53 protein-coding genes (1 of these 53 only partly in view) are annotated in these 57,671 nt (G+C 40.4%); 5 read left to right on the top strand and 48 right to left on the bottom strand.

Annotation, left to right across the window (positions count from 1 at the left end; genetic code table 11):
• The 3 genes from G574_RS0104790 to htpX form a co-directional block, all read right to left on the bottom strand.
• Positions 1-319, bottom strand: the 5' end (the start) of a protein-coding gene (locus G574_RS0104790; RefSeq protein ID WP_017770836.1) for a response regulator transcription factor. 371 nt of this gene lie to the left of the window's left edge; only the first 319 of its 690 coding nucleotides appear in the window; it begins with the start codon at positions 317-319; the stop codon falls past the left edge of the window.
• Between the two features lie 231 nt (positions 320-550).
• Positions 551-1,090 carry a DUF177 domain-containing protein gene (locus G574_RS0104785; protein WP_156828104.1) on the bottom strand — a complete coding sequence of 180 codons (540 nt, stop codon included), beginning with the start codon at positions 1,088-1,090 and terminating at the stop codon, positions 551-553.
• Between the two features lie 20 nt (positions 1,091-1,110).
• The gene (gene htpX, locus G574_RS0104780; RefSeq protein WP_029691193.1) at positions 1,111-2,025 is read right to left on the bottom strand and encodes a zinc metalloprotease HtpX; all 915 of its coding nucleotides are present in this window, start codon (positions 2,023-2,025) and stop codon (positions 1,111-1,113) included.
• Between the two features lie 113 nt (positions 2,026-2,138).
• Between htpX and rsmG the strand changes: the two genes are divergently transcribed.
• Genes rsmG through ktrA form a run of 3 tightly spaced genes read left to right on the top strand, consistent with a single transcriptional unit; the run spans position 2,139 to position 4,937 of the window.
• Positions 2,139-2,852: a 16S rRNA (guanine(527)-N(7))-methyltransferase RsmG gene (rsmG, locus tag G574_RS0104775; RefSeq protein WP_029691192.1), complete on the top strand. Its 714-nt coding sequence runs from the start codon at positions 2,139-2,141 to the stop codon at positions 2,850-2,852.
• Between the two features lie 20 nt (positions 2,853-2,872).
• Positions 2,873-4,246, top strand: coding sequence for a TrkH family potassium uptake protein (locus tag G574_RS0104770; RefSeq protein WP_029691191.1), 1,374 nt, complete (start codon positions 2,873-2,875; stop codon positions 4,244-4,246).
• Positions 4,247-4,265: 19 nt separating this feature from the next.
• Entirely contained in the window at positions 4,266-4,937 is a 672-nt protein-coding gene (gene ktrA / locus G574_RS0104765) for a potassium uptake transporter gating subunit KtrA (protein WP_084677576.1), read from the top strand.
• Positions 4,938-5,214: 277 nt separating this feature from the next.
• Here the strand turns inward: ktrA and sstT are convergent, their stop codons facing one another.
• The 36 genes from sstT to nagA form a co-directional block, all read right to left on the bottom strand.
• Entirely contained in the window at positions 5,215-6,423 is a 1,209-nt protein-coding gene (gene sstT / locus G574_RS0104760) for a serine/threonine transporter SstT (RefSeq protein WP_029691189.1), read from the bottom strand.
• A 162-nt stretch (positions 6,424-6,585) separates the two neighbouring features.
• Entirely contained in the window at positions 6,586-7,278 is a 693-nt protein-coding gene (locus G574_RS0104755; protein ID WP_029691188.1) for a methionine ABC transporter permease, read from the bottom strand.
• Positions 7,279-8,343 (bottom strand): methionine ABC transporter ATP-binding protein, encoded by a 1,065-nt coding sequence (locus G574_RS0104750; RefSeq protein WP_029691187.1) that lies wholly within the window; start codon positions 8,341-8,343, stop codon positions 7,279-7,281.
• 122 nt (positions 8,344-8,465) lie between these two features.
• On the bottom strand, positions 8,466-9,335 hold the full coding sequence (locus tag G574_RS0104745) for a MetQ/NlpA family ABC transporter substrate-binding protein (protein WP_029691186.1): 870 nt from the start codon (positions 9,333-9,335) through the stop codon (positions 8,466-8,468).
• Positions 9,336-9,466: 131 nt separating this feature from the next.
• Positions 9,467-10,804 (bottom strand): aminopeptidase C, encoded by a 1,338-nt coding sequence (pepC, locus tag G574_RS0104740; protein WP_029691185.1) that lies wholly within the window; start codon positions 10,802-10,804, stop codon positions 9,467-9,469.
• An 87-nt stretch (positions 10,805-10,891) separates the two neighbouring features.
• The gene (nadE, locus tag G574_RS0104735) at positions 10,892-11,713 is read right to left on the bottom strand and encodes an ammonia-dependent NAD(+) synthetase (protein WP_029691184.1); all 822 of its coding nucleotides are present in this window, start codon (positions 11,711-11,713) and stop codon (positions 10,892-10,894) included.
• Positions 11,714-13,180: a nicotinate phosphoribosyltransferase gene (locus tag G574_RS0104730; RefSeq protein WP_029691183.1), complete on the bottom strand. Its 1,467-nt coding sequence runs from the start codon at positions 13,178-13,180 to the stop codon at positions 11,714-11,716.
• Between the two features lie 282 nt (positions 13,181-13,462).
• Positions 13,463-14,383 carry a thioredoxin-disulfide reductase gene (trxB, locus tag G574_RS0104725; RefSeq protein ID WP_029691182.1) on the bottom strand — a complete coding sequence of 307 codons (921 nt, stop codon included), beginning with the start codon at positions 14,381-14,383 and terminating at the stop codon, positions 13,463-13,465.
• 64 nt (positions 14,384-14,447) lie between these two features.
• Positions 14,448-14,672, bottom strand: coding sequence for a DUF4059 family protein (locus G574_RS0104720; protein ID WP_017770679.1), 225 nt, complete (start codon positions 14,670-14,672; stop codon positions 14,448-14,450).
• 131 nt (positions 14,673-14,803) lie between these two features.
• The gene (locus G574_RS0104715; RefSeq protein ID WP_017770678.1) at positions 14,804-15,547 is read right to left on the bottom strand and encodes an amino acid ABC transporter ATP-binding protein; all 744 of its coding nucleotides are present in this window, start codon (positions 15,545-15,547) and stop codon (positions 14,804-14,806) included.
• The gene (locus tag G574_RS0104710) at positions 15,547-16,344 is read right to left on the bottom strand and encodes an amino acid ABC transporter permease (protein ID WP_029691181.1); all 798 of its coding nucleotides are present in this window, start codon (positions 16,342-16,344) and stop codon (positions 15,547-15,549) included. The genes G574_RS0104715 and G574_RS0104710 overlap by 1 nt, the downstream gene beginning before the upstream one ends.
• A gap of 140 nt (positions 16,345-16,484) precedes the next feature.
• Positions 16,485-17,303 (bottom strand): transporter substrate-binding domain-containing protein, encoded by an 819-nt coding sequence (locus G574_RS0104705; RefSeq protein WP_029691180.1) that lies wholly within the window; start codon positions 17,301-17,303, stop codon positions 16,485-16,487.
• 147 nt (positions 17,304-17,450) lie between these two features.
• Entirely contained in the window at positions 17,451-18,794 is a 1,344-nt protein-coding gene (locus G574_RS0104700) for a DEAD/DEAH box helicase (protein WP_029691179.1), read from the bottom strand.
• A gap of 68 nt (positions 18,795-18,862) precedes the next feature.
• Positions 18,863-19,873 (bottom strand): phospho-N-acetylmuramoyl-pentapeptide-transferase, encoded by a 1,011-nt coding sequence (mraY, locus tag G574_RS0104695; RefSeq protein WP_029691178.1) that lies wholly within the window; start codon positions 19,871-19,873, stop codon positions 18,863-18,865.
• Between the two features lies 1 nt (position 19,874).
• Positions 19,875-22,118 (bottom strand): penicillin-binding protein PBP2X, encoded by a 2,244-nt coding sequence (gene pbp2x, locus G574_RS0104690; protein WP_029691177.1) that lies wholly within the window; start codon positions 22,116-22,118, stop codon positions 19,875-19,877.
• A gap of 2 nt (positions 22,119-22,120) precedes the next feature.
• Positions 22,121-22,450 (bottom strand): cell division protein FtsL, encoded by a 330-nt coding sequence (gene ftsL / locus G574_RS0104685; protein WP_029691176.1) that lies wholly within the window; start codon positions 22,448-22,450, stop codon positions 22,121-22,123.
• Between the two features lie 2 nt (positions 22,451-22,452).
• A complete protein-coding gene (rsmH, locus tag G574_RS0104680; RefSeq protein WP_029691175.1) occupies positions 22,453-23,403 on the bottom strand; it encodes a 16S rRNA (cytosine(1402)-N(4))-methyltransferase RsmH in 951 nt (316 codons plus the stop codon).
• A 114-nt stretch (positions 23,404-23,517) separates the two neighbouring features.
• Complete coding sequence (locus G574_RS0104675) at positions 23,518-24,768, bottom strand: glutamate-5-semialdehyde dehydrogenase (protein ID WP_029691174.1); 1,251 nt, start codon at positions 24,766-24,768, stop codon at positions 23,518-23,520.
• 11 nt (positions 24,769-24,779) lie between these two features.
• On the bottom strand, positions 24,780-25,583 hold the full coding sequence (proB, locus tag G574_RS0104670) for a glutamate 5-kinase (protein WP_029691173.1): 804 nt from the start codon (positions 25,581-25,583) through the stop codon (positions 24,780-24,782).
• Positions 25,584-25,815: 232 nt separating this feature from the next.
• Entirely contained in the window at positions 25,816-27,801 is a 1,986-nt protein-coding gene (gene tkt / locus G574_RS0104665; protein WP_029691172.1) for a transketolase, read from the bottom strand.
• Positions 27,802-27,950: 149 nt separating this feature from the next.
• Complete coding sequence (gene fsa / locus G574_RS0104660; protein WP_017770666.1) at positions 27,951-28,595, bottom strand: fructose-6-phosphate aldolase; 645 nt, start codon at positions 28,593-28,595, stop codon at positions 27,951-27,953.
• 218 nt (positions 28,596-28,813) lie between these two features.
• Positions 28,814-29,512, bottom strand: coding sequence for an HAD family hydrolase (locus G574_RS0104655; RefSeq protein ID WP_017770665.1), 699 nt, complete (start codon positions 29,510-29,512; stop codon positions 28,814-28,816).
• An 87-nt stretch (positions 29,513-29,599) separates the two neighbouring features.
• Positions 29,600-30,874: a class II D-tagatose-bisphosphate aldolase non-catalytic subunit gene (locus tag G574_RS0104650; RefSeq protein ID WP_017770664.1), complete on the bottom strand. Its 1,275-nt coding sequence runs from the start codon at positions 30,872-30,874 to the stop codon at positions 29,600-29,602.
• Between the two features lie 15 nt (positions 30,875-30,889).
• Positions 30,890-31,957: a PTS fructose transporter subunit IIC gene (locus G574_RS0104645; protein ID WP_029691171.1), complete on the bottom strand. Its 1,068-nt coding sequence runs from the start codon at positions 31,955-31,957 to the stop codon at positions 30,890-30,892.
• 11 nt (positions 31,958-31,968) lie between these two features.
• Complete coding sequence (locus tag G574_RS0104640; RefSeq protein ID WP_017770662.1) at positions 31,969-32,286, bottom strand: PTS fructose transporter subunit IIB; 318 nt, start codon at positions 32,284-32,286, stop codon at positions 31,969-31,971.
• Between the two features lie 12 nt (positions 32,287-32,298).
• The gene (locus G574_RS0104635; RefSeq protein ID WP_017770661.1) at positions 32,299-32,757 is read right to left on the bottom strand and encodes a PTS sugar transporter subunit IIA; all 459 of its coding nucleotides are present in this window, start codon (positions 32,755-32,757) and stop codon (positions 32,299-32,301) included.
• Positions 32,744-34,756, bottom strand: coding sequence for a BglG family transcription antiterminator (locus G574_RS0104630; RefSeq protein WP_051130536.1), 2,013 nt, complete (start codon positions 34,754-34,756; stop codon positions 32,744-32,746). The genes G574_RS0104635 and G574_RS0104630 overlap by 14 nt, the downstream gene beginning before the upstream one ends.
• Before the next feature lie 36 nt (positions 34,757-34,792).
• A complete protein-coding gene (locus G574_RS0104625; protein WP_029691169.1) occupies positions 34,793-35,494 on the bottom strand; it encodes an MIP/aquaporin family protein in 702 nt (233 codons plus the stop codon).
• Between the two features lie 34 nt (positions 35,495-35,528).
• A complete protein-coding gene (glpO, locus tag G574_RS0104620; protein ID WP_029691168.1) occupies positions 35,529-37,358 on the bottom strand; it encodes a type 1 glycerol-3-phosphate oxidase in 1,830 nt (609 codons plus the stop codon).
• Between the two features lie 9 nt (positions 37,359-37,367).
• Entirely contained in the window at positions 37,368-38,879 is a 1,512-nt protein-coding gene (gene glpK, locus G574_RS0104615) for a glycerol kinase GlpK (RefSeq protein WP_029691167.1), read from the bottom strand.
• Between the two features lie 268 nt (positions 38,880-39,147).
• On the bottom strand, positions 39,148-39,405 hold the full coding sequence (locus G574_RS0104610; RefSeq protein WP_017770656.1) for a DUF896 family protein: 258 nt from the start codon (positions 39,403-39,405) through the stop codon (positions 39,148-39,150).
• 18 nt (positions 39,406-39,423) lie between these two features.
• Positions 39,424-39,861, bottom strand: coding sequence for a hypothetical protein (locus G574_RS0104605; protein WP_029691166.1), 438 nt, complete (start codon positions 39,859-39,861; stop codon positions 39,424-39,426).
• Positions 39,862-39,866: 5 nt separating this feature from the next.
• Complete coding sequence (gene glyS / locus G574_RS0104600) at positions 39,867-41,903, bottom strand: glycine--tRNA ligase subunit beta (protein WP_029691165.1); 2,037 nt, start codon at positions 41,901-41,903, stop codon at positions 39,867-39,869.
• A 295-nt stretch (positions 41,904-42,198) separates the two neighbouring features.
• Positions 42,199-43,119: a glycine--tRNA ligase subunit alpha gene (glyQ, locus tag G574_RS0104590; RefSeq protein ID WP_029691164.1), complete on the bottom strand. Its 921-nt coding sequence runs from the start codon at positions 43,117-43,119 to the stop codon at positions 42,199-42,201.
• A gap of 28 nt (positions 43,120-43,147) precedes the next feature.
• A complete protein-coding gene (locus tag G574_RS0104585) occupies positions 43,148-43,906 on the bottom strand; it encodes an elongation factor Tu (RefSeq protein ID WP_029691163.1) in 759 nt (252 codons plus the stop codon).
• A gap of 311 nt (positions 43,907-44,217) precedes the next feature.
• The gene (nagA, locus tag G574_RS0104580; protein WP_029691162.1) at positions 44,218-45,366 is read right to left on the bottom strand and encodes an N-acetylglucosamine-6-phosphate deacetylase; all 1,149 of its coding nucleotides are present in this window, start codon (positions 45,364-45,366) and stop codon (positions 44,218-44,220) included.
• Positions 45,367-45,630: 264 nt separating this feature from the next.
• Here nagA and G574_RS0104575 point away from each other — a divergent pair, with 264 nt between their 5' ends.
• Positions 45,631-46,359 (top strand): hypothetical protein, encoded by a 729-nt coding sequence (locus G574_RS0104575; RefSeq protein ID WP_029691161.1) that lies wholly within the window; start codon positions 45,631-45,633, stop codon positions 46,357-46,359.
• Between the two features lie 119 nt (positions 46,360-46,478).
• Here the strand turns inward: G574_RS0104575 and G574_RS0104570 are convergent, their stop codons facing one another.
• Positions 46,479-47,324, bottom strand: coding sequence for a DegV family protein (locus tag G574_RS0104570; RefSeq protein ID WP_029691160.1), 846 nt, complete (start codon positions 47,322-47,324; stop codon positions 46,479-46,481).
• Positions 47,325-47,446: 122 nt separating this feature from the next.
• Between G574_RS0104570 and G574_RS0104565 the strand changes: the two genes are divergently transcribed.
• Positions 47,447-48,004 (top strand): TetR/AcrR family transcriptional regulator, encoded by a 558-nt coding sequence (locus G574_RS0104565; RefSeq protein ID WP_029691159.1) that lies wholly within the window; start codon positions 47,447-47,449, stop codon positions 48,002-48,004.
• An 89-nt stretch (positions 48,005-48,093) separates the two neighbouring features.
• On the opposite strand, the gene G574_RS0104560 is transcribed toward G574_RS0104565, so the two are convergent.
• The 8 genes from G574_RS0104560 to manA form a co-directional block, all read right to left on the bottom strand.
• Positions 48,094-48,936: a Cof-type HAD-IIB family hydrolase gene (locus tag G574_RS0104560; protein ID WP_029691158.1), complete on the bottom strand. Its 843-nt coding sequence runs from the start codon at positions 48,934-48,936 to the stop codon at positions 48,094-48,096.
• Positions 48,905-49,720, bottom strand: coding sequence for a Cof-type HAD-IIB family hydrolase (locus G574_RS0104555; RefSeq protein WP_029691157.1), 816 nt, complete (start codon positions 49,718-49,720; stop codon positions 48,905-48,907). Before G574_RS0104555 ends, G574_RS0104560 begins: the two co-directional genes overlap by 32 nt.
• Positions 49,721-49,813: 93 nt before the next feature.
• A complete protein-coding gene (gene recG / locus G574_RS0104550; protein ID WP_029691156.1) occupies positions 49,814-51,829 on the bottom strand; it encodes an ATP-dependent DNA helicase RecG in 2,016 nt (671 codons plus the stop codon).
• Positions 51,830-52,150: 321 nt separating this feature from the next.
• Complete coding sequence (gene alr / locus G574_RS0104545; RefSeq protein ID WP_017770695.1) at positions 52,151-53,251, bottom strand: alanine racemase; 1,101 nt, start codon at positions 53,249-53,251, stop codon at positions 52,151-52,153.
• Between the two features lie 40 nt (positions 53,252-53,291).
• Positions 53,292-53,642 carry a holo-ACP synthase gene (acpS, locus tag G574_RS0104540; protein ID WP_017770696.1) on the bottom strand — a complete coding sequence of 117 codons (351 nt, stop codon included), beginning with the start codon at positions 53,640-53,642 and terminating at the stop codon, positions 53,292-53,294.
• Positions 53,643-53,736: 94 nt separating this feature from the next.
• A complete protein-coding gene (gene secA, locus G574_RS0104535) occupies positions 53,737-56,271 on the bottom strand; it encodes a preprotein translocase subunit SecA (protein ID WP_029691155.1) in 2,535 nt (844 codons plus the stop codon).
• A 121-nt stretch (positions 56,272-56,392) separates the two neighbouring features.
• Positions 56,393-56,722 (bottom strand): hypothetical protein, encoded by a 330-nt coding sequence (locus tag G574_RS0104530; protein WP_029691154.1) that lies wholly within the window; start codon positions 56,720-56,722, stop codon positions 56,393-56,395.
• A complete protein-coding gene (gene manA / locus G574_RS0104525; protein ID WP_029691153.1) occupies positions 56,719-57,669 on the bottom strand; it encodes a mannose-6-phosphate isomerase, class I in 951 nt (316 codons plus the stop codon). Before manA ends, G574_RS0104530 begins: the two co-directional genes overlap by 4 nt.
• Positions 57,670-57,671 lie beyond the last annotated feature (2 nt).

Genomic DNA, 57,671 nt, shown 5'->3' with positions numbered 1-57,671 from the left:
CAATCGCAAAAGGCTTGATAATATAATCATCTGCACCACGATCTAAGCCAGACACAATATCCATCACAGAATCACGAGCAGTCATCATGATAATATAGGTTGATTTTTCCTGCTGTAAACGTCGTGTAATTTCAAAACCGTCCATTTCAGGCAACATCAAATCCAGCAAAATCAAATCATAATCTTTTTCCAAAGCTGACTCAAGACCAGCACGGCCACTATGTTCAACGGTAACAGAGTATCCTTCATGTTGTAATTCTAAAGAAACAAATCGTGAAAGATTTTTTTCATCTTCTATAATCAAAATATGTTTCGTCATTTTCCACCTTTAATATCCATAATATTAGTATTGTTTTAATGCTAGATGAGAAGTGTTTATGTTACTCATTCAATCTTTTGTGATCAGTTCGTTTTCCCAAAAGGGACGAATCTTATCGCATTCTTAAAAAGCAAACCCTGGTCTCAACTAACTTTTTAAACGTGACAGTTTATAATACCACGTTTGCTTTATAGTTACAAATTAAAGTTATATGACAAAAATATATTTTCTTTATTCCGAGTCATCAAATAGACCAGACAGTGATGCAAATGGATTGTTGACCTGCTTTTCTTCTTCTCGGAGTTGTTGGTACTGCGCTTCTGTCAAGACAGTCCAGCTGTCACCTTCTGGCATCGCTTCTGTTTTTTCCTCTTCTTCCGTCAATACTTTCAAAGGAATATTTAACAAAATGTTATCCAAAACACTTTCCGAAAGATCAATCACATCATCTTCTAGAATGAGAACAAGATTCTCGTCAACCATTTCTTTTTTAGTGGCAACATCTTGTGCGGCTATGAAGACCTCTGAGACATCATAGTGTTCTTGAAGAGTAACTGGAGTCATGGAACGACTCGATGGAAGGGTCAGCTCATAGGATAAATGATAATGCAATAAATAAAGCCCATCATCATAGGAAACTATCCCTTTTGCTGTGACATTTTGCAGGTCTAAAATACTACTTTCACGCGCAATCAGAGCATCTTTCAATGCCAATTGTTTATCAAATGGTAATCCTTCTGGATTTTTGCGAATATCGCTTAATTTCATGATGTTTTCCTTTTCTTCTTTTCTTAAAAAAATGTCTTTTCTTTGTACGTAAGGAGCTCTAAACGTTTAATACGTTCTTCTAGAGGTGGGTGTGTCAAAAACAAATGTTTGAAACCGGTAGACTTCCTAGGATCACTAATATATAGTGCAGCACTAGCATCATCAACCACATGAGCCATTGGTTTTGATCCTTGTAATTTCCGTAAAGCTTGAATCATACCTTCTGGATTTCGGGTAAACTCTACTGAGGAAGCATCTGCTAAAAATTCCCTTTGCCGTGAAATAGCAAGTTGTACCAAACTAGCTGCCAAAGGTGCCAAAAACATGGCTAAAATAGAGAAAATCAGAAGAAGGGCACTTGTGCCATCATCTCTATTGCTATTACGGCGACGGCCTCTCCCATAAAACATCATACGCCCTCCAATACTGGAAATCATAGTGACTGCGGAAGCCAAAGCAACAGCAATGGTTGAGATGCGAATATCATAATTCCGAATATGGCTTATTTCGTGTCCTATAACGGCTTCCAATTCTGTGCGGTTCATCGTTTTCAAAAGTCCAGTTGTGGCGGCGACAGCTGCATTTTCTGGACTAGATCCCGTCGCAAAGGCATTGAGCGCCCCATCTTCGATCACATAAACCTTGGGCATAGGTAACTGTGCTACCATTGCCATATTTTCAACACAAGCGTAGTAATCGGGAGCTTCTATCGGATCGATTTCTTTAGCCTTGTTCATCGCCATCACAACCTTGGTTGATTGAAAAATCATAGTCGCTGCATAAATAACGCCAATGATCACCGCCATAACAAGTCCAAAAGTCATATTGCCTAGTACCAGATACCCAGCAGCCGATCCAAGAGCACTCAATAAGGTAAAAAACAAGAGGATCAAAATAATGGTTCTTCTTTTATTACTAGCTATTTGCTTTTTTAACACATCGCGCCCTCCCTGAACATTTATCTCATTATAGCAGTTTTGAGATAATTTCAAAAGAAAAGACAAGATGAATATGGTAAAATGAAGAGAAGTTTAACACTTAAGGAGACCAGATGACACCTGAAGAATTTTACCAAGAACTTGAAAGCCATCACATCACACTTTCCACTCATCAAAAGGCACAATTTGAACGCTACTTCGCCTTATTAGTCGAGTGGAATGACAAAATTAATTTAACGGCTATTACTGAAAAACAAGACGTTTATTTAAAACATTTCTATGATTCCATCGCTCCAATCCTACAAGGTTACCTTTCTAACGAACCTATACGGCTATTAGATATTGGGGCCGGCGCTGGTTTTCCAAGTCTTCCCATGAAAATTATTTTCCCTAATTTAGAAGTTACTATCATTGACTCGCTAAATAAGCGCATCCAATTTCTGACCCTTCTTGCTGATGAGTTGCAACTCTCGGGTGTGCACTTTTTCCATGGACGTGCCGAAGATTTTGGACAAGATAAAGCCTTCCGCCAGCAATTTGATGTTGTGACAGCCAGAGCTGTTGCTCGGATGCAAGTTCTTGCGGAATTAACTATCCCCTTTTTGACATTAAACGGACGCCTCATCGCCCTTAAAGCCAGTGCAGCTGATCAAGAGTTAGAGTCAGCTAAAACAGCGCTAGCATTGCTCTTTGCAACCATTGTAGATAGCCAAAATTACCAGTTACCAAATGGCGACGGCCGCAATATCACAGTGGTTGAAAAGAAGAAAGAGACCCCTAAAAAATACCCTCGAAAAGCTGGCATCCCCAACAAAAAACCCCTCTAATGGCTTCAGAAAGGAACACCATGCCATCCATAATCAAAAAATGGTCTGTTACCCAGCAACTTAGCTTTAGTTTTTTAATCGTTATCCTTATTGGCAGCTTTCTATTGTCTATGCCAATCATGCACTATGCGCATGCGCCAAAAACGGTCTATCTCGACCATTTATTTAATGTCGTCTCAATGGTATGTGTAACGGGACTGTCTGTCTTTGCCATTGGTGACGTCTATAATGGTTTGGGACAAATCATTGCAATGATCCTGATGCAGGTTGGTGGCCTGGGGCTCGTTACCCTTATCGCCATGAGTAGTTTAGCCCTGCACCGTAAAATGAATCTATCCGATCAAACCCTGCTACAATCCGCCTTAAGCAGAGATAGCAGCCAGGATTTAAAAGCTTTTCTCTATCATGTTTATTGCTTGACCTTTGTCATTGAAGCCATAGCTGCTACTATCCTCATGATCGATTTTATCCCACGATTTGGCCTGGGAAATGGTATCTTTAATGCCATTTTCTTAGCTGTTTCTGCTTTTTGTAATGCAGGCTTTGATAATTTCGGATCATCCAGTCTTCAAGGTTTCACTACTTCACCTCTTATCAATTTCACCATTGCGGGGTTAATCATCGCAGGAGGACTTGGATTTGGTGTTTGGCAAGACTTAATTCACGCGATCAAAAGCTATCATACTAGTCGCCCCAAACGTTTGACTACCCTATATAAACCGCTGTCTAATCAATCACGATTGGTCCTTCAAACAACCACGATTATATTAGTTATTGGAACCTTAGTAAGCTGGCTCCTCGAAATCGATAATAGTCAAACAATTGGGAATCTAACAACTTTCCAACAACTGCAAACTTCATTTTTCCAAACTGTGACCATGCGTACAGCTGGTTTTGCTACAATCAATTACGAACACGCCAAGCCAGCTACCAATTTTCTGTATATGATTCAGATGGTTATGGGGGGAGCTCCAGGAGGTACAGCCGGGGGGGTAAAAGTGACAGTCATTGCTATCATGGCACTCTTATTCAAGGCCGAATTGTCTGGTCAAACCGAGGTCACCTTCAATCATCGCTCCATCGATAATAAGGTCATTAAACAGACCCTAACTGTGATCATTTTTTTCTTCGGAACCATGATGCTAGGCTATTTGCTGTTATTGGTGACAGATTCTAACTTAAATCCCTTTAAATTACTCTTTGAAGTAGCCTCTGCTATCGCAACTGTTGGCGTTTCGATGAACACAACCTCAGAGCTCTCTATGGCCGGTCGCTTCATTATCATGGCCCTGATGTTTTTAGGCCGAGTCGGTCCGATTACCGTTTTACTTAGCCTACTTCAAAAACAGGAAAACACTATTCATTATGCTAAAACTAACATTTCCGTAGGTTAGTACAAGAAAGGAAATTATTGTGTCAAAAAAAATCATAGGTGTGCTCGGTCTAGGTATTTTCGGGAGAACCGTTGCTGAAGAATTATGCACATTCGATCAAGAAGTCATCGCTTTAGACTACCGTGAAGACCATGTCCAAGCGGTCTCAAATACCGTGACACGCGCTGCTGTAGGGGACATTACCAACTACGAATTCCTCGAGAATGTCGGCATCGAACATTGTGATACTGTAGTAATTGCTACAGGAAACAGCTTAGAAGCTTCTGTTCTCGCTGTCATGCACTGTAAAAAATTAGGCGTTCCCAATATTATTGCCAAGGCTAAAAGCGGTCTCTTCGAAGATGTCCTATACAATATTGGAGCCAACCGTGTGATTATGCCTGAACGCGCCTCAGGAAAATCTCTGGCTTCACATATCTTAAGAAGACATATCTCAAACATCATCCATGTTGAAGACGACATTTCAATCATTGAATTTTCAATCCCACAAAAATGGATCGGCCAGTCCTTGATTAGCCTAGACCTGCGCACTAAATATGAAATTAACGTGGTCGGTCTCAGAACAGGTAACACCGAGGGGCTCATTACCAATTTCAACCCCAAAGACCCACTACCTGCCGATATTCATATCAGTGCGGTCGCTAACTCAAGAACTTTTGAAAAATTTGACTATCTCGGCTACTTAAAATAACGACAACTCCATGTGTGTAAGGACAACTCAATAAGAGCTTATCCTTTATGCTAAGATAAAGCTGCTGATAGCATCACCTTATCCCAAAATTTGATACCAAGAGTAAACGTAGTAAAAATACGAGATCATCTGGATAAAAAGAATCCCTCTCTATGACAAGAAAGGAATTTTTCTGCATGTCAGCTCTAAAACATTACTTGGAACAGAGCCATTTTCTGTCTCACCATTTACCTTACATATCAAAAAAGCGCTTAGGAGCACTCCTAAGCGCTTTTCATTAACCTTTGTTAAAGCGAGATTTCTCGGCGACAGCCGTAAAGAACACATCGGTAGAAGAGTTCAAGGCTGTTTCACAAGAGTCTTGTATGACCCCTACAATAAAACCAATTCCCACAACCTGCATGGCAATATCGTTTGAAATACCAAATAAACTACAGGCTACCGGAATCAATAGCAATGAACCACCTGTAACACCAGAAGCACCACATGCTGATATAGCCGCAACCACACTCAAAACAACAGCCGTTGCAAAATCAACTTTTATCCCCAAGGTTTGTGCAGCTGCTAAAGTTAGAACATTAATCGTAATAGCTGCTCCCGCCATATTAATCGTGGCACCAAGAGGAATTGATACCGAATAAGTATCTGGGTTCAAGCCCAATTTCTCACAAAGTCGCATGTTCACCGGGATATTGGCCGCAGAGCTTCTGGTAAAGAAAGCTGTCACTCCTGACTCTCTCAAACATTGAAAGACCAGTGGATAAGGATTTTCCCCCATCATCAGATAACCCAAAATAGGATTAATAATTAGCGCTACCACTAACATATTCCCAACCAATACCAACAACAGCAGCCCATAGTCTGCCAAAACGGACAAACCATTCTCAGAGATCGTTGTAAAAACCAGCCCCATAATACCAAAGGGCGCTAAATTAATGATACCCTTAACAATTTGTGCTGTCACATCAGCTAAGGTCGCCAGAAGCTCCTTCGTTTGCGCATTTGCAGATCTAAACGCCATCCCAAAGATGACTGCCCAAGATAGGATCCCAATATAGTTAGCCTGAGCTAGCGCATTTATCGGATTATCCACAATGTTCAAAAGTAGGGATTGGAAAACTTGGCCGATACCATCCGGTGCATCTGCACGAGCACTCGTTCCCTCAGACAGGGTCAAGGTAATCGGAAAAACATAATAGGTTACCACAGCCATAAGGGCCGCCAAAAAAGTGCCCAAAAGGTATAGAAGAATCACTGTCTTCATATTACTCTTTTGCCCCTTACGCGTTTGCGACAGGGCACTGGAAACCAATGTAAAGACCAGCAAGGGAGCGATCGCTTTAAGGCCACCAACAAATAATTGCCCCACTAGTCCTACCAATTGAAACTGGGGCAATATGAGAGCCAAAAGAGCTCCTATGACTACCCCAATAACAATACGTTTGATCAGGCTAATCCTGCGCCAAATCATCATCGTTCTTTTCATAATATCTCCTACGGAATACTTCTTAATCGTGTCTGATGACAGACAAACAAAAAAAGCTATTTCAGCTTTTTTCATTATTATCAAATCTCATAGAGAAGATTATACCATAAATAAATCGGAAAACCAGCTCTCATTCAAAAATAAGAAGCATTCAGTCCCTATCTAACGGTGGCTTAGTTTACGCGTCAAAACATCCCCGATAAATTGAATGGCAAAAATAAGCAAGAGGATAGCCAAAGTCGCTACAAAGGTGACATCTGTATTTGAGCGATTGTAACCGTAAGAAATTGCAACATTCCCTAGACCACCTGCTCCAATAGCTCCTGCCATAGCTGTTTCACCGACTAAAGAGATCAAAGTTACCGTTGATACACGGATAAGATCTGGTAAGCCTTCACTCAAGTAGACCTTAATAATATCAAAGAGCGTGGCACCCGATGCCTGAGCTGCTTCAATAACGCCTCGGTCCAATTCTGATAACACCACTTGAACCTGACGCGCAAAGAAAGGAAAAGTTGCCGCAGATAAGGGAACCAAAGCTGCTGTGGCACCAAGATTTGTCTTAACGATGATGAAGGTTACAGGCGCTAAAATAGCCAGTAAAATAATAAAAGGAATCGCACGAAAAACGGACGTTACCTTATCTAAAACTTGAAATACTGGGCGATTTTCGATAACACCCCCTGGACCTGTTAACACTAGAAAAAGTCCTGCTAACAGTCCAAGAAAGCCTCCGATAATAAAAGAAATAATCGTCATGTAAAGCGTTGCGTTGATCGCAGCCAACCACCCATTATCCCCAGCCCATCCAATATTGTAAACATTAGGCAAATACGTTTCAATCCAGCCCGACATCTAAACACCTCTCTTCAAAATGGTTAACTCTATACCTGCTTTAGTGATGGCATCTTGCGCAGCCGATAAATTATCCAGTGTGCCTGATAAAATCACCACCATCTCACCAACAGGAGTATGGTCCAGGATTTCAATATTACCATATAAAATATTGGCAGTGACCTGGAATCGTTTATAAATATCGTTCAAAATCGGCTCATCTGTCGATGTCCCAGCATAATTAAGCTGCACCAAGAGGGAACCTTTCGCCAAATTGATCACAACATCCTGTTGGGCAATCTTGAGCATGGCTTCATCGATTCCTGTAGCCGTCTTGATGAACTCTTGAGTTAGGGCTGCCTGTGGTTTTGAGAAAATCTCAAGGACAGAGCCTTCCTCGATAAGAACACCATTTTGCATAACGGCAACACGGTTACAAATATCTTTGACAATCTGCATTTCATGCGTAATCATAACGACCGTCAAGCCCAATTTTTGATTCAAATCCTGCAACAAAGCCAAAATCTGTTTGGTTGTCCTAGGATCCAGAGCAGAGGTCGATTCATCTGAAATGAGGATCTCTGGATCATTGGCAAGCGCTCGCGCAATCGCGACACGTTGTTTCTGTCCACCTGACAGCTGTGCTGGGTAATTATCCGCACGATCTGATAGACCAACCAATTCCAGCAACTCTGAAACCTTTTTCGCTTTGTCTTCTTTGCTCAATTTGGAGTGTCGCAAAGCAAATGCTACATTCTCATAAGCGGTTTTCTGTGCCATCAAATTAAAATGTTGGAAAATCATTCCGATTTTTTGACGCTTTTGACGCAGTTGAGCAGATGATAATTGCACCTGACCATTGTCAAAGGTCACATCGCCATTAATTGTAATTTTCCCCTTTGTCGGTACCTGAAGCAGATTAATCACACGCACCAAGGTGGATTTTCCAGCTCCTGAATAACCGACGATTCCGTATATATCACCTTTATTGATGGTTACTGAAACATCTCTAACAGCCTCAATCACACGTTTCTTTTGGTGAAAGGTAATGTCAATATGTTCTAGATCAATAATCGCATGACTCATTTTTGTACTGACTCCTCTATATCATATCTACGACTAGCCAAAATTTGTTTTACCTTATAACAATAAAACAGGAGTGCTCATCACACACCTATTTTATAGCCATTTAGATAGTTGTTAAGGAACTATTTTTCAGGAGCACCTTCCCAGATGGCAACGTCTGTTCCTTTAGAATATTTATCAATCAAACCTGCTACTTCATCGGTTTGATAGACTTTGATTAAGGTCTTAATAGCATCTGCTTTATCAGATTTTTCCCAACCTTTTTGTGCTGCAATGATGTTGATCCATTGTTGTGAACTATCATTTTTCTCTTCTGTAAAGAGAGATGTGTCATAATCAACACCAGCATCAACAGCATAGTTATTGTTGATGATAGCGGCATCAACAGATGTTAAAGTAGAAGCTGCTTGATCCGCTGCAATCTCTTTGATATCCAAATCTTTCGGATTCGACGTAATGTCATCCAAGGTAGCCACTTCTTCACCAGATTTAGATAATTTAATCAAACCTGCTGACTGGAGGACATAGAGCGCACGGCTTTCATTGGTTGCATCGTTTGGCACTGAAATCGTTGCCCCTTCGGGGATATCTTTGACATCTGTGTATTTAGCCTTGTCACCATCAAGCCCAGAGAAAAGATGGATTGGGCTAAGAAGAGTGTCAGCGGCAGCTACTAAATCACCGTCATTTTTCTTGTTCCAATCATTCAAGAAATTATAATGTTGGAAAGCATTAACATCGATTTCGCCATTTTTCAAAGCTTTATTAGGCTGTGTGTAGTCTGTGAACTCTGTAAATTCTAAATCAACACCTTCTTTGTCAGCCAACTCTTCAACGCGATCCCAGATAGGCTCTGTCGCGTCTGTCAATGTCATCACACCGACACGCACTTCATTTTTGTCATCAGCTGCGTCGTCGTTGGAACATGCTGCTAAGACAAGTGTTGATGCAAGCGCAATTCCTGTTATTCCTAATACTTTTTTCAATGTCATAATAATGTACCTCTTAAATAATTTTAAATGCTTTTTCATTATGGCACATGTAGCTATAAAAAACAAGTTGTTAAAACTTAGGTTTAGATATAGTTATAGACTATATAAAACATTAAAAACATCATTTATTATTATCGAGAGGCTAAGGCTCCCATCGGATCCCAAGGTTTCAAAACTTCTGGTTGCGCTTCATAAGCGGCTAATTCCTCTTGGGTTAGTAAGTCCTTGCGCACAACAATTTGATAAGTATACTCATCCATCCAGGCATCTGAAGCTACAAAATAGCCTTTTTCACCAACTTTATCTCCCCATGAATTTTCCACTTTCCATTTGAGAGGTTGGCCACCTTGATCTAAGTCAACACCCGTTAGGACCATGGCATGTGTCATCAAGCTCTCGCTATAATCCAAACGTCCAGCCTTATCTTGATTGAAATCAATATCCATACCAGCTGCAAAGTCGTAAGTGTTAGTCGCCATAACACCTGACTGACGATCAGAAAATTGACCAACATCTGAACCAAACCAGACTGTTTCACCACTTTGCATCTGAGCTATAGCCAACTCCTTGAGACGATTCATATCAACATTTAGATAGCGTACCTCACGGCTTCCGACAACATTTCCCAATAACGCGACAGTGTATGATTTTCCATACGGCTTATCAGCTGTTGGCGCATTAATAATGGAAACATAATCCTCCAGTTTAAGACCAACATACTTGGTATAGAAATCCTGAGGGGTAATGTTCTTATCACTATGATAATGATTATCTTTATCCCGATACGCAAAGTCAAAGGAGCGTGGTGGTAAACCCAATGTCATGGCTAAGAAATTAAAGACCTCCTCTAACAAAGCTTCTTTCTTAGCTTGCACCGTCTCTTGATCAGCTCCTTGTGCAATCAATTCCCGTAAGAGTTGTGCATCTTGGCGCAAGAGCTTATTAAGATATTGGTTAAGTTCGCGACTATTACTTGAGCTGATGGACTCTGGATAAGCAGCTTTTGGTACAACACCGTATTTTTCAAAAAGAGACACGACCATATCCCATTGACCACCGTCTTGTTGTGGGACGTCTAAGAGAAATTTAACCTTGCGGCTACCCAATTCTTGATCTGCTGTCGCAATGATATTTTCTAAGAACCAATTGGATTTTTCGTATTTATCCCAAAAAAAGGTATGGGCTTGAGATAATTCAAAATTGTCCAGTTTAAACTCTGTAATGAGTTTGTGACGGAAGGTATTTAAAGCGGCAAACATCCAGCAACGACCAGAAGCTTTTTGGTTGGAGACAGTATCTTTGGTCAAATCAACTGAAAAAACATGATCATTTTCAACAGCACTCTGCCGTGTTTCAAGAGATTTCAAGAGACCATTATGCGTCACCGCATTTTCAACTGCTTGAAACTTAAGGTTAGCTTGATAATTGTCAAATAGGCGATCCGTAAAGTTTTGCGTTAATTCAGACATTGTCATCCTCCTAAAATCATATTACCAATCATTATACGCTTCCAAAAATATAATTCAAGAGAAAAAGGACTCAATGGTCCTTTCTAATCACTTCCAAAACTCATCAAATACTGTAATTGGTAGGTGGCGTTTATGCATGGTTTTCTTCCACCAGTTTTCGATTTTTTCTTGGGCGTCAGGTGATACTGGTTTACCTTCGAGGTAGTCATCTATGTCGTTATAAGTCACCCCTAAGGCGACTTCATCGGCAATCCCTGGCTTGCTCTCTTCCAAATCTGCTGTTGGGATTTTCTCATAAAGCGCTTTGTCTGCACCTAACTCTGCCAAGAGCTGTTTTCCCTGACGTTTGTTGAGACGAAACAGTGGCAAGATATCTGCACCCCCATCACCAAACTTAGTGAAAAAGCCGGTAATGTTTTCAGCAGCATGATCCGTTCCGATAACAGCACCGCTGTACTCTCCAGCAACAGCATACTGAGTAATCATGCGTTGACGGGCTTTGATATTGCCTTTATTGAAGTCTGATACTGCCACACCAGCTTTAGCTAATTCAGCAACTTGACCATCCACAGCTTCTTTGATATTAACCGTCAAGCTCTTATCTGGTTTAATAAAGGCCAGAGCTCTTTGCGCATCCGCTTCGTCAGCCTGCACTCCATAAGGAAGACGAATAGCAATAAATTGATAATCTTCCTTGGTTTCCTCACGCAATTCTTCAACGGCGAGTTGTGCCAAGCGTCCAGCTAGAGTAGAATCTTGCCCACCAGAAATCCCTAAAACCAAGGTTTTCAAGAAAGGATGCTTTAAGAGGTAGGCTTTTAAGAAGTCGACTGATCGGCGAATCTCTTCCTTAGCATCAATTTCCGGCTTAACGCCTAATTCCTTGATAATATCTGCTTGTAAACTCACTTACTTATCTCCTTTTACTTGTGCAAAGGCTGCTTTTCGAACTTGGTCAATAAGTGCCATCTTGTTATCCCAGACGTCTTGGGCAAGGTCCACTGGGTATTCCTGTGGATTGAGGACACGTTTGTACTCATCCCATAGATCCTCTAGCTCCTTGCGCGCATACTCTTTAATCTCTTCCAAAGCAGGTAACTCATAAACTAGTTTTCCTTTTTGGAAAATATCTGTCAAGAGAGGAACCGCATCAAAATCTTTTACCGTTTTATTGATATAAGTATAAACTGGGTGGAACATGTGGATCTCATCCATTTTAGTCACATCAATATCCGAAAAAGTGATATAATCCCCTTCTGATTTTCCTTTTTCTCGACTGGTAATACGCCAAACTTGCTTCTTACCTGGTGTAGAGACTTTTTCAGCATTATTAGACAGCTTAATGGTGTCTTTCATATGACCATTATCGTCTTCAATGGAAACAATCTTATAAACAGCGCCAAGGGCCGGTTGATCATATGCTGTAATCAGTTTCGTTCCGACACCCCAGACGTCAATCTTAGCTTTTTGCATCTTCAAGTTAAGAATGGTATTTTCGTCCAAATCGTTTGAGGCATAAATTTTGGCATCTGTGAAGCCAGCCTCATCCAGCTGCTTGCGTACTTCTTTAGAAAGATAAGCCATATCGCCAGAATCTAGACGAACACCTTGGAAATTGATCTTATCGCCAAACTCTTTGGCCACCTTAATCGCTGCTGGGACACCAATCTTCAAGGTATCATAAGTATCGACCAAGAAAACACAGTTTTGATGCGTTTCAGCATAGGCTTTAAAAGCTTCATAGTCATTGCCATAGGCTTGAACCATAGCGTGGGCATGTGTTCCTGACACAGGAATGCCAAAAATCTTGCCCGCACGTACATTGGAAGTCGCATCTGCGCCACCAATGACCGCTGCACGTGTTCCCCAAATAGCAGCGTCCATCTCTTGCGCACGACGCGTCCCAAATTCAAGAAGAGGTTCGTCAGCGATGACTGTCTTAATACGAGCTGCTTTAGTAGCAATCAAGGTTTGGAAATTGACAATATTCAAGAGAGCTGTTTCAACAAGCTGACATTGGGCTAATGGCCCCTCAACTTGTACTAGGGGTTCATTGGCAAAGACCAAGTCTCCTTCACGCGCTGACTTGACAGACAACTCCAACTTAAATGCTTGCAGGTAGGCTAAAAAATCTTCTGGGTAACCTTCTTCACGCAAATAAGCAATATCAGTCTCCGTAAAGCGAAGATTTTCTAGGTAAGAAACAATGCGTTCTAAACCAGCAAATACCGCAAAACCATTTTCGAAAGGTAGCTTACGGAAGTAGAGTTCAAAAATAGCATGCTTATTGTGGATGCCCTTATTAAAATAAACCTGCATCATATTAATCTGGTAAAGATCGGTATGAAGCGTCAGACTGTCATCAGTGTAATTCATGTTTTAATTTCCTTTACTCTTGATAGGCATAAGGCCAATCGTAGTATTCTACGTCGGGGAGTCTAATCTTGTTGACTATTATAGCATAAGCACTGACTTTAGGAAATGATTGCCTCTTTTATTGTGAAAAATTAAACATATCAAGCCACAAAAAGAGCCAAAGCTTATGCTCTGACTCTAGTTTTGAGAACATTCCAAGCTTAAGCATCTCTTTCTCGAAGAACGTATTAAACTGAATGTTACTCGTTTCAATATTAGCCTAAGATATACCTAGGATTTCTCCTAATTGCCTTCGTGCTCAACAACATACTGGTATGCTTCTTGTCCTGCAATGGCACCATCTCCAACGGCTGTTGTAATCTGACGAAGGTGTTTTTGACGAACATCACCTATGGCAAAAATACCAGGCACAGCTGTTCTCATATGGTCATCTGTGATCACCCAGCCATCTTCATCTGTAATCCCCAAATCTCTGAAGAAATCAGAAACCGGATCTAGACCAACATACACAAAGACGCCGCCAAATTCATGGTTTGTGATTTCGTTCGTCTTCACATTTTTAAGATCAACATTGGTCACCTTCATATCGTTACCTTTGATTTCTTCGACAACAGAATCCCAAATAAAGGACACCTTGTCATTCGCAAAAGCACGATCTTGCAAAATTTTCTGAGCCCGTAGTTCATCACGACGATGCACAATCGTTACAGAATTAGCAAAACGCGTCAAGAACAACCCTTCCTCAACAGCAGAGTCTCCCCCACCGACAACCAACAAGTCTTGGTTTCTAAAGAAGGCCCCATCACAGACCGCACAGTATGAAACACCACGACTGTTATACTCAAACTCACCAGCTACACCGATATGGCGATGTTTAGCACCTGTAGCAATAATAACCGTCTTCGTTTCAAAAGCCTCATCATCCGTCCGGACAATCTTATAAGTGCCCTTATCCTCAATACCAGTGACAATACCATAGAGGTTATCCACACCAAACTTCTCAAGAGGTTCAAACATCTTCATTGAAAGCTCTGGCCCACTAATTAAGTCGAAACCAGGGTAGTTTTCAATATCAGCGGTGTTATTCATCTGACCACCAGGAGCACCTTGTTCCAAAGTCGCTACCTTTAAATTCGAACGTGCCGCATATAGAGCGGCTGTCATGCCGGCAGGGCCAGCTCCAATCACTATTGTATCGTACATTCTTTCTCCTCTTTATCTACATGTGTAGTCGAATTGTAACAATTTTTATCTGAATTCGCAATTCTTAAGACTTAATAACTAGTAATAATGTCATGAAGGCAAATGATAGAATGGGTAAGGTTAGGATACATATCATGAGAACATCGTAAAGGACTTCTTGACGTTCACGTGCTGTTTTATCTATTTTTTTGTAGGCACGATGAACAAGATAAAGCAATCCTGCGATAAAAACAAAAACGGTCGCTAATAACAAGCCTTGTAGGTAAAAAGAAATAAGGGTCTGTAACATGCTATTTTCCTAATCTAAGTGTCATTTATCATCTTCTATGATGACTCACATCACTTTTGTTTTCTATAATCGGTGTCGTGAACGTCAAAACAAACCCAGTTAGTGAACTAACTGAGTTTGTCCTCATTATATCAAAGATATGATTTTTTGTAACTAGCAAAAAATTCTTTTGTCCTGGCTTCTTGTGGATGGTTGATGATCTGTTCGGGAGTGCCCTGCTCTAAGATTTTCCCTTTCTCCAAGAAGAGAATCTTATCTGCTACCTGTGCTACAAATGACATGTCATGACTAACTAAGATCATTGTCTGTCCACTTTTAGCCGCATCAGCAATGGACTTTTCAACCTCACCTACAAGCTCTGGATCAAGCGCTGAGGTTGGTTCATCTAGTAAGAGGACATCTGGTTTCATCGCTAAAGCCCTAGCTAGGGCAACCCGTTGCTTTTGCCCACCAGACAGGTGTCTTGGGTAGTGGTTTTCACGATCTGACAAACCGACCTTAGCTAGCTCCTCTTTGGCAATCTGAGTAGCTTCCTCATCGGATAGTTTCTTAACCACCTTAAGGCCTTCCTTGACATTGCCAAGAGCAGTTCGTCTTTCAAACAGATTAAACTGCTGAAACACCATTGCCAACTTTCGTCTCAAGGTTAAGATTTCTTCTGTTGTGATTGACTCGAAATTGACCTTAATCCCATCAATGTCAATCGTTCCAGAATCTGCTTCTTCAAGGTAATTGAGACTCCTTAAAAAAGTTGATTTTCCTGCACCTGAAGCACCTACCAAGGCAACCACTTCACCTTTTTGAATATCCAAATCAAGACTATCCAATACTTTTTGTCCAGAAAATTCTTTTGTTAAATTGCGAATGGAAATCATTAACGTCCCCCTTCTTCCAGTGATCTTGTCACAGCTTTTGGAGATGAAATCGCCATACTTTGTTCAATAAATCGTCCCAAGTTTTCAATCAAGAAACTGATCCCCCAATAAATCAAGGAAACCGAAATAAAGCGCTCAAAGTAACGGTAGTCACTACCACCCAAAATCTGAGCCTGGGCATACATCTCAACAATACCTGCATTAAAGGCTAGCGAAGTCCCTTTGGTGAGACCAATTAGACTATTGATCAGGGTTGGTGTCGCTACAACTGCAGCATTAGGGATAATCACACGACGATAAATTTGCTTATTGGTCATCCCAAGACTCTTGGCGGCTTCAACTTCACCTGAATTAACAGACTGAATTGCTGCACGGATCGTCTCACTGGCATAAGCCGCCTCATTGAAGGCAAAGGCAGTGATGGCAAAGAGAGAAGCTGGAATGGCATTAATGTTCATGTCCAGTCCCGTCTTTTGGTTAATGGCCTTTAACAAGAGAGGAATACCGTAATAACTTAACATCAATTGCACAAGGATCGGTGTTCCCCGTAAAAAACTGACAAAGAAAGCCTGAATCGGGTAGATCACTTTCACGCGGTTAATCTTAACCACTGCAAATAGGAGGGCTAAGAGCAATCCTGCAAGTGCACCTGCCAAAGTTAAGCCAATGGTCAAGGGAAGGCGTTCTAAAATGGATGGAATGGCATCGAAAACAGCCTGCCATGAAAATAATTTACCAGCTGGTAACAGGTCAACAAAGCGCTCATACCAGCCTGCTGCTAAAAATAATGGGTTCATCTCTAGTTCCTTTTTTCGAATAATCTACTATCATATCATTTTATCACTCACCTATTTGACTGTAAATTAGGAGGTTTTAAAGAGGTGATAAGTTTTCCCTATCACCTCTTGTACTTTTCCTATTACCAACAAAGAGTGGTCTATTGTTTATCAGATGTCGTGCTAAAATCACCACCAAAATGCTTTTGGCTAAGTTTACTCAAGGTACCATTTTCCTGTAAGGTCTTAATGCGTTTATTAACATAAGTTTGTAGTGCCTCACCTTCCCCATCTTTAGGGAGTAAGAGGTACTCTAAACCATCTTTATCCGTCCCTAACTTGTCCTCTACATCTGTAACATCTAAAGATAGACCGTGATCTGCAATGACTGTTTTAAGAGAGATAGCATCATAAATCAGAAAATCAACCTTACCATTGTCAATATTTTGCAAGCGTTGTGGCAAGGTTACGGTATTAGCGACGTAACGAATAGCAATCGGTTTTTTATCGCTATGCTTCTCGTTCCAATCTTCTAAAATCTGAGCATAATTGGATCCCGAATAAACCTCAACAGATTTTCCTGAAACAGCTTCTAAGGAATCAAAAGAAGTACCTTTTTTTGCCGCAATTGCATAGTTCGATTTGGAAATAGGCTCCGAAAAGAGGTATTTTTCTGCTCTTTCCTCATTGTAGTTAAAATCATTGGCTGCCAACTGGTAACGGCCAGCATCAACTCCCGTTAAAATAGACGAGAATGGGACTGTCTTAAAAGTTACTTTGTAGCGTTTGGAGTCTTTAAAAATGGCCTTAACAACATCAATATCATAACCTTTGAACTTGCCATTTTCTTTATAAGTGAAAGGTTTAGTATCTGAATCAGTTGGTACAACAATAGTTTTTTTCGGATCCGCATAAACACTAGATGCTGACAAGACAAGAACAAGACTTGTTATTAATACAAGCAGTTTTTTCAATCTCATAAATAGCTCCTTTGATTAATGTGCTGGCTTATAGTTTATCATCATTTTTCCTTACTGACCAATAGCTATTTTATATAAGCACTTATCAAAAACAAAAGACGCTCGCCTATCAAAAAAGCCAGACCTTCATCTAGCTTCTCTGATATCTTAGAATGTCTGCTTTCTCGCCTTACGTTCAGCGCGGCCTCGTGCTTTATTAGCAGCGCGACGTTCTTTCTTGCGCTTTTCATCAACAGCCCACTGAATTTTCTTCTTGTAGCCTGGTTTGACCTTTTTCTTTTTCTTCTTAACAAGGCCAATCATCTCAGTATCTAATTTTTGGTAAGCTTTCTCACGTTGATTCCTGCGATCACGGTCATGGGTATCTTCAATGATCCCATCTTTTAAAACCTTAGGCACAAAGCTGATGCCAAGCTTCTCCAACTCACGAATATCCGAATCATCACTTGGTTGGTATAAGGTAATAGCCGTTCCTGAAAGACCATTTCTGCCCGTACGACCGACGCGATGGACAAAGAATGACAGGTCCTGAGGGATAGCATCGTTGATGACATGACTGACACCCTCGATATCAATCCCACGTGCGGCTAAATCTGTCGCGACAATGTATTCGTAATCCAAGTTCTTGACCTGATTCATGATGCGTTTACGTTCACGAGGTGGGATGCCACCATGAATTTTAGCCACCTTAAGACCATTGGAGACTAAATAAGCATGCAAGTCATCTGCTCGCTCTTTAGTATTGACAAAAATCATGGCCAGATAAGGATGTAATGCTTGAGCTAAACGTAGAATTTGGGCATTCTTATCTTTTCCTTTGGTAGAAATCAACCAGTTATCAATAGTGTCTGCGATCACTGTGCTGGTCTTAATTTGTTCCACAACAGGGTTGGTGAGGTATTTTTTCAAGAATGGCTGCAATTTTTGAGGAATCGTAGCTGAGAATACCAAGATTTGAACCTGCTTAGCCAGACTTGCAGCGATCTTATCCACTGTGTCTAAGAATCCCATATCCATGGTCATATCTGCTTCATCAACGACAAAAGTCTTGGCTTGATAAATTTCCAAATCACCTGATTTAACCAAATCGTAAATGCGTCCTGGTGTTCCAATGACGATATGAGGTTGAGCTGACTTCAGGCGTTCAATCTGGCGCAGTTTATCTGTTCCACCAACATAGTTAGCAACACGGATCTCCTCCTCAGAGTGCTTGGCAATTTGTTTGGTAGCTTGGTAAATCTGTGTCGCCAATTCCCGGCTCGGTGCCGTAATCACTACCTGAACTTGGGGCTGACTTGGGTCTAATTTCTCAAAAATAGGTAGTAAAAAAGTATGCGTTTTGCCAGAACCTGTTTTGGACTCCCCAACGAGGTCACGACCTGTACGGATTACTGGAATTAATTTTTTTTGCACATCTGTTGGTTCCTTAAAACCAATCTCATCAAGTGCTGATTGGATAAACGGTTTAAAATTAAAATCTTTAAAGGACATATAGCCTCCTTTTCTTATACTCCATTATAACATATTAAAAGCAAGGGAAAATCACCCTTGCCCTCAAATTAAAGATAAAGCAATGCTAAAGCAAGTAAGCTAGAGATAAGCCCTACTGTCCACATAAAAGCATCTACTCGCCACTCACCCCATTGTTTGCCGTGGCCAGACAAGCCACCTAACTCTAGATGGTGGTGGAATGGTGTCATTCGGAAAATACGACGCCCTTCCCCATATTTGCGTTTAGTCACTTTAAAATACGTCACTTGAAGCATAACAGATGCTGTTTCAATCACATAAACCAAACCAATCAACAACAAGGTCCACTCTTGTCGAAGAGCGATTGAAATAGCTGCCAGCATTGCACCTAAGGCTAATGACCCAACATCACCCATGAAAACCTTGGCTGGTTTTTTATTGAAAATAAAGAAACCTAATAAACCACCTATCATCGAACTGATAATAAGTAAAATATCAAATTGTTTTTGGACAATGGCGATCACACCATAGGCCAATAAGCTAATCACAACTGAAATGGAAGCTAGACCATCAATGCCATCCGTAAGATTAACAGCGTTAGAAAAACCAACTACCCAAAAAATCACAAAGACAACATAGAAAATACCGAGAGGAACTTCCCACCCCAAAATGTTAAGATTTGTAATACCGCTAGGTCTCACATGAATAAAGTAAAAGAGGAGCCCTGCAATAATTTGTAGGGACATCTTCTGCCACGGTGTTAACCCTTCGTTGATTTGCTTGAAAATTTTCAAGAAATCATCGAGAAAACCAACGATACCGTAGATCAGCACTACTAAAATAATCCCTAGGGTTGCTCCAAGAGCTGCGCCGTGAGTGACTTGATTATACATACCAAAAATGAGGCTGACAAGTAAACTAACCGTTAGAAATACTGTCCCTCCCATCGTTGGCGTACCTGCTTTGGCTAAATGTTGCTTAACATCTTCATGCATCTGCTGACCACCAATTTTCTTCACTTGGTAATAGCGGATAAAGAATGGCATAGTGATAATGGTCAGCACAAAACTAACAATACCAACTATTGAACTGAATAGCATCTTATTCTCCTAGTGTGATTTTTATATTTTTTTTCTTACTAAATGACGTGCCGACATCCACATTTTGTTTAATGACTTTTCCAGAACCTTTTATGGTGATGTTGAGGTCATTCCATTTGGCAAATACTTGAACATTTCGTTTGCTCCAACCATACATATCAGGCATTTCATCAACTTTTCCAGCTTGGACAAGGATCTGTTGATTCGCAACCAACTCAGTGTCTTTTGTGACTGAAATTTGTGTCACTTTGGAACCATTTCCTACCAAAATCGGATGTACCAAGTGCTTTCTCAAGGTATCCACAACAGTAGAAGTCGGTTGTCCAACAAATTCCGGCATCTTATACGTTGTTTCATCTCTTTTTTCCTTGTCAGCAACCGATGTTAATAATTGATCCTGCATGGTCAGCGCTTCTTCTAAAACCGGATTAAAAATGGTTTGCCATTCCATTCCTTTCCAACTACCTGGTTGTTGAACTGTCACATACATGGTGAAAATGGGGTCCTCAGATGGTACCATGGCAACAACCGACAACAAGTATTGGAGTTCTCCTTGCAGGTAACCTGTACCATCTTCTTTGGGAATCTCCGCTGTACCTGATTTAACGGCAACCGATTCATTACCAACCTGAATAATTGGCCCATAAGCATTGGCATAAAGGGTTCCATAATATGGAGTCGTTCCTACAGAAACCATGTAGTCTCTCGTCTCTTGAGCAGCTTTTTTAGAAATAGGTTTTCCGACAATTTCAGCTTTGGAGCGACGCGCGGTATTATTGTTATGATCGACAATTTGACTAATAAATTGTGGTTCGAGCATTTCACCGTCGTTAGAAACTGAACTAAAGGCACGTAGCATTTGAGATTGTGTCACAGAGATCCCTTGCCCAAAGGCACTCGTTGCTGTGTTAACGCTATTATTAGAAATGATCCCTGCTGATTCATCTCCCATTCCAAAATAGGTTGGTTGTCCGAATTTGAATTTTTTAAGGTAATTACTCCATTTGGTATTTCCCATCTTTTGCTCAAGCAGTGTCATCCCAACGTTACTTGAATATGCGAACCCTTGGGCATAAGTCATAGTCTGAATCCCAGCTGTCCCACCGTTGACTGACCAGTCGTTGACAACGATCCCTGACAAGTCCAAACCTGAGTTGGTAAAATACTCATTTGGTTTGAAAATACCATCATCTATCGATGAAGCCAAGGTCATGACCTTCATGGTAGAACCAGGCTCATAGTTAGTCTGATAGAGCATGTTCTGCCAAGAAAAATTCTTGGCATCAAGCCCCTCCAAGGTATCTGAGTTGAAGGTTGGACGCTGAGTAGTTGCCAAGATTTCTCCCGTCCGAGAATTCACAATTGTCGCACTAGAAAACTTGCCCTTGGTTTCTGCTTGAAAAGCATCCATTTGGGTTTCTAGGTAAGTTTGAAGAGGGGCAGATAGGGTGGTGTAGACATCACGACCATCAACCGTCTTCTTAATCACATGCTCGGTTCCTAGAAGGATATTGCCATTTTTATCTTTTTCATACTCTACGAGCCCATCTTTACCTGAGAGCACATCATTCATTGAGGCTTCAATTCCGGTAACACCAGCTAATAAGGTTGAGCCTGAGTCATCTGTATGGGGTTGCGCAAGGCCAACAAACTGTGACGCAAAATTTCCGTTAGGATACATGCGACTAGTGCTCGTATCAAAAGAAATCCCTTTTATTTTCTCTTTTTCAACTGCTTCTTTCAGCGCACTCATCTTACTGTAGCTAAGATTTGACCCCTTCGTTCCAAAGGATACCTGACTGAGTTTATTTTGTTTTAGCTGACTGATGACGTAGTCTTTCTCAATCCCTAAGTGTTTGTTAAATAATTCGGCAACCTTATCAAACTGCGAATCCTGCACATAAAGTTTCTCCTGATTAGCATTAACAAAGGTTTTATCAATGATAGCATAGACACTGTAGGTCGTCGAATTTTCTGCAATGACATTACCATTACGGTCAAAAATCGTCCCACGCTCTGCCTGTAAGGTTGACCGCGTATTATAAACGGCTTTAGCACCTTCAGACAGATCAACGCCAAATTTACTATCTGCCCCCACGATAACCGCAAAATTGATCACAAAGATAAAGAAGATAAAAACCGTCAAAATCATCAAATTTTGACCGGCATATCGCCTGTTATCTGTGGGGTGCTCTTTTCGAATCTTGACAACATAATCAAGAAATAGTTTACGAAATTTTCTCATTCCTACTCCAACTCCACATTTTGAATATTGTCATTTTGAATACTCAGACCAGCATCCTTAGCGATTTTGGCAATACGCTCATATCGACTGAGTTCATTCACTTCCTGCTTAGCATCATTCAAATCTGTCTGTGCCCCGCTAATATCACTATTTAAGCGAATAATCTCTTGTTGCACCTGCATATTACGACTTTGCAAATAGATAATGCTAATGGCCATAAAAATTGCTGTAATCACGATGGCTCCATAAAAAGCCTTTTCGATACGTGTAAACGTACGAATCCTTTTTTGCAGGGCTTGCGTAAGCACCTCGCGTTTGCTTTCGTTTGGCATATTTATTTCCTAACTTTTTTTGCCACGCGCAACTTAGCAGAGTGGGCTCGATTATTAGCTACTAACTCTTCTGAACCTGGTAAAATGGGTTTTCGATTTACCAAAGCCATAGTGGGTTGAAGATCATCAGGGATAAATGGCAAGCCTTTAGGGACCTCCACAGTAGAAGCTTCCTTAAAGAGCTGCTTCGTCAAACGATCTTCCAAAGAATGAAAGGTAATAACCGCAATACGCCCATCAACTGCTAAAAGTTCCATAGCTTGTTGAATGGACTCATCTGCTGCTCCCAATTCATCATTAACTTCAATGCGAATTGCTTGAAAAATCTGCTTAGCTGGATGGCCTTTTTTCTTTAATTCTTTAGCTGGTTTTGCACTTTTGATAAGATCTGCCAGCTCAGTCGTTGTTTCAATCGGTTTTACCTGGCGGACCTGTTCAATTTTCCTCGCAATCTGCTTAGAAAATTTATCCTCACCATATTTAAAGAATATACGTACTAAATCATGATAAGCATAACGATTAACAACCTCATAGGCCGTTAGAGCCGCATCGCGATTCATCCGCATATCAAGCGGGGCATCTTTTTTATAGGAGAAGCCACGCTCTCTTTCATCTAATTGCGGGCTAGATACCCCCAAATCATACAAAATCCCATCAATTTCAGTCACACCACGCTGGGCTAATTGCGACTTCAAATGACGGAAATTATCTTTGATAAAGGTCACCATCCCCTTGTCAATGTAAGGCTTCAGTAGCACCTGAGCATTGGCAATCGCGGTCTGATCCTGATCAAAACAGTAAAGATGGCCCTCTTCACTTAATTGAGATAATAGATAGGATGTATGACCAGCTCCTCCTAAGGTAGCGTCAACATAGATCCCATTTGGCTTAATATCTAGCATATCAACGGTTTCGTGCAAGAGTACCGTTACATGATGAAAGTCTTTAGTCATAACTTTTATTATATCACAAATGACAACGGGTTTCCTTAAAGAAAGCTGAGCGCTGTTAGAGGTTGACAGCGAAAAACTCCTAGAAATAAATTCTAGGAGACGTATTACTGATCCTTATTCTCGAATTTGACCTTGGCCGTTTATATAAAATTTGGTTGAGGTGAGCGCTTCTAAGCCCATCGGGCCACGGGCATGCATCTTCTGTGTGGATATCCCAATTTCTGCACCTAAGCCAAAAATAAAGCCATCAGTAAATCGTGTTGAAGCATTGACATAAACCGCTGCAGCATCGATCATCTCTTGAAAGGCATCTGCACGCCTAATATCTTGGGTAATAATACTTTCAGAATGGTGTGTTGTATACGTGTTAATCCATTCTAAGGCTTCGTCAAAATGGTCCACCACTTTTACAGACATCACATAATCGAGAAATTCGGTTGCAAAATCCTCTGGGCGAGCTGGGACAGCTTGGCTCAAATAAGCAATCGAACGATCATCAGCTCGGAATTCAATCGGATGAGCTTTTGCCACTTCTTGCTCCAATTTTGGAAGAAATTCGGCAACAACACTGCTATGAACGACTAGGCTCTCAGCAGCATTACAAACACTAGGACGAGATGTTTTAGCATTGACTACAATCTTAGCTGCCATGTCCAGGTCAGCATATTTGTCCACATAAATATGAACATTACCAACCCCTGTTTCAATGATAGGTACCTTTGCTTTCTCCTTAACGGTTTGAATCAGTCTAGCACCACCACGAGGTATCAACAAATCAACGTAGTCTGTTGCTCTCATCAACTCTTCAGCCACTGCATGAGAAGTATCCTCAACCAACTGAACAAGGTCAGGATTATAGCCTGCGGCCGCAATCACTCGGCGTGCAACTTTAATTAAAGCTTTATTGGAATGGATGGCATCTCTACCACCACGTAAAATAATGGCGTTGTTGGTCTTAAAAGCCAAGCTAAAAGCATCAATTGACACATTTGGACGACTTTCAAAAATCATAGCAATAACGCCCAAAGGCACACGCTTTTGAACGATTTTTAACCCATCCAAATTCGTGTAACCTCGAACGACTTGACCAACGGGATCTGACAAATCGGCGACTTGTCTCACACCTTCAGCTATACCTGCTATCCGCTCTTTTGTTAAACGGAGACGGTCAACCATGACCTCTGAAATCCCGTGATTACTCGCTGCTAAAATATCTTGCTGATTCGCTTCCAAAATAGCGTCGCCATTTGCTACAAGAGCATCTGCTAAGGCTAGAAGAACCTTATTTTTCTCCCAAGTTGATAAGGTTGCTAACTCTTTACTAGCTTTTCGGGCATTTTGACCCAGTGTTTCAATGATTGCCATAACAAAACCTCCTATTTATCTTGCTTAAAAAAGGTACCAATCATCTGACCTTCAAGAACCCTGAGAATGTCTCTAGGATTTTTCCCATTCATCAGAATCATCTGTCCGTCACGTTCAAAGACCATTTGAGCTGACTGAATTTTACTCATCATGCCACCAGTACCAAATTTAGAACCAGCGCCACCTGCTGATTTTAAAATCTCTTCGGTAATCTCGCTAACATGCGTTCGTAAAACAGCATCGTCATAGATGGTAGGATTTTTATCATAGAGACCATCAATATCCGATAACATGATCAAGAGATCCGCATTGACAATCTCAGCCACAATTGCTGAAAGACGATCGTTATCTCCAAACTTTGTGGCATGGTCCATCTCATCGACACTGACAGCATCGTTTTCATTAACTATTGGCACAACGCCCATTTCTAATAAACTGTCAAAGGCATTGGTAACATTGGCCAGACTTTCTGGGTATTCCACAACATCGCGTGTTAACAACACTTGCGACACCTGTGTTTGGTAATGCGAGAAAATCTGTGCATACAGCCCCATCATAGCGACTTGGCCCACACTAGATACTGCTTGTTGTTTCGCTAGATCATGGGGACGCTTATTCATTTCAAGAACATTTAACCCAAAGCCCATAGCCCCTGACGAGACAAGGATGGGCTCAAATCCTTTTGTTTGTAAATTAGAAATCACAAAAGCCAAATGGTCAATCTTCTCCAAATTAATTTTCCCATTTGGAAGTACCAAAGAACTGGTCCCTATTTTTATAACTAATCGTTTCACTCTACTAAATTCACGTTTCATAGCCAAATTATACTAAATTTTTTGAAAATAGGATAGCTAATGCTTATAAAAAGGGCTGATAACATGTCAATCACTAGCATTTGTAATCCTTGACAATCATGAAATAGCTATATAAAGCAGTCAAGCAGGTAATAAAAAAAGGCAAAAGAGCCCGCCAACAAGTCTACAATCCTTGTTAACGAACTCTTTTCAACGCATTTGCTTCTTTTTAGTGTCACTAAGTTCTTAAACTTTAAAGTGATTTGTAGAGGTCTGTTGCATTCTCTACTGTAAAGCCATATTCTTCGAGTACTTTTTGGCCCGGTGCAGATGTTCCCCAAGTATCAATACTGAGGATGGCGCCATTAAGTCCTGTATAACGTTCCCAACCATAACTTGCTGCTGCTTCGATTGCCAGACGTTTTGTAACACTACTTGGAAGGATTTCCTCTTTATACTCCTGTGGTTGAGCATCAAAGAGATTTTGTGATGGCATAGATACAACACGAACATATGTCCCTTCATTTGCCAAAGCTTCTTGCGTGTCTAAAGCTAATTTAACTTCAGATCCTGTCGCAATGATGATACCATCCAAATCACCCGCTGCTTCCGAAATGATGTATGCCCCTTTATTCAGTCCTTCTTCTGCCAAGGCAGCCGTTCCCTCAAGAACTGGTAAGTTTTGACGAGTCAAAACTAACATGGTTGGTGTTTTCGTTTCACTAAGGGCACGCTTCCATGCTGCATTAACCTCGTTACCGTCAGCTGGACGAATGACGTTTAAGTTTGGCATAGAACGAACACTTGCCAATTGCTCGATTGGCTCATGAGTTGGTCCGTCTTCTCCAACTGCTACAGAATCATGTGTCATGACGTAAACAGTTGGTAATTCTTGTAAAGCTGCCATACGAACAGCTGGGAGGAGATAATTTGAGAAGACGAAGAAGGTTCCGCCATAGACACGGCTACCACCATGTAGGGCGATACCATTCATAGCTGCTGCCATAGCAAACTCACGAACACCAAACCAGATATTACGACCTTGATAATTGTCAGCTTGATAGTCTGTCTCTGCTTTTACCATGGTATTGTTTGAGCCTGAGAGGTCTGCTGAACCTCCCCAGAAGTAAGACACTTGCTCAGAAATCTGCTGAATAGCAGCTTGGCTACTAACACGACTAGCGGCACTTGCACCCACTTCATGCGCTTCAAGCTCAACTTCAACAGGTTTCAGTGTGAAGGCCTCAGTATAATCTGCTGCAAGCTCAGGATACTGCTCTTGATATTTCGCAAACAGTTCATTCCAAGCTGCTTCCGATTCTTGACCACGCTTTTGGATCCCTTGAGCAAAGCGCTCAGCAACTTCTTCTGGCACTGTAAATGCTGGATGATCGTAGCCATAAACCTCTTTGGCATGTGCAATTCCTTCATCCCCAAGAGGTGCTCCATGAACGGCTGATGTCCCTTGATTTTTGGCACCATATCCAATGATGGTTTTAATTTCAATGATGGTTGGTTTGCCTGTTTCTGCCTTAGCTTCTGCGATTGCTTTGGCAATGGCATCCATGTCATTACCATCTTTTACAAAAAGATGCTGCCAACCATAGGCCTCAAAGCGTTCCTTAACACTTTCCGTAAAAGCCATAGAGGTTGGTCCATCAAGTGAGATGTCGTTTGAATCGTAAAGAAGAACCAATTTCCCTAATTTTAGATGTCCCGCAAGGCTAGCTGCTTCTTGAGAAACACCTTCCATCAAGTCACCATCACCATTGAGTGCAAAAGTATAGTGATCAACGATATCAAAGCCAGGTTTATTGTATTTTGCAGCCAAATGCGCCTCTGCCATTGCCATTCCCACAGCGTTAGCAATACCTTGACCAAGCGGACCTGTCGTTGCTTCAACCCCATCAGTATGGTTCACTTCAGGGTGACCTGGAGTTTTTGAACCAAATTGGCGGAAATTCTTAATATCTTCCATAGAGATGTCATAGCCTGATAAGTGCAGTAAGCTATATAACAAAGCACTTCCATGACCTGCTGAAAGAACAAAGCGATCACGGTTACTCCAAGTACGTCCTGTTTTTGGATTTGCAGTCAAGAATTGGTTCCAGAGCACATAAGCCATAGGAGCAGCTCCCATAGGAAGACCCGGATGCCCAGAGTTGGCTTTTTGAACCATATCCATAGAAAGTGAACGGATGGTGTTTACCGCTAAGTGATCAACTGTATCAAAAGTCATAATTCCTCCTTTATGACAAGAAATGGGTTACCATTTCGCAGAAATAGGTCTGTAATCGGTTTAATTATACCATAAAATCGATCTTATTTAACTCATTAAGTAATATTCTTAAAACAAAGTGCCTGAATGTTTTCAGACACTTGTTCTGTCTATTGTTTAAACGCTTCCCAATCTTTTAAGAAAGTTTCAATACCAGAATCCGTTAGGGGATGCTTGGTCATTTTTTCAAACAAGGCATCTGGTATGGTAGCAATATGTGCACCAAGCCCAGCGACTCTTTCAACATGGGCCGTATTGCGAATGCTTGCTGCGATAATCTCCGTTTCAAATCCATATAAGTCGATGATATTTCTCAACTCTAAAATCAGCTGATAAGCATCCGTGCCAATATCTTCTAGACGACCGATGAATGGACTGATAAAGGTCGCTCCTGCTTTCATAGCCATCAAGCCTTGAGAAACCGTGAAGATAAGGGTCACATTAGTCTTAATACCTTCTTTTGACAAGATATTAACTGCTTTAAGTCCTTCCGTTGTCATTGGAATTTTGATAACTACATTGTCAGCCCATTTGGCAATAACTCTAGCTTCTTCAACCATCTCATCAGCTAAGAGTCCCGTCACCTCAGCTGAAACAGGACCATCAACAATTGTACAAATCTCTTTAATGACCTCTTCAAAATCACGTCCCTCTTTTGAAATGATGGTTGGATTGGTCGTTACGCCATCAACAATACCCAGACTGTTGATTTCCTTGATCGCTTCTACATTAGCTGTATCTAAGAAAAATTTCATGTAAGCTCCTTTGCACCTTTTAAAAATAAATTTTGTTTCCAAGATGACATCATTAAAAATGCCATTCCCCTAGAATTGTAATCGTTTTCTGTTTCAAAGTCAATGATTTAGGGATTGTTTCATTATTTTCTTATTTTTTCTTAAAAACCACTATTTTTCAAATAGATTTTTCAAAAAAACAAGTGAAAACAACTTATGATTTCTTGATATAGCCACCATTACCGAATGATTGCTGTAATTAAACTATATAAATCATCTAAATCATTAACTTGATAATCCGCTTGATATTCAATATTGGATTTTATATTACCTCGCCTATTGAACCAAACTGTCTGCCATCCTGCTGATTTAGCACCAACAACATCATTTTCAAAAGAGTCACCTACATAAAGGTATGTTTCTGAATCATTTTCATCTTTCGCTAAATCAAATATTTTTTTGTTAGGCTTGGCAATGCCTATTTCTGAAGAAATAAGAATATTTTCTCTATCAAACCATTGGTATAAGCCAAGCTGTTTGATTTTATGATATTGATGCTCTTTAGGACCATTGGTAATGATGCCTATTTTAGTTCTATTTTTTTTAAGAAACTCAAATAACATGGCTAATCTACTATCTAATTCGATATTCCCTTGATTAAGTGCATACTTTTTTTGAAATAAAATAGCAGCTTCATCTGTAATGATGATGGAAAAATCTTCTAGAGCAGCTTTAATTCTATACATATGCATATCCTGTATAGTCATTTCACCAGATTCTGATTTTTCAAAAACTCGGTCACTGTATTGACGACTTAATGTATAAATTTCCGATATAGGAACATTGATATTTTCAAATGTTTGCCTAAATGCTAGTTCAAATGGTTCTAGTTGATCATATAAAGTATCATCAAGGTCAAAAAAAATTGCTTTTATCATAATATATCGACATAAAATGTCTAGTGTTATTCAGACATTTTATGTACTTTCACCTATTTTCTAATGTTATCCACTTTACACCTATTATCAATGAATTACTGATTTGATTCTGCTTGTAGCACCTTTCAAATTATAACATTCTGCATAATCTCTAATTGGACGCTTAATATGATCAATAACATAGCGTTTTCCATCAATATTATGTCTAGCAAGATTTCGATAAAGTTTTTCAATTTCCTCTTTCACTTCATCATCATTAAAAGTATAATGTCCCGCGATGTCTAAGATTTCTTCCTGTAAGGCTACACTACCAGACAAAATCTCGTCTACAGTTAAATTGACTTGGTCTCCAACCATCCATTTTCTCCAACGTTCACTTTCGATTGCTTTTACAAGTAGAGTCTTAGCAATATTAGAAGGATGTTCAATAAGACCGTATTCCACTAACTTAGCTTCAACCTTGGCTAAATTTAAATATGCTCGAGTTTCTTCGGTTCCATACTGCGGTGCCACATTAGTCGCTGTGATTGAAGCTGGAATATGTTCTAGTAAAGTCACATCATCTAGATAATCACCATTGTGTTCTTTCAAACCAACTCCATACTTTTTAGCCATTTGTGCTAAGTCGTAAGCATTCTTAAAGTTAAAATGCCCTACTTGTTCTGTTTTACGAGTTAAAGTTCCTGTTTGACCAACAATAAAAGTAGGCATTGGTAAATCACGTTTTTCAAGTTCAACCTGGAGACGTTTAATGAATGTTTCATAGGTTTCAGTTGATGTTAGGCCACCATTAGTTTCTTCAGTTCCTACTTCATAACCTATCTCAGGTAAATGACGTGCTTTACGTTCTTTTTCACAAAAATCGATTAGCTCAACAGTTCGCTCTAAAACAGTATCCAATGGGATGACTTTACCAACTTCAAAAGGATCTTTAGTTGGATCAATCATCAGCAAGTCGAAACCTGCCTCCATATCTCCAATATATGATTTTCTACCAAGTTCCATTGCTTCTTCGATAGGCAAATGATCATTTCTCTCTTTATCACGTTGCCATGGCCCACCGTGATCTCGGCAGAGATAATAGAGGTTGTCATAATTGATTTCTTCAGCAACTTCTTTAACAGCTTGTGCAAATGTGAATTGATTCCACCCTTGTACATATCCTCCACCCAACTCGTCTAGGTCAACTTGGTTACGACTAGCAATGAACATAACTGGGTAATCATCTTCTTGTGATAATTCCAAAGTTGCTTGTACACAGTTTTTAGACATTGGTCCGATTCCTAAGATTGTCGCAGACTCTCCTGTCTTTTGAAGTTCTAAAAGTGCTTGAACAGTTTGTCTAATAGATAATTTTGTCATAATAACTACTCCTTTTTATTTGCTATCTTTCTCTATGGTGCTATTTTCCAATGTAGGTTTTGTAAAATGTAGGATAATGACTGATACTAATGTACCTATTAGCATCGCAGTCGCATACCAAAGTTTTCCATTTACGACAGGCAAGATGATTAGTCCACCATGAGGAACTAATGCCTCAACATTATTCACCATTCCTAATGCTCCTCCAACGGCACTACCCAGAATAATTGCTGGTAAAACACGCTTCATATCCTTGACTGCAAATGGAATTGCCCCTTCTGTAATACCAATAAGGCCCATGAAGAAGGCTGAATATCCTAAATCTTGGTCTTCTTTAGTATATTTCTTACGATCAATAAATGTTGAAATTGCCATTGCTAAAGGTGGTATAGCTACAGCAATACGGTGAGCACCGTTTGGAGAATACACCCCTTCTGCCATCAATGCTAATGTAAAAGCTGTTGCAGTCTTATTGATAGGACCTCCCATATCAACAGCTGTCATTGCACCGATGATTAGTCCTAGAATGATTGCACTGCCACCTTGAAGTTCTCCCAATGTTGCTACCAACCAATCCATGGCTCCTCCAATTGGTACAGCAATCACATAGATATACAACAAACCTAATACAAGAGTTGTTAGTATAGGAACAATCAAAATCGGCATCAATGTGCGAACAGTTGGAGAAACCTTCCATTTTTTGGTCCATTTAACAAAATATCCTGTCAATACCCCAAGTAACATCGCTCCTAAGAAGCCTGTTTTCACCTGTCCTTCCCCAATTGCATTATTGGCAATATATCCTAAAATCATACCAGGAGCTAATGCCGGTTTACTAGCAATGGAATACGCAATGTAACCAGAAAGCAATGGAATCATCATAGCAAATCCTGCAACTCCAATATCATTTAAATTTTTCATGAATTGGTTTGTTATTTCCATTCCATTATCAGTTGGCTTACCAGTAGATAAAGCTACCGCTAAAAACACACCGCCAACCACTACTGATGGAAGCATATAGGATACACCCGTGTTAAATGCCTTCTGAACATCTTTCCACAAGGAAGTTTTTTTAGTCACCATTTTCCATCCTCCTATATCAAAGCTAGAGCATCATCGAGTACTTGTTCTGGGTTTCTAATTGCTTCACCAGGATCAACCGAAAGCACTAGTCCATTTCTATCTTTTTCATCAAAACGGTCATGTCCTTCAATTTCAACAGCAATTGCTAAAATCACAACGTCTGCTTCATCAATAGTTTCTTGTTCTAACTCATTCTCAATTCCCATACCACCTTGAGTTTCTACTTGACATTCAAAGCCTCGTTTCTCTGCTTCTTTTTCGATAGCTTCTTGAGCCATGTAAGTATGTGCAATGCCTGTTGGACACGCTGTTACTGCTACGATTTTCATTAATATTTCCTCCTAAATATTAATTGAATTAAGTAATTCATAAATTTTCTCTTTGTCTGTTAGTGTTAACAGTTTATTTCTAAACTCTTCATCTAAAAGTTTTTTACTAACTTCTGAAATGAATTTTAAATGTAACTTTTCTGTTCCTGTCTCAGGAACTCCAATTTGAAAAATAAGTTGCGCTTGTTCTTCGGAACCTGCAGACCATCTAAAAGGCTTCTTGCTTCTCAAAAAAGCTATAAATGGTTTTAAAACAACATCAGTTTTTCCGTGAGGTATCGCAATATCATATCCAATTGCTGTTGATACCTCATCTTCTCGTTTCAATACAGCAATATTATATTCTTGTGCATCTTTAACATACTGAATTTCTTGTGCTTTCTCGGAAACTTTTTTTATCACGTTATCTTTTGTATCCAAGTCCTCATCAATAAAAATTAAAGCTCGGTTAATAATATTATTTTCTCCCATATAAATATTTCATGACCTCCAATTCACTGTCTTCTTTTTTTAATTTCATTAATCGTTGTTCGTCATTGATTAAATTATAAATTCTTGAAATAACCCTCTTTGTCTTTTTAATATCTTTTTTACTAATACCAATTATGAAAACAGTATCAACAAAATGACTCGACCATTTTATCTTTCGATTATTTTGAATAACAATAACAAAACTCTCTTTTACAAACTCTGATTTACCATGAGGAATAGCAACTCCTAAAGGCAGCTCTGTACTTCCTAATTTTTCACGTTTAGAGATAGAATCTATAAAACCATCAAAAATTAAATCTCTATCTATCAAAAAACTTTCGACTTTATTTAGAAGACTATTCTTATTACTAAATTTCTGTCCTAGCATTAAATAGTTTGAGACATCATTTTTGATTTCCTTAGCAGAATTAGGCGATAATACATCCTTATCCTGATGTAAAATTTGAATTAATTCCTCATTTTTAGTGAATGCAGTGACATAATGAATCGTCCTATCCTCTCCCAATCCAGCAACAGTAGAGAGAATAACATCATATTCAGAATGATCCAGCTCTAAAAATTCCTCTATAGATGCTGTTTCAATTTCATCTAACGATGGTGCTAAATTCTTAATTCTATTAATCAATAATTCTGAAGTTACAATTCCTGTTGGACATATGACTAATATTTTTCGAATGCTCCCAAACTTCTCTAGCGATAATTGAAAATAAAGAGTTAAAAACGCAATCTCGTCCTCGGTAAAATTTGTACCAAAGTAATCTGATAAGCTATCCATTGCTATCCAAATCGAATTGAAAAGTATGGAATAATCAAGTTTTATCTGCTCCAAAAAAGGATTCTTAACAACCATTGCGTATCTTAATCGTGAAAGCATTGCAGGCACATGAACCATCAGTTGTTTTTTTAATTCATCATCTTTTGAAAAGTCAAACTCCATCACTTCTGAAATTTTTTCCATAATTATTTTGACATCAACTGTATTATTTACATCAGGCACCTGCTCAATTCTATAATTAACCAACATTTGAGATAAGTACTGAACGTCTTCATTAGTGTAGTCTATCTTCAATCTAAGTGAGGCCTTATGTAAAAGGGACGTTGCATTCCCAATATAAAATGCATGCTTAGCTTTATCTAAAGAATACATTTGATTTTTAATATGCTTCCTCTCATACAATTGACTAATCAGTGCGAGAAAGAACTGGGAGAAATTATCTAAATAAGCATCAGGAATGGCACATATATTTTTTCTGAAAAAGCTGTAAACAATATTATTAGAAACTTTTACCACAGTTTCTGGATAAAACGCTTTCAAAATGCTATTTTTATAATTTTCACTAGTATCAGAAACTGGAGAAAAATTTGAAAGAATGTATTGATTAACTCTCGTAAGAAGACTAATTCTCCTTTCCAGTGGCATTTCTATAACAGTTGTCCCATGTTTACTTCTTTTAAGTAGTGGTCCATTCCCATCATCAAATTCTTTAACAATTTCTTCAAGATCAGATTTAATTGATGTTTGGCTAACTAAATAGGTTTCAGATAAGTTTTTGAGCGTTATCGTATCATCTTCAATAAATAAGCGTTTAACAATCTCCATCCGCCTTTTTCTTGCTGATAATGCGGCATCCAAGTCTTCTATTTCTAATATTGGAAGTTCGTCATCTAATTTAATTCCAGCACCATGCTTAGATATTATTGAGAAGCCATTTTCTTTTAATCGTTCAATATCACTATACAAGGTTCTTAAGGAGCAACCAAGCTTCTTAGATAAATCCGAATGCTTTTGATAATCTGTTGATACTTCAAGTATTTGAACCAGTTTTTGCTGTCGCTCTGTAAACACCAAAATACCTCCTATAAATTCAATAGCTATTTCATTTATAATTAAATTGTAAGCGTTTTTAAAATAAGTGTAAATAACAAAAAATTGCAGCAAAATTTTGCAAAAATAAATATAAAAAATCTCCAAACCCATAAAGGATTTGGAGGTATAACTTTTTTTATGATCTACTTACATCATCACATTAAATATCAAAACTGCTAAGAAACCACCAACAATTGGACCTAGGATCGGAATCCATGAATAGCCCCAGTCTGAATATCCTTTGTGTTTGATAGGAAGTAGGGCGTGGAGGAGACGTGGGCCAAAGTCACGCGCAGGATTGATAGCATAACCAGTTGTACCACCGAGTGATAAACCAACACTGATAACTAACATACCAACACCGATTGTTGCTAAGCCTGGAGGCATTTTATAAGTACCAATGGCTAGGATCGCCAATACCAAAATCAAGGTTCCCAAGACTTCTGATAAGAAATTTGAAAAGGTATTTGGAAGAGCAGGCCCTGTAGCAAAAGTTCCTAAAATATCAGTTTGATTATCTGCTTCATCATAGTGCGGTTTGAATTGAAGATAAACTAAGAGTGACCCTAGCATGGCACCTAGAATTTGTACCAGGCTATAAATCAAGGCTGTTCCCCAAGAAATATCTCCTTTGAGTGCAAAAGCTAGACTGACAGCGGGATTGAGATGAGCTGGTGCAACCATTCCTGAGATAAAGGCTGCCATTGCAACTGCGAGACCCCATCCCATGGTAATGACAATCCATCCTGAGGCATGGTTTTTTGTCTTAGGGAGCACAACCCCTGCAACAACACCATTACCAAGTAAGACCAAGATGACGGTGCCTAAAAATTCGCCGAAAATATCCATAATCGTTCCTTTCATTCTGTTTCATCAAATAAAATTACACTTTCAATGCTGCCAAATCATTTTCTTTAAGAAGTTCTTGGAAGGCAGCTGTCTTCTCAGATTTTTCCTCTTCTGTCCATTCTAAATGTTTGGCCATTTCTGCTATCACAGGTTCTACCAAAGCATCAAGTTCATCGCGTTTGAAGAGCATATGGTTGGTACGACGCAAGAAGAAATCAGCTGGGTTCAAAGCCATTTCAAAATCCATGGCATAATGAAGCGACAATGTTTCCTTCAAATCAAGTCCCGGTGCGACATCAACAGTTCTTGCCAGATTATAGACCTTAGGAACGTTTGAACCATAAAGATTAGCAAGATAACGCGCGTCATCCATTTCAAGTCCACTAAGCGTTCCTAGCTGCGCATAGGTTTCAAGTTCAGAATCAACCTTAGCAGGATTTAGCTCCCCACCTGAGACTGGATAGGTCTTAGAGTTGATCAGACGGAATTGACGATCGTACTCTTCCTCAAGAACAAGTAAAACTTTTTTAAGCGCCCCTTCAGCCATTTTACGATAGTCTGTGATTTTACCGCCAGCTAAAGTAAAGAGGCCATTCTCGTCTCGATCAAAGCTACTACCACGTGAAACAGCAGATGGATTGAGCTCTTTTTCCGAAGACATGGTTTCCATATGTCCCAAAACTTCTTCAACCTCATGGCGTGATTTTTCTTGGTTAAGGTAGGCTTTAACTGAATCAATCAAAGCATCAAAGCTTTCATCTTTGAGTTTACCAGAATTACCACCATTATAATCTGAAGCGTTATTGCCTGCTAAGAGTGGTCGAAGACCTGCCCAGCTGCTTTCAATATCATCTATGGTGATATGAGCTTCTGGAAAGCGATTGTTGATAACGCCAATCAAATAGTCCACATCTTCCTGAGTAACCCTTGGATGCTCAAAGTCTCCTTGATAGTCTGTATCCGTTGTTCCAAAATAAGTCTTGTCTTCACGTGGAAGGACAAAAACCATTCGACCATCATTGAGCCCTGTATCTACATAGACAGGTTGAGAAACATTGAGACGCTTACGATCAACTACCAGATGAACTCCCTTGGTTGGACGCATTTGATGAATAGGATTGTCTGTATTACCAAAATTACGAATGGTATCAGACCACGGTCCTGTCGCATTGATGACTAAACGAGATTTGATGTCAAAGCTGTCGTCAGTTAACAAATCTCTAGCCTTAATACCAACCACTTTACCCTTATCATCTAACAAGAAGTCTTCTGCCTTAACGTGACTAGCAATAAGAGCACCATCACGATTAGCACGCTTGATATTTTCAATCACCAAACGAGCATCATTGTTTCGAAAATCAAGGTAGACACCACCGCCAAGGAGACCTTCAGCTTGTAAATCAGGCTCACGTTCCAAAACTTCTTGCTTACTCAAAAGTTTGTTAGCAAAAGGGGAATCCGGACCGATTTCAGCCAGAGAATCGTAGAGGTTCATCGCAACCTTGAGGCCAAACATATTGAAAGTAGTTCCCTCTTCGTCATAAACAGGCAAAAGCATTGGATCTGGTTTTGGGATATGAGGTGCAATGCGTTGAACAACCGCTCGCTCAGAAACCGTATCGGCTACCACTTCAACATCAAACTGTTTGAGATAACGAAGCCCTCCATGGACCAGTTTAGTCGAACGACTACTTGTCCCTTCCGCAAAATCCTGCATTTCAATCAAGCCAGTATCAAGCCCACTAGCTGCAGCTTGCAGAGCCAGACCTGCACCTGTTATCCCTCCTCCAATAATGAGTAAATCCAAGGTTCGATCCTGCATTTTTTGGAGTGATAATTGTCTTGTTGCTTTTGAAAATTCCATACATGACTCCTATTCTTCGTCATAAGCAGCATAAACTTGCGTTGCTTTAACAGCACGTTTCCAGCCTTTATAAAGTTTTTCCTTGCGTGATTCATTCATTGTTGCTTGGAAAAGCTGGCCTGTTTCATTAAGCTCTTTAAGAGCATCCATATCTTTCCAATAGCCTACAGCTAATCCTGCTAGGAAAGCCGCTCCGAGCGCTGTCGTTTCCAGGTTCTTAGCGCGGGCAATATCAATACCAAGAATATCAGCTTGGAACTGCATCAAGAAATTATTCATTGCTGCCCCACCGTCCACACGGAGTTCGGGAATAGCAATACCTGTGTCTAGCTGCATGGTATCAATAACATCACGAACTTGGTAAGCAATTGATTGTAAGGTTGCCTTAACGAAATCTTCCTTACTACTACCACGCGTCAAGCCAAAGACAGACCCTCGGGCATTGGAATCCCAATAAGGCGCTCCAAGTCCAGTAAAGGCTGGCACTACATAGATTTCATCGTCATCTTTAGATTTGAGAGCTAATGCTTCCGACTCTGGGGAGTTTTCAATCATACGAAGCCCGTCGCGAAGCCATTGAATAGCTGATCCAGCAATAAAGATTGAACCTTCAAGAGCGTAATAAACCTTACCATTAATACCATAACCAATTGTTGTCAGCAAGTTGTTTTTCGACAGCTCCATATCCTCTCCGGTATTCATAATGATAAATGAACCCGTACCATAGGTATTTTTGATCTTTCCTTTTTCAAAAGCCAATTGACCAAAGAGAGCCGCTTGTTGGTCACCAGCCATTCCTGAGATAGGTACCTTACCGCCATAAAAATGGAAGGAAGCCGTATGACCATACACTTCTGAGTTTGATTTAACCTCTGGTAACATAGCTTTAGGAATATTGAGTAAGTCAAGAATCTCATCATCCCATTTGAGGTCTTTGATATTGTAAAGCATGGTACGAGCAGCATTTGAGTAGTCCGTAACATGAGCTTCTCCATCTGTCAATTTCCACACTAGCCAAGTATCAATCGTTCCAAAGAGAAGCTCCCCCTTTTCAGCACGTTCTTGAGCTCTAGGTACCTTATCCAAAATCCAACGAACTTTAGTTGCAGAGAAATAAGCATCAATGACAAGTCCCGTCTTTTCATGAATCATCTCAGTATGGCCATCTTTTTTTAACTGGTCAGCTAATGGGGCTGTTTGACGAGATTGCCAGACAATAGCATTGTAAATCGGAAGTCCTGTCTTCTTGTCCCAAACAACCGTCGTTTCGCGCTGATTAGTTATACCAATGGCCTCAATTTGGTCAGGTTTTATGCCTGATTCGATAAAAGAACCTGCGATAACAGATTGAACCGAATTCCAAATTTGGTTGGCATCATGTTCTACCCAGCCAGCTTGCGGGAAAATTTGAGGAAATTCCTTTTGACTACTACTAACCTTCTTTCCTTTCTTGTCAAAGATAATGGCACGAGAGCTCGTTGTCCCTTGGTCAATGGCCATGATATATTTTTCTTCCGACATATATTTTCCTCCTGTTTTACGCTTTTTGGTAAGCGCTTACTTTTTATTGCTATTTTACTATACCAAAACTTGCTTGCTTATGCATTAGTTTCGCTCATTTTGCTTAAAATTATATTTTTCACAATTAGAAAAATTAAAAAAACCAATAACAACAGTATTATTCCTAAAGCAATTGGCAAAGATTGTGAAAAGTTAAAAGTCCATATTTAAAAATTGCAAAACTTTTCTTAGAAAAGAAAAAAGCCGACCTTATGTCGACTTTCTCTCATCAAGATTCAGGATCATCTAGGCTACGCCCATGCAATCCTTTTTCGCGCTGAATTTGACGAAGCTTTTCTGGCGTTACATCTTTTCCATCCTCGTCGACCAGTTTGATCCCTTCAATGTGATGACGTAAAGACTTACGGTAGCCATCGATATACTCACGACGGAGTTTTTCTTGCTCCACCTTCTCTTCACCAGTCAAACCAACTGTTTTTTTCTTTTTGGCTAATTCGTTGATACGATTAATTTTTGCTTGATCCACAATAACTCCTTTCATCTCTTAAAACAAGGTCCACTTCCCTTGATTGTCCGGTAAATACGCTTCCTGTGGTATCAGTGGATTATAGGCAATTCTCACCACATCAACATTCTCTAATTGTCTTTTTCCTGTATAACCAACCGGAATTGGACCTAGCTTGATAACTTCTCCCATCCTATAAATAATAACATCATAAATTTCATAGGTTTTTCCATCCACGTCATAAGCATAAACATAGACAGAATTCTTCTTAAAACGTAGTTGCCTCATAAAACGCCCTTGCGTTTCAGCAGTACATAGTTTCTGTTTGCGCTTTTTGCTAATAGCAGGTTTAGCGGCGCCCTTTTCTATCTTAGATGTTCGCCACATCCAACGAATAAAGAAAAACATAAGAACAATCAGCACAAAAGCTTGCAATGGAATGATAACATACAACTCTATAATTCTGAAAAGAGACATACTATCTACTTACTATTCAAGAGATTGAAGACCGCCACAGCACTTGCCTTATCCGCTAAGGACTTCAAGAGAGCCAAGCGGTTGGCTTTGACCGCTTCGTCATCTGCCATGACCATGGTATTGTCAAAGAAGTCTGTGATGACTGGTGCTAAACCAAAAAGGGCTTCCACATTGGCCAGCATATCATGGCTGATTTCTAGCTTATCCACAGCCTCATAGAGAGCTTTTTCCTCTTTATTTTCAAAAAGGCTAGAATCAACAGTTGTGCTTTCTGCTTTTTCTGCCAGATTGAAGACACGTGATAGACTCTCAACAGCTTCTTTATAGCCTGCGTCTTTGGATTTTTGGAAAATGGCAGAGCTAGCAGCAAGTTGTTCTGTGACCACATAGTTAGTGCTATCCAGAACAGCTGTGCGAATATCTTTTGGAATGGTCTGATCCATCATTTTATCCACACGCGCACGAATAAAGGACATCACATCAGCTTTATTGTCATACGTCAAACTATCAAATGACAAGTCATAAAGATCATTGATGAGCTCATCTAGCGGCATTTCCCAGCCAAAAGCATTCAAAATACGGACAATACCTGCTGTTGCACGACGAAGGGCATAAGGGTCATTTGAGCCTGAAGGAATGAGACCCACTGAGAAGAAGGATAGAAGCGTATCCAACTTATCAGACAGGGCAAGGATAGCACCGACTTTAGTTTCTGGCAAGTCACCATCTGCTGAGCTTGGCAAATAGTGCTCACGAATGGCTGTCGCCACTGCAGAATCCTCACCAGCTAGAAGGGCATATTTCTCACCCATAAGCCCTTGAAGTTCATCAAATTCGCCAACCATGCCTGTCAACAAGTCAAATTTATAGATTTGAGCGGCACGAGCGACTGCCTTACTGTCATCAAGAGACAAGCCAGCTTTTTCGCTCAGATACTCGGCAATCACGCCACTACGTGCCATGTGTTCTGAAAGTGAGCCGATTTTTTCATGGAAGGTTACATTAGCCAACTTAGCTACCAAATCTTCGATTTTGAGTTTTTGGTCTTCACGCCAGAAGAATTCACCATCTTCCAAACGAGCCACGAGAACTTTTTCATTCCCTTTGACCACATTTTCGATGTGCTTGTCATTACCATTACGAACAGAAATAAAGTTAGGTTTCAACTTGCCAGCTTGGTCACGTACCACAAAATAACGTTGGTGATTTTTCATTGATGTTACCAAAACTTCTTCAGGCACATCAAGGTACTTAGCATCAAAAGCACCCATGAAAGCTGTCGGGTATTCGACCAAGTTGAGGACTTCATTAAGAAGATCAGGGTCGATTTCCACTTGAACATTCTCCGCAGCTTCAATAGCCTTGATTTGCTCAACAATCATAGCCTCACGCTCTTTGGCATCTGCTATAACAAATTGCGTACGTAAGTCATCTTCGTAAGAAGTCGCTGAAGCAATCTCCGTTTCTTGACCAAGGAAACGATGACCACGACTGACACGACCAGACTGAATGTCTAAGAAATCCATATCCAAAGCCTTATCATCCAATAGAACAGTCAAGGTATGAACGGGACGGATGTATTCAAAACTATTTTTAGCCCAGTGCATGTTCACTGGAAAAGTCATCTGATTTAAAACTTGCGGAATATCAGCCAGAACCTCTTCCACTGCCTTACCAGCTTCATTTTTAGTCACATAAAGGTATTCAACCCCTTTGACCTCACGGAATTCGATGTCGTCAGTCGTTAAGCCTTTCCCGCGTACAAATCCTTGTGCTGCTTTGGTATAATTACCCTCATCATCAAGAGCAATTTTCTTAGCAGGCCCTTTAAAATCTTCGGTCAAATCCGTTTGCTTTTCCGCAAGACCTGTCACACGCGCTGCTAAACGACGAGGGGTTGAAAATGTCTTGATGCTTTCAAATGATAGGCGCTTATCTTTGAAGAAGGCAGCCAGGCGTTCTCCAAGTTGTTGTTCACTCGGTGTCACAACATAGGCTGGAAGTTCCTCCAAACCAAGTTCAATTAATAAATTTTTTGTCATAATTAAGATACCAAGGGCCTTCAACGGACAAGGCAAAATAGACAAACTGACCGACAATACTAACATCTAGGTCATGTTTTTCCTTTTGCAGCTGTCTCTAGCCCGTGTTCAATTCCTTTCTTTCGAAATCTGTTTTTTCTTGTTCCAGATCGCCTGAAACAGTTGCAGATAAGCAACTTTCTTGTTTCATTGCTAAAACTTTCCATTTTGCCATCAATCATTGAGATCATTAACGATTAATGGATCACAGCGTCAACTGGCGTTTGGAACTCGCTTTTTTACTGGATAGACTGAACTATTCTCCGTCTTGCTCCAGCAATTTTGAGCGAGTTTCTTCATCAAGCAATGGGAAACCCAGTTTTTTACGCTCAGCGACAAAGGTTTTAGCTACTACGCGTGCTAGGTTACGAATACGAGCAATATAGCCTGCGCGTTCGGTTACTGAAACGGCACCACGTGCATCCAGTAAATTAAAGGTATGTGAGCATTTGAGAACATAGTCATAGGCAGGGTGAACCAAGCCTTCATCCAAAGCACGTTTGGCTTCTTTTTCAAATTTCTCAAAGTTTTCAAGGAGCATGTCTTGATCCGAAATTTCAAAGGAGTATTTTGAGTGCTCATACTCAGGCTGTAAGAAAATTTCACCGTATTTGACACCATCAGCCCACTCAATATCATAAACCGAGTCCACTTCTTGGATATATGACGCCAAACGCTCCAAACCATAAGTGACCTCAGCTGTAACAGGTGAGGTCGCAAGACCACCGACTTGTTGGAAATAAGTGAATTGCGTGATTTCCATCCCATCAAGCCAAACTTCCCAGCCCAGACCAGCTGACCCAGTTGAAGGATTTTCCCAGTTATCTTCGACGAAACGAATGTCATGTTCTAATGGGTTAATGCCCAATTTCTCCAAAGACTCAAGGTAAAGCTCTTGAATGTTTGATGGTGATGGCTTCATGACCACTTGGAATTGGTGGTGTTGATAAAGACGATTAGGGTTTTCCCCGTAACGACCATCTGCCGGACGGCGCGAAGGCTCTACATAAGCAGCATTCCAAGGCTCCGGACCGATAGCACGCAGGAAGGTATAAGGACTCATGGTCCCTGCCCCTTTTTCATTATCGTAGGCCTGCATAAGCATGCACCCTTGATCATTCCAGTATTGTTGTAAGGTTAATATAATTTCTTGAAAAGTAAGTTTTTTATTGCTCATTGTTTCTCTTCTTTCTTATTTCTATGTTTTAAAATTCTTTTTCTAAGAAGCCATTTTCAATCAACCAATCTAATAAAGGCTTTGAATGATTTGTTTCCAACCATTGATGATATACGGAAAATACTTCTTTCTCAGAACCTAGATTGGAAATTAGTTGATCAACCGTCAGAAAACTTCTCCAGTATTCATAAAAAATACTAGCATAGTTACCGTCATAAGTTTCTTTCCCAAAATCATTGAGCGAATGCCAACCATATTTAGCTTGAAAAAGTGACACCAGAGTCCGATTACACTCTTTTTCTGCCTGAAATTCCATTTCTGTCAAAAAGTACTTACGACTAAGGTACTCAACCATACCTTCTTCAAACCAAATAAAGCTATCATAATCATCGAAATCATCTTCAAAGAGTTCCGACCAATGAGTTAGCTCATGACCAATGATTTGAAGTAAATGATTTTCTGATAAGCGGTTGTAATACTCCTTTATTGCAATAGTATCATCATTAGGATAATCATCTAGCTGCGCTAAATAGATAGTCTTCCAAACATCTTTTTCAGGAGTCATCACCATTCTCATATCATTAGTATAGGCAGGAATTGTAATATCACGAATAATAGATGTCGCACCCACTAAATTTGATAATAGCAAAATCTGCGGTGATTCTTCCAGAGCATAATGTTTTCTCAAAAACGCTTGAAAATCTTCTAATTTTAGTTGATGCTTTTGAAAAAATTTCTGATAGTTTTTTAGTTCCTCTTCCCCAGTTACTAGGTAATGAACTTCCATAATTTTATTCCTCAAATCATAAAAACCCCGCCTCTTCACTCCTATGCCTATTGACATAGGGGCGTTGAGACGCGGTTCCACCCTAATTTATTGCTTCATTGTGTTTGATTGTAACCAAAAGTGCCAATTACCCTCCATCACCACTCGGCTCTCACCATCCCGAACTCGCTTAAGTTATTTTGAGCGTAACCCTCTTTCTTGTGGCTATTATAACAAAGAAAGGTTTTTTTGTCTAATCTTTGCAAAATCTACATCACAAAAATAAAGAAAGAGCAAAGATTACGAAAAACTATCACACCATAAAGAATGATTTAAGCTTCAAAGACTTTTTCACCATTAAGGTAAGTCGCTACCAATTCCAAATCTTTGTCTAAAACGATGAAATCTGCCGCATAATTTTCTGTCAATTGCCCACAAACATCATCAATGCCTACAGATTTAGCAGCCACATAGGAAGCCATGCGAATAGCCTGCTCAGGAGTCGCAATGCCCCAGTCAACCACATTTTTGACACCATCTTTTAATTTCAAAATAGAGCCTGCCAAACTACCGGAATCTTTTAAACGAGCTGTGCCATTTTCCACAATAACAGGAAATTCTCCCAACATATAGTCTCCATCAGGTTGACCGCCTGCTCGCATACAATCTGTAATCAAGGCGACATGGTCATGACCTTTTTCACGCATGAGAATCTCACTAGCCACCGATGAAACATGATGACCATCTGTGATTAACTCTGCATAAGTGTTTGGAATATTATAAACTGCGCCAACCATCCCTGGTTCACGGTGCGTTAAACCACGCATACCATTATAAGCATGAACCCAGACAGATGCGCCTGCATCAACTGCTTTTTTAGCTTCATCATAGGTAGCATTAGAGTGCCCAAGAGCAACTGTGACACCTTGTTTTGTCACTGTAGACACAAAACTTGCGACACCATCTCGTTCAGGAGCCAAGGCGATTTTTTTGATACGTCCTCCCGCAGCTTTTTGCCATTTGTCAAACTCGTCCAAACTTGGGTCAAACATATAAGCAGGATTTTGTGCTCCTTTGTATTTTTCTGTGAAATAAGGCCCTTCAAAGTAAATGCCTTGAATTTTAGCACCCTTCACATCATCAGCAACACTGGCAATAGTCGCAGAAACGTTTTCCAACTGCTCAAAAGAAGAGGTCAATGTCGTTGGAAGAAAAGAGGTTACACCAGTTGATAATAATCCTTCACTCATGGCATGGATACCTTCTGATGAATTATCCATCACATCCCAACCGGCAAAACCATGAATATGGGTATCAACCAACCCCGGAGCAATTTGCTTACCAGAGTAATCAACGACTTCAGCATCACTTGGCACATCACTCTGCCACTGACCAAATTGACCATCTACAATTGGCAAATAGCCACCCTCTTTAGTCTCATCAACAAAATAAAATCGATCCGCTTTAAGAAAATACGTCATTTTTTGCACTCGCTTTCATTTTTTCTTCTACCACACATTATACGCTCTTTCCTTTCATTTCTCAACTGGTTATATCAAGTTATTGAAAAATACCTTCCATTTTTGCTTACTCAGAAAAACGGGGATTCACAGACTCATAATGCTAACATTTTAACCCATTCCTCAATTTTTTAGAGAATCTCACTTCTTGGATTGGCTTTTCACTTATTCTTCATTATAATAGGTATAAGTCAAAATTCATCAAGGAGATTACCAATACCAAACATGTTAAAATCAAAAAGTGAAATTCTATTTCTTAGCCTATCAATGATACTACTCTTAGCCCTAGGAGGAATCTACTTCATCTATGGCCGATCGAGTCAAGAATCATCAGCGACTCCAGTACCCAAAGTGAGTCAAAGCTCTTCCAGCTCTGAAAAAAATAAGCAAGAACAAGAAGCGGAAAAATCTGTTAAAGCGTTAGAAGATAATCCTACTGAAGATCATTTAAAAGCTGCCCAAGAAGCTGTTGATAAACTTCCAGATAGCAAAGTCAAATCGCAACTCCAAGAGCGTATCACTAAAATCAAAACGGAGTTAGACAACCAAACAGCGGCAGAAACAGCTGTTGCTACTGCTGAAACAAGCTTAGCGATGTCTGATATCGATGCTGCTCAAGAAGCGATTAACAAACTCAAAGACGGCGATAAAAAAACAGAATTGCAAAACCGTCTAGATCTGCTCTTACAAAATTTAGGGTACCAGACATCAGCTATAGAGACACCAGAATCTGGAAGTGCTCCCGAAGTAGAAATCGAAGAAAACAATCAAGCAGAAGCTGCTGTCACTACTGAAAGTGTTCAAAGTCAACCCACCCCATATAGAGCGACACCTGTAGTTCCTGTTGCACCCGCTCCTCGGGTATCTGTTCCAAGTAGTACCCCAGCACCACAGGCACCAGAAAACGTTGAACCTTCAGCAGAAGTACCAACAAGCGACTCTGCCGGCTCCTAAATCGCACTAATAAACAACTCAAATAAGACACAAAAGACTTCTGAGAAAGTATTTACCATCTTACTCAGAAGTCTTTTACTTATTTAATGATTTTTCTCAAAGAAATCGACCTAACAGTTTTAACCAATTTCGTAGCCCATTAAAATACCACCCTCCTCAGCATAAAAACTACACAAACCTGAGGTTGGTACAATGTGAATATCAGCTTCCGGATATTGCGTGCAAATTAAGGCCTTCAACTGCTCACAAATGCTAAAATTACGGCAATGTGCAATCAGAACGCGACCACCAGCATAGCCCGCTTTAACCATTTCTTGATAGGATGCAGAAATCGACTTTTTTTGTCCTTTAACTTTTTGAAGCAATTCAAGTTTTCCTTCAGGGCTTGCTTCACCAACCATTCGAATGTTTAATAGACCGACAACCTTGCCTAAAACCTTATTCAATCGACCATTTTTTACTAAATTGTCCACCTTAGCAAGCACAAATAACAACTTGGTCTTTTGCTGATAAGCTGTAATAGCATCAACTACCTCATCAAATGACAAACCTGAGGAAATCAATTCCTGAAGTTTCAAGACAAGCAAATCCATTTCACCACCAGCAGACAAACTATCAATCACATGAATATTAACGTCGGGATGTTCTTCACTATAAATGGTTTTAGCTAACTGAGCACTATTTTGACTCCCTGAAAGACCGCCCGTAATCGTAACAACAAAAATATCATCAGCTCCTTTAAAAGCTTCCATATACGCATCTGGACTAGGACAAGCAGATGTCGCAGCTACTTTAGTTGCCTCTAGCAACTCTAGCATGTCACCAATAACCATCCCCTCGTCGTCAATGAAAAGTTGACTCCCAATTTGTAAAGTCAAAGGTACACGAATATAGGTCAAATCCTTTGTCGTATCTTGTAATTCTAGCAAATCACAGCCTGAATCAGCTACAATTCTAACTCCCATGATGAGCCCTCCTCAACCGTAATTAATTTGACTTGCAAACTATTTTATACTAAAATTATAGCATTAATTGATTGTAAATACCTTTATTTATTATCAGATGTCACAAATCGAAAGGAATTGTTATGGCGAGAAAAGTTACTTCTGAAACAGCACTGATCTCTCTAAAAATGGCCAATCGTGAGGCTAAACAAATCACCAAAGAAGCTATTGAAGAAAGCCTTCTACTCCTACTTGAAACCAAAGCACTAGATCGTATCTCCATTTCAGAATTAACTCAAAAAGCTGGCGTTTCACGTAACGCTTTCTACCGTCATTACCAATCTAAAGAGGCCCTCCTCTATAAAATCATCAAGCGAGCAACACTCACTGCAGTAAAAGGATTACAGCGTTTCAATTTGGAAACTGAACGCTACCAGGCTTGGCTCTACCTCTTCAAAAAAGCTAAAGAGCATTCTCGCTTACTTAAGATTATTTTGAAGCACAATATGGTTCAGTGGCTCTATGATATCATTCTTAATCGCTTAGACAAATTTCAAAGACAATCAGATACGACACGCAGACTTTACATGCACTCTTTTTGGAGTCAGGCTGTACTTTCTGTCTTAGGACGTTGGATTACTGAAGGAATGACCATTCCTGAAGAAGAGATGGCAGCCATGGACTTGCCGCTGCTCATCTAGTAAGATAAAAAATAACAACTGAAAAAGCATTGAAGCAGTATCTATCACTCTACTTCAATGCTTTTTTTGGTTTTCTTATTTTTAAAAGTTCATTTAGTCAAGATGAAGCGGTTAATAGCAGCTGCCACACCTGAATGGTTGTTTGAAAGCGTCATTGCCGTAGCCTTTTGTTTCACGCTATCAGCAGCGTTTTCCATAGCAACAGCCAAACCTGCTATGTCAAACATTTCCAAGTCATTGTGCCCATCACCAAGCACCATAACATGCTCAAGACCGATATCTAAATCCTTAGCTAAGTCCGTTAAGCCACGCCCTTTATGGACACCAAATGGGAGAGCTTCATAAGCGTAATCCAAACTGCGTACTGTCATAAAGTCCTTAGCTAGTTGGCCATCTACCCGGTTCTGAAAGGCATCAAGAATCGATCCCTCAGCCATAAAAATAGCTACTACTACAGGGATGTCTAAACTTAAAAATTCGTCCAAAGTAACGTGATACAATTGGGAATTTTCCGTTTCAGCATCTCTAACAGCTGCTGGATAAAGCTTCTGACCCAAGGCATAATTGGCTTCTTTAGTAAAAAAGACAAGATTAATGTCTTCTTCATTGTCAAAAATACCTGCTAGATAAATCAAGTCCCCTCGCGATAGCTGATGGCTTCGCAAGGTTGACCAATCCGAACTTTTGAAAAGCCAAGAGCCATTATTGGCAATGACATAATCATCGTCCAGCCCCAACTCTTGAGTATAAGGCATAATTCCTGACTTAGGACGCCCCGTGCAAAGAACGATGTGGATACCTTGGTAATACGCTTGACGAATCGCTTCTTTGTTTTCTCTGGAAATTTGCTTACGGTCATCTAACAAGGTACCATCCATATCAATGGCCAATAGTTTTACATCAGATTTTAAGGGCAAACTCTTTAATCGCATAGGCAACTCCTGCTTGGTTGTTGGATTTGGTAACTTTATTTGCTTGCTCTTTGATCGTATCCGAAGCATTTCCCATAGCTACTGCTAATCCCGCATAATTTAATAATTCCAAATCGTTATTCGCATCTCCAATGGCCATAATATTACCAGACTCAATTCCCAAATGATTGGCTAAGTGTGCCAATCCTGTAGCCTTATGATAGCCCTTGGCCATCACCTCATAGAGAAAGGTTTGACTCCTCACCCCACTATAATGAGCAGTAATCACTTTTTCATTTTTGGCTTGGAAGTCATCAATGGCCTCAGCTTCTCCCATGTACATCGCGTTATAGACGGATTCTTCAATTCTTGCAATCGCCTCTTTGGAAATCGGATGAATCTTGGTAAAAACCATGTCGGCATCTGCTTGAGCAATGGCAGATGGATTTTCCCCAATAAAATAGTAATCCTTATTTGTCGCTAGGACCAAATCCACTTCTGGATTAGCATCAACATGGGATTGTAGGTCTAAGATATCTTCAGTCTTTAACGGTTGACCATAAAGCGTTGACCAATTAAGTGTTTCATGAACAGAGCACCCATTATTTAAAATCACATACTCTTCTTCTGTCAGACCTAACTGGTCAAAATATGGTTTAACCCCTGCCTTGGAGCGTCCTGTACAAATCACAATCTTGATACCTGCCGCAACTGCTGCTTGAATAGCATCAATATTCTCTTGCGGTAATTGCTTACGACTATCCAATAAAGTGCCATCCATATCAATAGCAATTAATTCTATCATGTTTCCCCCATTCCATCTGCTATCACATTGTACACCAATGTTTATCTTCATTTCCATTAATCAAAAAACATCAACTGGGATTGTCCGAGCAAGTTAGTCAAATTGACTGTCTTTTTTCAATTCTGCTAGTAAAACTTCCCATCTTGGATCTAACATCCACTTAGAATCTTTGACAATCTCACTAGCAACCCGGCGAGCTTCTTCCAAAATCGCAAAATCTTCGATAATATCTGCCGTCTGAAATTCTGGCAGCCCAGATTGTCGTGTTCCAAATATTTCACCTGACCCCCGCATTTTAAGGTCCTTTTCTGCTAACACAAAACCATCATTAGTCTCACACATGGCTAACATCCGCTCTTTACCCGTTTCTGTCTTGGGATTTGCCACTAGGACGGCATAGGATTGCTTATCCCCACGACCAACACGTCCACGAAGCTGATGAAGTTGGCTAAGCCCAAAACGGTCTGCATCCATAATCACCATAATAGTAGCATTAGGCACATTAACTCCCACCTCAATCACAGTTGTCGATACCAAAACTTGACTCCTGGCTGCCTTAAAATCATCCATCACAACTTCCTTCTCTTCAGCCTTCATGCGTCCATGAAGCAAGTCAACCCTAGCCTCATCCCCTAAAAATGTCGCTAATTCATCATGAAGGGCTACGGCATTTTTTAAATCAAGTGCTTCAGACTCTTCAATTAACGGCGAAATGACATAAGCTTGAGCCCCTTGTGCTAGCTCATTCTTCAGCCAAGCAAGCACCGCCTCCAGCTGTTCATGTTTCACCCATCTTGTCACAATCGGCTTGCGCCCTGCAGGCAACTCATCAATGATGGAGACATCCATCTCCCCGTAAGCTGTGATTGCCAAGGTTCTTGGGATAGGGGTCGCAGTCATCATGAGAACATCCGGATTCTCACCTTTTTCACGAAAAATACGCCGTTGCTTGACTCCAAAGCGGTGCTGCTCGTCAGTAATCACCAAACCCAGCTTATGATAGGCCACGGCATCCTGAATCAAAGCATGTGTCCCCACAATCATATCCACAGAACCATCTGCAATAGCCGCTAAAGCTTCACGCTTAGCTACTACTTTCATTCCAGATGTCAAAAGCTTTATGTTAAGATCCGGGTATAGTTCTCTTAGACTGGTAAAATGTTGCTCCGCCAAAATCTCTGTCGGAACCATGAGAGCAGATTGGTAGCCAGCTGTGTAGGCCGCATACATGGCTAAGCTGGCAATGACCGTCTTCCCAGAACCGACATCTCCTTGTAAGAGTCGGTTCATGTGGGCACCTGAGCACATATCATCTAAGATTTCTCTTAAACTCCGTTTTTGAGCACCTGTCAAAGGAAACGGTAATTGTGCCACTTTTTGAGAAATAGCTGTTTGATCAAAAGCCATAGCCAGACCATTACTCTCAGAGCGATTCTCTGCTTTCAAAACTTGCAAATTCAGTTGGAAATAAAAGAGCTCTTCAAATTTTATCCGCCTTAGGGCTTGCTTGTAGTCTACTAAATCCTTAGGAAAATGCATGGCAGCAACTGCTTCTTGCCTACTCATCAGGCGATACCTGTCCAATAAAATTTGCGGTAAATTCTCCCTAATTGAAGCCAATAAATGACTGTCAAAAGCTGCCTTGATAGCCTTAACAAGAGAAGTCTGAGATACCCCTTGGGCCACATGGTAAACAGGCTGCATGTCATCTTCAACTTGTGCGAGGACCTTGATGCCTGTAATAGCAGACTTTTTAGCATCCCATTTTCCAAAAACAGCGATGTCACTTCCCATTTCAATTCTTTCAGCTAAATAGGATTGGTTGAAAAAACTAACAGCAATGACAGCTTCATCTTGCTTGATTTTAAAGGAAAGACGATTGCGTTTAAACCCGTAATACTGAACATTGGCCGGCGTCACCACCTGGCCTGTAATAACCGCCTTTTCGCCATCCACAAGCTCAAAGATAGAGCGACTCTTAAAATCTTCATAACGAAAAGGGTAATACAAAAAGAGATCCTCAATGGTATAAAGACCTAGCTTGGTAAATTTTTCAGCAGATTTTGGCCCAAAGCCTTTCAAGTCAGAAATGGGAGATTGTAAATTCATAAGCCTATTATAACAAAAAGTCGTCGTTGAACATGACAAATACCTAAGAAGATTGTCAAATTAAGGCTATTAGTCTACTCATAGCACAACTTACTCTTTCCAAACTGATAAGCACTCATCAAGCATAGACCGGAGGAATAGCCCAATCCTAGTCACGCAATAAAACTTGAATATTAACTAAGAAATGCTTCTTCACAGAATTTATATTATCTGTCATGTTACTCACTTCTTATTAAAGAAAAAAGACTGAAGAAACTAGCTCAAAGGTACCTTTCTTCAATCTCATTCCTAAAGCATTTTCCCTTTATTTCTTATCTCGTCCTAGTATTCTCGAGGAACACGATCACTGATAAGACAGAGCACTTCATAGTTAATGGTGCCACGTTTTTCTGCGATATCTGTCGCAGAAATCTGTTCAGCACCGCTTTCACCAATCAAAATAACAGGTGTCCCCAAAGGGTATTGACGAGGAAGACGAATGGTTAATTGGTCCATGGAAACACGGCCAACAATCTGGCAGAATTGACCATCAACTAGAACATCAAAATTTTGCATGTCTCTGGTCCAGCCGTCCGCATAACCAATCGGTAGCGTTCCGATATATTCCTCTTTTTTCGAATGATAAGTCCCACCATAACCAATGGCAGAACCAGCTGGTACTTTTTTGACATGAACCAGAGCTGATTCCAAACGAAGTGCCGGTACCAAAGGATAAGGCAACTCCAAATCTCTGCCACTTGGATTCAGTCCGTAAATAACGAGGCCTAAGCGAACAGCTGTAAACACAGTATTAGCATGCCAGAGACTCGTAGCTGAGTTACTAGCATGGACAATCGGAGGACAGTGCTTCAAGGCAGCAATGAGGTTCTCAAAAAACTCTAACTGCTGACCAAACTGACTAGTGTCAGCTTCATCTGCTGTTGCAAAGTGGGTAAAAATTCCCTCAACAAACGCCCCACAAGCTTCCAAGCCAGCTATCAAGGCATCAGCCTCTGTCACACTTCTCACTCCCAAACGTCCCATACCAGAATCAACCTTGACGTGGCAAGTCACTCCCTTCAAGTCAGTTCCCAACTCATGAGCGAGCTCTAGCCAATCGAGACTGGTTACCGTTAAGGTGAGGTGGTACAATTTCGCTAAATAAACTTCCTCTGGTAAAACAACACCTAGAATTAAGATCGCTTTCTTTATCCCTGATTGTCTTAATTCGATAGCCTCGTCTATGTTAGAGACACAAAAGCCATCTACTTGATGATCAATATGGTTGGCAACCGCAATTGCACCGTGGCCATAAGCATTTGCTTTTACCACTGCCCAAATAGCCGTTCGAGAGGGCAAATGTGAAGCAACGGTAGCAATGTTCGTTGAAATGGCCTGCAAATCAATCTTTGCCTTTGTCGGACGATGTAAACTTGAAATCACTTTTTTACCCCCAAAATATTAACCGCTCCTCAAAACACTATTACCGTTCCAAAATGATGCTAGCTTGAACAAAATCACCACTATGAGAAATCGAAAGATGGCTGTTCCCCTCAAACGGAGAACGATAGAGCAAGGGTTTCCCAGCATGATCCGCTCTAATCTCAATATCCTGAAAAGACAGCTTGCCAATCCCTATTCCTAGCGCTTTCGAAAAAGCCTCCTTAGCTGCCCAACGTCCCGCCAAAAACTCCATTTGACGGCGACCAGTCAAAGCTTCAAAGGTGCTACGCTCATGCTCTGTCAAGACTCGCTCTGCAAAGCGATTATTTTTCTGATAAGCCTTTTGGATAGCTGAGATTGCCTGTAAATCAATGCCGTGTCCTACTATCATTTCACTTTTCCTTAAAAAGAGAGCGAGGTTTGCCTAAATCTAGGAAAGCCTCACTCGTATTTATCTCTTCAGAGTCATTCCACAAGATTAGTGACTAAAATTGTGAACGACCGTGACAATTTTTAAATTTCTTACCTGAACCACATGGGCAAAGGTCATTACGTCCAACATCACTAAAATCGATAGCTTCCATCTGCGCAACATCTGTCGCTTGCTGAGCAGCGATGTTCTTAACTGCAGTTGTTGTCGCATGATCATGTGCCTGCTCACGTTCTTGTTGGTGAATCTGTGCTTTCATCATGGTTCTTGTCACATCAAACTCAATGGAACCCACCATATCATTAAACATACGGAAACCTTCTGTTTGATATTCCACGATAGGGTTATTCTGAGCATAGCCACGAAGACCTACGGCATTGCGCAACTGATCCAAGGCATCGATATGGTCGGTCCACTTGTTATCCACAACCATCAAGATTAAGACTTTTTGGAATTCAATAATTGCTTTTTCATCAGGTAATTTTGCAATTTGCTGATCATAAATGCGGAGCGCATGGTCATAAAGATTTTCTTTAATGGTGCTAAATTTCTCACCTTCCAAATCAGCTAGGTTAATTGAATCTTCTGGTAAGATATTATTCTGAGCGAAGGTCAAAATACCTTCGTAAGCCTCTTCTTTAGGCATACGACTGTGACCATCAACCGCACGATCAATGGTACGTCTAATCATGGCCTTAATTTCTGGGCCTAAGTCGCGTTGTGCCGTAATCACATCATAGCGATCAGCATAAATAATCTCACGTTGCTCACGCATAACATCATCATACTGAAGGACTTGTTTACGGGTGTCGTAGTTATTTCCCTCAACACGCTTTTGAGCCGCTTCTACCTGGCTCGTGAAGACACGTGATTTAATCACAATATCTTCATCTTCACCATCGTTAAAGCGTTCCAAAAAGGTTTTTATGCGATCTGTTCCAAAGCGACGGAGCAATTCATCTTCTAAAGATAGATAGAATTGTGACTCTCCTGGGTCACCTTGACGACCTGAACGCCCACGTAGTTGATTATCAATACGACGACTCTCATGGCGCTCTGTACCAATGACACAAAGACCACCAAGTTCACGAACGCCCTCGCCAAGTTTAATATCAGTACCACGACCGGCCATATTGGTAGCAATCGTAACAGCTCCACGTTGACCAGCATTCATGATGATTTGGGCTTCCTTAAAGTGGTTTTTAGCATTCAACACCTCATGAGGAATGCCTGCTGCTACCAAGTTCTGCGAAATTAACTCACTGGTCTCAACTGCAACTGTACCCACCAAAATCGGTTGCCCTTTGGCATGACGCTCTTTAATATCGGCAATAACAGCACGGAATTTAGATTCCAAAGTTGGGTAAAGCAAATCAGGATTGTCAATACGCTGGATAGGGCGGTTGGTTGGAATCGGAATAATACGCATATTATAAATTTCGCGAAATTCCTCTTCCTCAGTTTTACCAGTACCTGTCATACCTGCCAATTTTTTATACATACGGAACATGTTTTGGTAGGTAATCGAAGCAGAGGTTTTTGACTCATCTTGGATAGGCACACCTTCTTTAGCTTCAATCGCCTGGTGCAACCCATCTGAAAAACGACGACCTTCCATGGTACGACCAGTAAATTGGTCAACAATCAAGATTTCTTGCTCCTCACTCACCACGTAATCAATATCTAATAGCATGATGTAGTTGGCACGAAGCGCATTGTCAATAAAGTGCGTCAAGGCAACATTTTCAAGGTCGTAGAGATTTTCCAAGTTGAAGAATTTTTCCGCTTTATCAATCCCTGAATCCATAAGACCGATTGTCTTACTTGGCACATCAATGGCATAGTCATCACGGTCTAAGGTCTTAACAAAGCGATCCGCCATGTAATAGAGTTGGTTAGTTTCGGAACTAGCTGGGCTAGAAACGATCAAAGGAGTTCTCGCCTCATCAATCAAAACAGAATCAACTTCATCGACCAAGGCAAAGTTAAGTGGGCGCTGCACCATATCCTCTTGACGGACAACCATATTATCACGAAGGTAGTCAAAGCCGACTTCTGAGTTGGTTGAGTAGGTAATGTCACAAGCATAGGCTTCACGTTTTTCAAATGCAGATTTAGCTGCTAAGTTAATCCCAACAGAAAGACCAAGCCAACTATAGAGTTCTCCCATCTCCGTCGCATCACGTGTCGACAAGTATTCGTTAACGGTGATAACGTGCACACCCTCACCAGCGATCGCATTAAGGTAAACAGGCATTGTCGCTGTCAAGGTTTTCCCCTCACCCGTACGCATCTCTGGCACGTCACCATGGTGAAGAACGATTCCCCCCATGATTTGAACATGATATGGGTATAAGCCTAGGACACGTTTAGCCCCTTCGCGTACAACTGCAAAAGCCTCTGGAAGAAGCGCATCCAAAGTCTCACCATTTTGATACCGCTGTTTAAACTCCTCTGTTTTGGCTTGTAACTGAGCATCGCTCAGTGCCTCCATGTCATCAGCATAACTTTCTACTTTTTTCGCTATTTTGTCAAGCTTTTTTAATTCACCTTTATCATTTTCAATGATACTTCGGATTATATTTGCCATCATTTTCCCTTTCGATAGTCTTATCTCCTCATTTTAGCATAATATAAGGCCAAATTCAATGAAATAACGATTTTCAAAAAAGCCTTTTAAGAAGTTAACACCAACAAAAAGAGCCTTACTATCAAGACTCTTTTTCAGGCATTAAAGCCAAAAATTGTGGCAAAAGCGAGGCCATTTTCTCCCTAAAAAAAGCTAAATTGCCTGTTTCAGCCTGCAAACTAATCACTGGACTTAAACCAAAATCCATGTAGGAAATATAGGCAATTTGATTATTGTGATAAGTAAACTTCAAAGCAGGATTGGGCATTTGATCGCCACAAGGCCCAGGTACTGCAATCACCAGTGTATAGCAGGCATTGTCATAGCGTTTCACTTGGAACAGGCGTTCCTCCTTAAAAATCCCACCAACAGGAAAATCTGCTAGTACGCGCTCGAGTGTCAATCCGTTCATCGCTCACCAACATGACTAACAATCATCTCAACAGGTCCATCAAATCGCCAATTTCTAACAGTATTAGGCAAGATAAAGTGGTCTCCCTTTCGGATACAAAAAACGCCATTGTCAACTGTTAGATGCCCTTGCCCATCAATAACACTCACCAAAAGATAAGGTGCTGTTTGCTGCATGGTCACTGACCGAGTCACTTTCCAATGATAAACCGCAAAAAAAGCATTAGAAACCAAGAGCGTGCTTGTCATACCATCAATTTTTAAAGTCACTGGTGTACTATTTTGGGGTTGTCCAATATGCGCAACATCAATTGATTGTGACAAATGAAGTTCGCGAAGATTACCATATGCGTCTTTACGATCAAAATCATAAACCCTATAAGTCGTATCACTTGATTGCTGCGTCTCCAAAATCATGATGCCCTTGCCGATTGCATGTATGGTCCCACTAGGAACGAAATAAAAATCACCCGCCCTGGCTGGTACCCGTGTCAGTAAATGCTCCCAATCCCCTGAATGGATCATATCTGCTAATGCTTCTCGAGACTTAGCCTGATGACCATAGATAATTTCAGCGCCTTCTTCAGCAGACAAAATATACCAACATTCGGTTTTCCCAAGTTCTCCCTCATGGATCATAGCATAAGTATCATCAGGATGCACTTGAACACTGAGCCAATCATTAGCATCAAGAATTTTTGTCAATAACGGAAACACATCTGTTGAGGGATTGCCAAAAAGTTCTGGCTGTTTCTGATAAAGATCATCCAATCCTAACCCTTTATAAGGACCACTCTTTATCACTGATACACCATTAGGATGAGCTGAAATCGCCCAACATTCACCCGTATGATCAGAGGGAATTGCATAACCATATTCCTGAGCTAGACGATTGCCCCCCCAGATTTTCTCATGCATGACAGGTTCCAAAAATAACGGCTGAGCCATAA

The organism is Streptococcus hyovaginalis DSM 12219, from assembly GCF_000420785.1.
Lineage (GTDB): Bacteria > Bacillota > Bacilli > Lactobacillales > Streptococcaceae > Streptococcus > Streptococcus hyovaginalis.
The sequence above is the reverse complement of the archived record's forward strand: the minus strand, read 5'-3'. Positions and strand labels throughout refer to the sequence as shown.

Bases quoted from the DNA above. Each gene is read 5' to 3' on its own strand.
- rsmG (WP_029691192.1), top strand. From the start codon at position 2,139: ATGACACCTGAAGAATTTTACCAAGAACTTGAAAGCCATCACATCACA.
- G574_RS0104770 (WP_029691191.1), top strand. From the start codon at position 2,873: ATGCCATCCATAATCAAAAAATGGTCTGTTACCCAGCAACTTAGCTTT.
- sstT (WP_029691189.1), bottom strand. From the start codon at position 6,423: ATGAAAAGAACGATGATGATTTGGCGCAGGATTAGCCTGATCAAACGT.
- G574_RS0104755 (WP_029691188.1), bottom strand. From the start codon at position 7,278: ATGTCGGGCTGGATTGAAACGTATTTGCCTAATGTTTACAATATTGGA.
- G574_RS0104750 (WP_029691187.1), bottom strand. From the start codon at position 8,343: ATGAGTCATGCGATTATTGATCTAGAACATATTGACATTACCTTTCAC.
- G574_RS0104745 (WP_029691186.1), bottom strand. From the start codon at position 9,335: ATGACATTGAAAAAAGTATTAGGAATAACAGGAATTGCGCTTGCATCA.
- pepC (WP_029691185.1), bottom strand. From the start codon at position 10,804: ATGTCTGAATTAACGCAAAACTTTACGGATCGCCTATTTGACAATTAT.
- G574_RS0104730 (WP_029691183.1), bottom strand. From the start codon at position 13,180: ATGAATTACACTGATGACAGTCTGACGCTTCATACCGATCTTTACCAG.
- trxB (WP_029691182.1), bottom strand. From the start codon at position 14,383: ATGTACGATACAATAGTGATTGGAGCTGGCCCTGCCGGCATGACAGCC.
- G574_RS0104720 (WP_017770679.1), bottom strand. From the start codon at position 14,672: ATGTTACAGACCCTTATTTCTTTTTACCTACAAGGCTTGTTATTAGCG.
- G574_RS0104715 (WP_017770678.1), bottom strand. From the start codon at position 15,547: ATGATTTCCATTCGCAATTTAACAAAAGAATTTTCTGGACAAAAAGTA.
- G574_RS0104710 (WP_029691181.1), bottom strand. From the start codon at position 16,344: ATGAACCCATTATTTTTAGCAGCAGGCTGGTATGAGCGCTTTGTTGAC.
- G574_RS0104705 (WP_029691180.1), bottom strand. From the start codon at position 17,303: ATGAGATTGAAAAAACTGCTTGTATTAATAACAAGTCTTGTTCTTGTC.
- G574_RS0104700 (WP_029691179.1), bottom strand. From the start codon at position 18,794: ATGTCCTTTAAAGATTTTAATTTTAAACCGTTTATCCAATCAGCACTT.
- mraY (WP_029691178.1), bottom strand. From the start codon at position 19,873: ATGCTATTCAGTTCAATAGTTGGTATTGTTAGTTTTGTGCTGACCATT.
- pbp2x (WP_029691177.1), bottom strand. From the start codon at position 22,118: ATGAGAAAATTTCGTAAACTATTTCTTGATTATGTTGTCAAGATTCGA.
- ftsL (WP_029691176.1), bottom strand. From the start codon at position 22,450: ATGCCAAACGAAAGCAAACGCGAGGTGCTTACGCAAGCCCTGCAAAAA.
- rsmH (WP_029691175.1), bottom strand. From the start codon at position 23,403: ATGACTAAAGACTTTCATCATGTAACGGTACTCTTGCACGAAACCGTT.
- G574_RS0104675 (WP_029691174.1), bottom strand. From the start codon at position 24,768: ATGGCAATCATTGAAACACTGGGTCAAAATGCCCGAAAAGCTAGTAAA.
- proB (WP_029691173.1), bottom strand. From the start codon at position 25,583: ATGAAACGTGAATTTAGTAGAGTGAAACGATTAGTTATAAAAATAGGG.
- tkt (WP_029691172.1), bottom strand. From the start codon at position 27,801: ATGACTTTTGATACAGTTGATCACTTAGCGGTAAACACCATCCGTTCA.
- fsa (WP_017770666.1), bottom strand. From the start codon at position 28,595: ATGAAATTTTTCTTAGATACAGCTAATGTAGAAGCGATCAAGGAAATC.
- G574_RS0104655 (WP_017770665.1), bottom strand. From the start codon at position 29,512: ATGATAAAAGCAATTTTTTTTGACCTTGATGATACTTTATATGATCAA.
- G574_RS0104650 (WP_017770664.1), bottom strand. From the start codon at position 30,874: ATGACAAAATTATCTATTAGACAAACTGTTCAAGCACTTTTAGAACTT.
- G574_RS0104645 (WP_029691171.1), bottom strand. From the start codon at position 31,957: ATGGTGACTAAAAAAACTTCCTTGTGGAAAGATGTTCAGAAGGCATTT.
- G574_RS0104640 (WP_017770662.1), bottom strand. From the start codon at position 32,286: ATGAAAATCGTAGCAGTAACAGCGTGTCCAACAGGCATTGCACATACT.
- G574_RS0104635 (WP_017770661.1), bottom strand. From the start codon at position 32,757: ATGGGAGAAAATAATATTATTAACCGAGCTTTAATTTTTATTGATGAG.
- G574_RS0104630 (WP_051130536.1), bottom strand. From the start codon at position 34,756: ATGGGTTTGGAGATTTTTTATATTTATTTTTGCAAAATTTTGCTGCAA.
- G574_RS0104625 (WP_029691169.1), bottom strand. From the start codon at position 35,494: ATGGATATTTTCGGCGAATTTTTAGGCACCGTCATCTTGGTCTTACTT.
- glpO (WP_029691168.1), bottom strand. From the start codon at position 37,358: ATGGAATTTTCAAAAGCAACAAGACAATTATCACTCCAAAAAATGCAG.
- glpK (WP_029691167.1), bottom strand. From the start codon at position 38,879: ATGTCGGAAGAAAAATATATCATGGCCATTGACCAAGGGACAACGAGC.
- G574_RS0104605 (WP_029691166.1), bottom strand. From the start codon at position 39,861: ATGTCTCTTTTCAGAATTATAGAGTTGTATGTTATCATTCCATTGCAA.
- glyS (WP_029691165.1), bottom strand. From the start codon at position 41,903: ATGACAAAAAATTTATTAATTGAACTTGGTTTGGAGGAACTTCCAGCC.
- glyQ (WP_029691164.1), bottom strand. From the start codon at position 43,119: ATGAGCAATAAAAAACTTACTTTTCAAGAAATTATATTAACCTTACAA.
- G574_RS0104585 (WP_029691163.1), bottom strand. From the start codon at position 43,906: ATGGAAGTTCATTACCTAGTAACTGGGGAAGAGGAACTAAAAAACTAT.
- nagA (WP_029691162.1), bottom strand. From the start codon at position 45,366: ATGACGTATTTTCTTAAAGCGGATCGATTTTATTTTGTTGATGAGACT.
- G574_RS0104575 (WP_029691161.1), top strand. From the start codon at position 45,631: ATGTTAAAATCAAAAAGTGAAATTCTATTTCTTAGCCTATCAATGATA.
- G574_RS0104570 (WP_029691160.1), bottom strand. From the start codon at position 47,324: ATGGGAGTTAGAATTGTAGCTGATTCAGGCTGTGATTTGCTAGAATTA.
- G574_RS0104565 (WP_029691159.1), top strand. From the start codon at position 47,447: ATGGCGAGAAAAGTTACTTCTGAAACAGCACTGATCTCTCTAAAAATG.
- G574_RS0104560 (WP_029691158.1), bottom strand. From the start codon at position 48,936: ATGCGATTAAAGAGTTTGCCCTTAAAATCTGATGTAAAACTATTGGCC.
- G574_RS0104555 (WP_029691157.1), bottom strand. From the start codon at position 49,720: ATGATAGAATTAATTGCTATTGATATGGATGGCACTTTATTGGATAGT.
- recG (WP_029691156.1), bottom strand. From the start codon at position 51,829: ATGAATTTACAATCTCCCATTTCTGACTTGAAAGGCTTTGGGCCAAAA.
- acpS (WP_017770696.1), bottom strand. From the start codon at position 53,642: ATGATAGTAGGACACGGCATTGATTTACAGGCAATCTCAGCTATCCAA.
- secA (WP_029691155.1), bottom strand. From the start codon at position 56,271: ATGGCAAATATAATCCGAAGTATCATTGAAAATGATAAAGGTGAATTA.
- G574_RS0104530 (WP_029691154.1), bottom strand. From the start codon at position 56,722: ATGAACGGATTGACACTCGAGCGCGTACTAGCAGATTTTCCTGTTGGT.
- manA (WP_029691153.1), bottom strand. From the start codon at position 57,669: ATGGCTCAGCCGTTATTTTTGGAACCTGTCATGCATGAGAAAATCTGG.